Annotated in this window: 51 protein-coding genes (2 of these 51 cut by a window edge); 20 read left to right on the top strand and 31 right to left on the bottom strand. The window is 67.5% G+C overall.

Annotated elements, in window-relative coordinates:
- Positions 1–41: the end of an L-piperidine-6-carboxylate dehydrogenase gene (amaB, locus tag AC5592_RS08980; RefSeq protein WP_036498414.1), read on the top strand. It extends 1,489 nt beyond the left edge of the window; 41 of the gene's 1,530 nt are visible here — the last part of the coding sequence; its start codon lies beyond the left edge, outside the window; the stop codon is at positions 39–41.
- Positions 42–45: 4 nt separating this feature from the next.
- Here amaB and AC5592_RS08975 read toward each other — a convergent pair whose 3' ends face one another.
- The 3 genes from AC5592_RS08975 to AC5592_RS08965 all read right to left on the bottom strand — a co-directional run bounded on the left by AC5592_RS08975 (position 46) and on the right by AC5592_RS08965 (position 2,387).
- The gene (locus tag AC5592_RS08975) at positions 46–897 is read right to left on the bottom strand and encodes an SDR family NAD(P)-dependent oxidoreductase (protein WP_063063923.1); all 852 of its coding nucleotides are present in this window, start codon (positions 895–897) and stop codon (positions 46–48) included.
- A complete protein-coding gene (locus AC5592_RS08970) occupies positions 894–1,841 on the bottom strand; it encodes a patatin-like phospholipase family protein (RefSeq protein WP_063063922.1) in 948 nt (315 codons plus the stop codon). Before AC5592_RS08970 ends, AC5592_RS08975 begins: the two co-directional genes overlap by 4 nt.
- An 81-nt stretch (positions 1,842–1,922) precedes the next feature.
- Positions 1,923–2,387 (bottom strand): VOC family protein, encoded by a 465-nt coding sequence (locus tag AC5592_RS08965; RefSeq protein WP_084506489.1) that lies wholly within the window; start codon positions 2,385–2,387, stop codon positions 1,923–1,925.
- Positions 2,388–2,555: 168 nt separating this feature from the next.
- Here AC5592_RS08965 and AC5592_RS08960 point away from each other — a divergent pair, with 168 nt between their 5' ends.
- From AC5592_RS08960 to AC5592_RS08950, 3 genes are all read left to right on the top strand, one after another.
- Entirely contained in the window at positions 2,556–7,337 is a 4,782-nt protein-coding gene (locus AC5592_RS08960) for an ATP-dependent helicase (RefSeq protein WP_063063921.1), read from the top strand.
- A 41-nt stretch (positions 7,338–7,378) separates the two neighbouring features.
- The gene (locus AC5592_RS08955; protein ID WP_036498411.1) at positions 7,379–8,185 is read left to right on the top strand and encodes a DNA-formamidopyrimidine glycosylase family protein; all 807 of its coding nucleotides are present in this window, start codon (positions 7,379–7,381) and stop codon (positions 8,183–8,185) included.
- A 120-nt stretch (positions 8,186–8,305) separates the two neighbouring features.
- Positions 8,306–8,479, top strand: coding sequence for a hypothetical protein (locus AC5592_RS08950; RefSeq protein WP_157121695.1), 174 nt, complete (start codon positions 8,306–8,308; stop codon positions 8,477–8,479).
- A 17-nt stretch (positions 8,480–8,496) separates the two neighbouring features.
- On the opposite strand, the gene glpD is transcribed toward AC5592_RS08950, so the two are convergent.
- On the bottom strand, positions 8,497–10,245 hold the full coding sequence (gene glpD / locus AC5592_RS08945) for a glycerol-3-phosphate dehydrogenase (RefSeq protein WP_036498410.1): 1,749 nt from the start codon (positions 10,243–10,245) through the stop codon (positions 8,497–8,499).
- A gap of 132 nt (positions 10,246–10,377) precedes the next feature.
- Here glpD and glpK point away from each other — a divergent pair, with 132 nt between their 5' ends.
- Positions 10,378–11,877 (top strand): glycerol kinase GlpK, encoded by a 1,500-nt coding sequence (glpK, locus tag AC5592_RS08940; protein ID WP_036498409.1) that lies wholly within the window; start codon positions 10,378–10,380, stop codon positions 11,875–11,877.
- Between the two features lie 10 nt (positions 11,878–11,887).
- Here glpK and AC5592_RS08935 read toward each other — a convergent pair whose 3' ends face one another.
- The 4 genes from AC5592_RS08935 to AC5592_RS08920 all read right to left on the bottom strand — a co-directional run bounded on the left by AC5592_RS08935 (position 11,888) and on the right by AC5592_RS08920 (position 17,318).
- On the bottom strand, positions 11,888–13,072 hold the full coding sequence (locus AC5592_RS08935) for an aminotransferase-like domain-containing protein (RefSeq protein ID WP_063063920.1): 1,185 nt from the start codon (positions 13,070–13,072) through the stop codon (positions 11,888–11,890).
- A 110-nt stretch (positions 13,073–13,182) separates the two neighbouring features.
- Positions 13,183–14,328 carry a DUF8176 domain-containing protein gene (locus AC5592_RS08930; protein ID WP_051024344.1) on the bottom strand — a complete coding sequence of 382 codons (1,146 nt, stop codon included), beginning with the start codon at positions 14,326–14,328 and terminating at the stop codon, positions 13,183–13,185.
- Positions 14,329–14,401: 73 nt separating this feature from the next.
- On the bottom strand, positions 14,402–15,544 hold the full coding sequence (locus tag AC5592_RS08925; RefSeq protein WP_232329268.1) for a hypothetical protein: 1,143 nt from the start codon (positions 15,542–15,544) through the stop codon (positions 14,402–14,404).
- Between the two features lie 355 nt (positions 15,545–15,899).
- A complete protein-coding gene (locus AC5592_RS08920) occupies positions 15,900–17,318 on the bottom strand; it encodes an NAD(P)H-quinone dehydrogenase (protein WP_223273405.1) in 1,419 nt (472 codons plus the stop codon).
- A gap of 201 nt (positions 17,319–17,519) precedes the next feature.
- Here AC5592_RS08920 and AC5592_RS08915 point away from each other — a divergent pair, with 201 nt between their 5' ends.
- Entirely contained in the window at positions 17,520–18,002 is a 483-nt protein-coding gene (locus AC5592_RS08915) for a gamma-glutamylcyclotransferase family protein (RefSeq protein WP_036498406.1), read from the top strand.
- Positions 18,003–18,054: 52 nt separating this feature from the next.
- Here AC5592_RS08915 and AC5592_RS08910 read toward each other — a convergent pair whose 3' ends face one another.
- The 4 genes from AC5592_RS08910 to AC5592_RS08895 form a co-directional block, all read right to left on the bottom strand.
- Positions 18,055–19,218, bottom strand: coding sequence for a M20 family metallopeptidase (locus tag AC5592_RS08910; RefSeq protein WP_036498451.1), 1,164 nt, complete (start codon positions 19,216–19,218; stop codon positions 18,055–18,057).
- Between the two features lie 218 nt (positions 19,219–19,436).
- On the bottom strand, positions 19,437–20,612 hold the full coding sequence (locus tag AC5592_RS08905; RefSeq protein WP_036498450.1) for a M20 family metallopeptidase: 1,176 nt from the start codon (positions 20,610–20,612) through the stop codon (positions 19,437–19,439).
- A gap of 204 nt (positions 20,613–20,816) precedes the next feature.
- On the bottom strand, positions 20,817–21,518 hold the full coding sequence (locus AC5592_RS08900; protein ID WP_036498405.1) for an enoyl-CoA hydratase-related protein: 702 nt from the start codon (positions 21,516–21,518) through the stop codon (positions 20,817–20,819).
- An 88-nt stretch (positions 21,519–21,606) separates the two neighbouring features.
- Positions 21,607–22,515: a ribonuclease Z gene (locus AC5592_RS08895; RefSeq protein WP_036498404.1), complete on the bottom strand. Its 909-nt coding sequence runs from the start codon at positions 22,513–22,515 to the stop codon at positions 21,607–21,609.
- A gap of 101 nt (positions 22,516–22,616) precedes the next feature.
- Between AC5592_RS08895 and AC5592_RS08890 the strand changes: the two genes are divergently transcribed.
- Positions 22,617–23,396: a purine-nucleoside phosphorylase gene (locus AC5592_RS08890; protein ID WP_036498403.1), complete on the top strand. Its 780-nt coding sequence runs from the start codon at positions 22,617–22,619 to the stop codon at positions 23,394–23,396.
- 9 nt (positions 23,397–23,405) lie between these two features.
- Positions 23,406–25,022, top strand: a complete 1,617-nt coding sequence (locus AC5592_RS08885) for a phospho-sugar mutase (RefSeq protein WP_063063919.1) — start codon at positions 23,406–23,408, stop codon at positions 25,020–25,022.
- A gap of 150 nt (positions 25,023–25,172) precedes the next feature.
- Here the strand turns inward: AC5592_RS08885 and upp are convergent, their stop codons facing one another.
- On the bottom strand, positions 25,173–25,802 hold the full coding sequence (gene upp, locus AC5592_RS08880) for a uracil phosphoribosyltransferase (protein WP_036498402.1): 630 nt from the start codon (positions 25,800–25,802) through the stop codon (positions 25,173–25,175).
- A gap of 146 nt (positions 25,803–25,948) precedes the next feature.
- On the opposite strand from upp, the gene AC5592_RS08875 reads away from it, so the two are divergent.
- Genes AC5592_RS08875 through AC5592_RS08855 form a run of 5 tightly spaced genes read left to right on the top strand, consistent with a single transcriptional unit; the run spans position 25,949 to position 29,412 of the window.
- Positions 25,949–26,269 (top strand): type VII secretion target, encoded by a 321-nt coding sequence (locus AC5592_RS08875; RefSeq protein ID WP_036498448.1) that lies wholly within the window; start codon positions 25,949–25,951, stop codon positions 26,267–26,269.
- On the top strand, positions 26,266–27,408 hold the full coding sequence (locus tag AC5592_RS08870; protein ID WP_063063918.1) for an NlpC/P60 family protein: 1,143 nt from the start codon (positions 26,266–26,268) through the stop codon (positions 27,406–27,408). Before AC5592_RS08875 ends, AC5592_RS08870 begins: the two co-directional genes overlap by 4 nt.
- Positions 27,405–27,752, top strand: a complete 348-nt coding sequence (locus AC5592_RS08865) for a hypothetical protein (RefSeq protein ID WP_036498400.1) — start codon at positions 27,405–27,407, stop codon at positions 27,750–27,752. The genes AC5592_RS08870 and AC5592_RS08865 overlap by 4 nt, the downstream gene beginning before the upstream one ends.
- A gap of 31 nt (positions 27,753–27,783) precedes the next feature.
- Positions 27,784–28,116 (top strand): YbaB/EbfC family nucleoid-associated protein, encoded by a 333-nt coding sequence (locus AC5592_RS08860; protein ID WP_030513580.1) that lies wholly within the window; start codon positions 27,784–27,786, stop codon positions 28,114–28,116.
- 33 nt (positions 28,117–28,149) lie between these two features.
- Positions 28,150–29,412: a SatS C-terminal domain-containing protein gene (locus AC5592_RS08855; protein WP_036498399.1), complete on the top strand. Its 1,263-nt coding sequence runs from the start codon at positions 28,150–28,152 to the stop codon at positions 29,410–29,412.
- Positions 29,413–29,433: 21 nt separating this feature from the next.
- On the opposite strand, the gene AC5592_RS08850 is transcribed toward AC5592_RS08855, so the two are convergent.
- The 5 genes from AC5592_RS08850 to AC5592_RS08830 all read right to left on the bottom strand — a co-directional run bounded on the left by AC5592_RS08850 (position 29,434) and on the right by AC5592_RS08830 (position 33,543).
- Positions 29,434–30,528, bottom strand: coding sequence for an adenosine deaminase (locus AC5592_RS08850; RefSeq protein ID WP_036498398.1), 1,095 nt, complete (start codon positions 30,526–30,528; stop codon positions 29,434–29,436).
- Between the two features lie 110 nt (positions 30,529–30,638).
- Positions 30,639–31,142, bottom strand: coding sequence for a DMT family transporter (locus AC5592_RS08845; protein WP_051024342.1), 504 nt, complete (start codon positions 31,140–31,142; stop codon positions 30,639–30,641).
- Positions 31,139–31,663, bottom strand: coding sequence for a DMT family transporter (locus tag AC5592_RS08840; RefSeq protein ID WP_157163351.1), 525 nt, complete (start codon positions 31,661–31,663; stop codon positions 31,139–31,141). The genes AC5592_RS08845 and AC5592_RS08840 overlap by 4 nt, the downstream gene beginning before the upstream one ends.
- 147 nt (positions 31,664–31,810) lie before the next feature.
- The gene (locus AC5592_RS08835) at positions 31,811–33,097 is read right to left on the bottom strand and encodes a thymidine phosphorylase (protein WP_063063917.1); all 1,287 of its coding nucleotides are present in this window, start codon (positions 33,095–33,097) and stop codon (positions 31,811–31,813) included.
- A 44-nt stretch (positions 33,098–33,141) separates the two neighbouring features.
- Positions 33,142–33,543 carry a cytidine deaminase gene (locus AC5592_RS08830; protein ID WP_063063916.1) on the bottom strand — a complete coding sequence of 134 codons (402 nt, stop codon included), beginning with the start codon at positions 33,541–33,543 and terminating at the stop codon, positions 33,142–33,144.
- Positions 33,544–33,872: 329 nt separating this feature from the next.
- On the opposite strand from AC5592_RS08830, the gene sdhC reads away from it, so the two are divergent.
- The 5 genes from sdhC (at position 33,873) to AC5592_RS08805 (ending at position 38,319) form a co-directional block, all read left to right on the top strand.
- A complete protein-coding gene (gene sdhC, locus AC5592_RS08825; protein ID WP_051024341.1) occupies positions 33,873–34,274 on the top strand; it encodes a succinate dehydrogenase, cytochrome b556 subunit in 402 nt (133 codons plus the stop codon).
- A 1-nt stretch (position 34,275) separates the two neighbouring features.
- The gene (locus tag AC5592_RS08820; RefSeq protein ID WP_030513572.1) at positions 34,276–34,707 is read left to right on the top strand and encodes a succinate dehydrogenase hydrophobic membrane anchor subunit; all 432 of its coding nucleotides are present in this window, start codon (positions 34,276–34,278) and stop codon (positions 34,705–34,707) included.
- Positions 34,708–34,720: 13 nt separating this feature from the next.
- A complete protein-coding gene (gene sdhA / locus AC5592_RS08815) occupies positions 34,721–36,535 on the top strand; it encodes a succinate dehydrogenase flavoprotein subunit (RefSeq protein ID WP_051024340.1) in 1,815 nt (604 codons plus the stop codon).
- Positions 36,535–37,311 (top strand): succinate dehydrogenase iron-sulfur subunit, encoded by a 777-nt coding sequence (locus AC5592_RS08810; RefSeq protein ID WP_036498394.1) that lies wholly within the window; start codon positions 36,535–36,537, stop codon positions 37,309–37,311. Before sdhA ends, AC5592_RS08810 begins: the two co-directional genes overlap by 1 nt.
- A gap of 123 nt (positions 37,312–37,434) precedes the next feature.
- Entirely contained in the window at positions 37,435–38,319 is an 885-nt protein-coding gene (locus tag AC5592_RS08805) for a phenylalanine 4-monooxygenase (protein WP_063063915.1), read from the top strand.
- Between the two features lie 13 nt (positions 38,320–38,332).
- On the opposite strand, the gene AC5592_RS08800 is transcribed toward AC5592_RS08805, so the two are convergent.
- Together AC5592_RS08800 and AC5592_RS08795 are read right to left on the bottom strand one after the other, a co-directional pair.
- Positions 38,333–38,923 carry an acyl-CoA-like ligand-binding transcription factor gene (locus tag AC5592_RS08800; RefSeq protein WP_442789560.1) on the bottom strand — a complete coding sequence of 197 codons (591 nt, stop codon included), beginning with the start codon at positions 38,921–38,923 and terminating at the stop codon, positions 38,333–38,335.
- A gap of 49 nt (positions 38,924–38,972) precedes the next feature.
- On the bottom strand, positions 38,973–40,433 hold the full coding sequence (locus AC5592_RS08795; protein ID WP_063063969.1) for an MFS transporter: 1,461 nt from the start codon (positions 40,431–40,433) through the stop codon (positions 38,973–38,975).
- Between the two features lie 301 nt (positions 40,434–40,734).
- Between AC5592_RS08795 and AC5592_RS08790 the strand changes: the two genes are divergently transcribed.
- Positions 40,735–42,048, top strand: a complete 1,314-nt coding sequence (locus AC5592_RS08790) for a D-alanyl-D-alanine carboxypeptidase family protein (protein WP_063063913.1) — start codon at positions 40,735–40,737, stop codon at positions 42,046–42,048.
- A gap of 101 nt (positions 42,049–42,149) precedes the next feature.
- Here the strand turns inward: AC5592_RS08790 and AC5592_RS08785 are convergent, their stop codons facing one another.
- The 9 genes from AC5592_RS08785 to AC5592_RS08745 all read right to left on the bottom strand — a co-directional run bounded on the left by AC5592_RS08785 (position 42,150) and on the right by AC5592_RS08745 (position 55,502).
- On the bottom strand, positions 42,150–42,545 hold the full coding sequence (locus AC5592_RS08785) for a hypothetical protein (RefSeq protein ID WP_063063912.1): 396 nt from the start codon (positions 42,543–42,545) through the stop codon (positions 42,150–42,152).
- Positions 42,546–42,638: 93 nt separating this feature from the next.
- On the bottom strand, positions 42,639–43,031 hold the full coding sequence (locus tag AC5592_RS08780) for a hypothetical protein (RefSeq protein WP_157121693.1): 393 nt from the start codon (positions 43,029–43,031) through the stop codon (positions 42,639–42,641).
- A 2-nt stretch (positions 43,032–43,033) separates the two neighbouring features.
- Positions 43,034–51,070 (bottom strand): toxin glutamine deamidase domain-containing protein, encoded by an 8,037-nt coding sequence (locus AC5592_RS08775; RefSeq protein WP_157121691.1) that lies wholly within the window; start codon positions 51,068–51,070, stop codon positions 43,034–43,036.
- A gap of 11 nt (positions 51,071–51,081) precedes the next feature.
- Positions 51,082–51,408: a WXG100 family type VII secretion target gene (locus tag AC5592_RS08770; RefSeq protein WP_063063906.1), complete on the bottom strand. Its 327-nt coding sequence runs from the start codon at positions 51,406–51,408 to the stop codon at positions 51,082–51,084.
- A gap of 85 nt (positions 51,409–51,493) precedes the next feature.
- Positions 51,494–51,928 (bottom strand): YbaB/EbfC family nucleoid-associated protein, encoded by a 435-nt coding sequence (locus tag AC5592_RS08765; RefSeq protein WP_063063905.1) that lies wholly within the window; start codon positions 51,926–51,928, stop codon positions 51,494–51,496.
- Complete coding sequence (locus AC5592_RS08760; protein ID WP_157121689.1) at positions 51,921–52,571, bottom strand: hypothetical protein; 651 nt, start codon at positions 52,569–52,571, stop codon at positions 51,921–51,923. The genes AC5592_RS08765 and AC5592_RS08760 overlap by 8 nt, the downstream gene beginning before the upstream one ends.
- A 92-nt stretch (positions 52,572–52,663) precedes the next feature.
- Complete coding sequence (locus AC5592_RS08755; protein ID WP_036498378.1) at positions 52,664–53,038, bottom strand: hypothetical protein; 375 nt, start codon at positions 53,036–53,038, stop codon at positions 52,664–52,666.
- On the bottom strand, positions 53,035–55,194 hold the full coding sequence (locus tag AC5592_RS08750) for a hypothetical protein (protein ID WP_157121687.1): 2,160 nt from the start codon (positions 55,192–55,194) through the stop codon (positions 53,035–53,037). The genes AC5592_RS08755 and AC5592_RS08750 overlap by 4 nt, the downstream gene beginning before the upstream one ends.
- Positions 55,191–55,502: a hypothetical protein gene (locus AC5592_RS08745; protein WP_157121685.1), complete on the bottom strand. Its 312-nt coding sequence runs from the start codon at positions 55,500–55,502 to the stop codon at positions 55,191–55,193. Before AC5592_RS08745 ends, AC5592_RS08750 begins: the two co-directional genes overlap by 4 nt.
- A 310-nt stretch (positions 55,503–55,812) precedes the next feature.
- On the opposite strand from AC5592_RS08745, the gene AC5592_RS08740 reads away from it, so the two are divergent.
- Positions 55,813–56,745, top strand: coding sequence for a 2-hydroxyacid dehydrogenase (locus tag AC5592_RS08740; RefSeq protein ID WP_063063903.1), 933 nt, complete (start codon positions 55,813–55,815; stop codon positions 56,743–56,745).
- Positions 56,746–56,779: 34 nt separating this feature from the next.
- Here AC5592_RS08740 and AC5592_RS08735 read toward each other — a convergent pair whose 3' ends face one another.
- Both AC5592_RS08735 and AC5592_RS08730 read right to left on the bottom strand, forming a co-directional pair.
- Positions 56,780–56,983: a DUF397 domain-containing protein gene (locus AC5592_RS08735; protein ID WP_157121683.1), complete on the bottom strand. Its 204-nt coding sequence runs from the start codon at positions 56,981–56,983 to the stop codon at positions 56,780–56,782.
- Positions 56,980–57,332: the 3' portion of a helix-turn-helix domain-containing protein gene (locus AC5592_RS08730; protein ID WP_063063902.1), read on the bottom strand. It continues 529 nt past the right edge of the window; the window shows 353 of its 882 coding nt (coding positions 530–882); its start codon lies beyond the right edge, outside the window; it ends in the stop codon at positions 56,980–56,982. Before AC5592_RS08730 ends, AC5592_RS08735 begins: the two co-directional genes overlap by 4 nt.

Here is a 57,332-nt window from a genome sequence, read left to right as displayed (position 1 = left end):
CCACCGAATTACCACTGGCACAAGGCATTCGGTTCGGCTGAACGCCTAGCGCTCCGGTTCGCGGCCCATCTCGCGTACCTGCTCCTCGTAGACGGCCCGCACCGCCGCATCACCCGGATGCAGCGCCCGGTCGCCGTCGAAGAGGCCGCGCACCCTGCGCACGACCGATTCGGGCGCGGCCGCCAGCGCGATGTCGACGGGGTCGAGGTACTGCGGTACCGCCACCTCGGCTCGGCGGGTGCGGCAGGTCTTGACGATCGCGCCGGCGACGTCGACCGGGTCGACCGTCGGCAGCCCGCGGCCCAGGGTCAGCCCCGAGGACAGCCGGGTGCGCACCGCGGCGGGCAGCACACAACTCACGCTGACCCCGGATTCGGCGAATTCCAGCCGGGTCGCGGCCGACAGCCCGACGGCGGCGAATTTGCTCGCGTTGTACACCGCCAGACCGGGCAGCGGAATCTTGCCGGCCAGCGAGGCGACGTTGACGATATGACCGCGGCCGTGACCGATCATCGCCGGCGCGACGGCCCGCATGCCGTGGATGAGTCCCCAGACGTTCACATCGATCGTGGTGTGCCCCACCGCATCCGGTTCGCTGAGGAACGGGCCCGCGGGCATCACTCCGGCGTTGTTCACCAGGATGTCGATCCGGCCCAGATCGGCGACGACCTCGTCCCACCGCTCCCGGTCGCGCACGTCGAGTTCGACGGCGCGGGCACCGAGGCCGGCCGCCGCGTCGGCGGCGGCCGCGACGTCCACATCGGCGAGGACGACCTCGGATCCCTTGTGCGCGAACATTTCCGCGGTGGCCCGGCCGATACCGCGTCCGGCGCCGGTGACCAGGACGCGGGCCGCGGCGAGGTCGATCCGCGGATAGCCGTTACCGAACAGGTTCATGCGAATTCACTCCGTTCCATGGCGCGGCGGGTGCTGCGCAGACTGTGTTCGAAGGTCTCGCCGCGGCGGCGGCCGTCCATGAAGTTCGGGCCCATGACCGCGAGGTCGGCGGCGGTCACCGCCAGTCGCAGCACGCGGGTTCCGGTCGCGCGCACGGCGGCGATCTCGGAGTCCAGTTGCGCGCTCATCGGCCTGCGGAGTTGACGCTCGAGCCAGTGCCCGGGACCGCCCGCGGGCACCGACCGCGCCGAGGCCATCGGCGTCAGCACCACCAGTTCGTCCAGGTGCAGCGGCAGCAGCAGATCCACCGAAGCGGTGGAGGCGGCACCGCCGTCGACGAACCGCCGGCCCGCGATCGGCACCGGCGGGAACCAGCCCGGAACCGCCCACGAGGCTCGCAGCGCCTGGCCGACCGTGGCGGCCGGCGCCTGCGGTGCGCCGAAGGCGACCCGCTCGCCGGAGTCGTAGTCCATCGCGACCAGCCATGCGGCCGGATGGGCGAACCAGTCCCGATCGTGGTTCAGGTCGGTGGCCAGGCGCTGCAACCAGCTCGCATCGCCGCCGCCGACCGGCAGCAGCCGACTGCTCGCGCTCAGCAGCGCTTGCCGGGAACGATTGCCGTGCAACGCCATTCGCGGTGCACCGAGGCGGGGGCGGGGCAGCGGCGGGAAGCGGCCCGGTTCGTCGGCCATGTGCCGGGCCAGGATCGGATCCGCGACGGTGCCGCGCTGCATCGCCACCAGATCGTCGACGGAGATCCCCGAAGCCAGCATCGTCACCATCTCCGCACCGGCGGAGGTGCCGATCAGCGCGTCGGCCTCGCACGGATCCCACTGCAGCACGTCTCGCACCGCGGCCAGCGCCGCCACGATCCAGGCCGCCCCCACCGTGCCGCCGCATCCGATCGCCAGGCCACGCCGCTGTAACCCGTTACTGTTACGCATAGTCTCAAACACTAGCGGGCGCGCGGTGCGAGGTGCGGCCCGGTTCGGCGGATCGCAACCGTTCGGCAATGAACGCGCCCGCTACCGCCAGGGCATGTACTGCAAACTCCAGGTATTGCCGTCGGGATCCGCGAAATGCGCGTACAGCACACCCCCGCCGACGTCTTCGACCTCACCGACGGCGACGCCGCGCGCGACGAGGTCCGCGCGGGCGGCCTCGATATCGGCCACCACCAGATGCAGTCCACGCAGGGAACCGACCGCGCCGGCGGTGGTGGGGACGCCTTCGGAGAGCAGGATCGAACAGGCCGAACCGGGCGGTGTCAGCTGCGCGATGCGCACACCCGGTGCGGGAGCCACGTCGACATCGAGATGGAATCCGACCCGATCGCGATAGAACTCGATCCCCCGATCGATATCGCGCACCGGGACCGGCACCAATTCCAGCAGCAGCGTGCCGGGCGGGACCGGCGGATCGTCCGGGTCGTTCGTGACCTGCGCGGGGTCGGCCGGAATCTCGGTCACAGTGTCGGGGCGCTCGCTCATGGTCGGTCCCATCGTCGGTATCCACCGCGTTCGCGGCCAGCCTATCGGGACGAGCCGTGGACCGGCGCCGATCCGGCCACCTCGTCCGGCGGAGGCGCGGCCCGGGAAACACCCCCGCACACATCGCCGTCGGGACTCGATGTCGGTGCCCGGGTGCAGACTGAACCCATGCAGCAGTTCTCCCGGCCGACCCAGGAGTGGTTCGACGGTGCGTTCCCCGCGCCCACGACCGCCCAGCTGGGGGCCTGGGAGGCGATCTCCGCCGGAGAACACACCTTGGTGATCGCGCCGACCGGGTCGGGCAAGACGCTCTCGGCCTTCCTGTGGGCGATCGACCGGCTCGCCACCCGCGAACCCACGGACGGTCCGCAGCGCACCGCCGTGCTCTACATCTCCCCGCTCAAGGCACTGGCGGTCGATGTCGAGCGCAATCTGCGCGCACCCCTGGTAGGCATCACCCGCACGGCCGCCCGGCTCGGTATGCCCGCCCCGGAGATCAGCGTCGGCGTGCGTTCCGGCGACACCACCCCGGCCGACCGGCGGACCCTGCAGCGCCGGCCGCCCGACATCCTGATCACGACGCCGGAATCGCTGTACCTGATGCTCACCTCGGCGGCACGCGAGACGTTGTCGCAGGTCGGCACCGTGATCGTGGACGAGGTGCACGCGATCGCCGGTTCCAAGCGCGGGGCACATCTGGCCCTGTCGCTGGCCCGGCTCGACCAGCTCACCGAGCGGGCCGCCCAGCGCATCGGGTTGTCGGCCACCGTCCGGCCGCCGCAGGAGGTGGGGCGCTTCCTGGTCGGCCCGGCGCCGATCACGATCGTCTCGCCGCCGGCGCCGAAGACGTTCGACCTGTCGGTGCGGGTGCCGGTGGCGGATATGACCGAGCCGGGCGAATCCGATCAGCCGGGTTCGATCTGGCCGCATGTGGATGCCGCGATCGTGGATCTGGTGCTGGCGCATCGTTCGTCGATCGTGTTCGCGAATTCGCGGCGGCTGGCCGAACGCCTGACCGCGCGGCTGAACGAGGAATACGCCGAGCGCATCGCCGAACCGGACGAGGCGGAGGAGGTCGCGGGACGCCGCGAGCACGCGCCGCCCGCACAACTCGGGTCACCGACCGAGGTCAATCACGGGGCGGCGCCGTTGCTGGCGCGGGCCCATCACGGTTCGGTGAGCAAGGAACAGCGCGCCATCATCGAGGACGACCTCAAGAGCGGCCGGTTGCGCTGCGTGGTGGCGACCAGCAGCCTCGAACTCGGTATCGATATGGGCGCGGTGGATCTGGTGGTGCAGGTCGAGGCGCCGCCGTCGGTCGCCGGCGGGCTGCAGCGGGTCGGTCGCGCCGGACATCAGGTGGGTGAGATCTCACGCGGGGTGATCTTCCCCAAACACCGCACCGACGTGATCCACTGCGCGGTGGCGTCGATGCGGATGACGGCGGGACAGATCGAGGAGTTGAAGATCCCCGCCCATCCCCTCGACATCCTCGCCCAGCAGACCGTGGCCGCCTGCGCGCTGGAACCGATCGATGTCGACGAATGGTTCGAAACCGTCAGGGGCACAGGCAGTTTCGCCGCCCTGCCGCGCTCGGCGTACGAATCGGTGCTGGACCTGCTGTCGGGCCGCTACCCCTCCGACGAATTCGCCGAACTGCGTCCGCGCCTGGTGTGGGATCGCGATGCGGGCACGCTGACCGGACGTCCCGGCGCGCAGCGCCTCGCGGTCACCTCCGGCGGCGCGATTCCCGACCGCGGACTGTTCCCGGTGTTCATGGTCGGCGAAAAGGCCTCGCGGGTCGGTGAACTCGACGAGGAGATGGTCTACGAATCGCGAGTGGGCGATGTGTTCGCTCTCGGCGCGACCAGCTGGCGCATCGAGGACATCACCCACGACCGGGTTCTCGTCTCCCCCGCCTTCGGTCTGCCCGGCCGGCTGCCCTTCTGGCACGGTGACTCCCTCGGGCGGCCGGCCGAATTGGGAGCGGCCCTGGGTGAATTCGTCCGCACGGCCGGTCAGGCCGTCGAGCGCGCACCGGCCGGGCGGATCGAGGAACTCGTGCGGGATGCGGGCGGTTTCGATTCGGCGTTCGACGGTGCGGCCCCCGACCCCAGCGGAAATGGTGCCACCCGGCGCACGCCCTCCCGCGCCCGCGCGGCAGCCACGGACTCCACGGCCGGCAGGAAGGGCGGTGAACTGGTCGAACTCGAACAGCTCGTCCACGCCGCCGGCCTGGACGATTTCGCGACCGCGAATCTGGTCACGTTGTTGGCCGAACAGCGCCGAGCCACCGGCCATCTGCCGACCGACCGCACCCTGCTGGTCGAACGCTTTCGCGACGAGCTCGGCGATTGGCGGCTGATCCTGCACTCGCCCTTCGGATTACCGGTGCACGCGCCCTGGGCGCTCGCCGTGGGCGCGCGGTTGCGGGAGCGATTCGGGGTCGATGCCGCGCCGACCGCCTCCGACGACGGCATCGTGGTCCGGCTGCCCGATACCACCGACGATCCGCCGGGGGCGGAACTGTTCGTCTTCGAACCGGACGAGATCGACGACGTGGTGACCGAGCAGGTGGGCGGGTCGGCGCTGTTCGCCTCCCGCTTCCGCGAATGCGCGGCGCGGGCACTGCTGTTGCCGCGCCGGGATCCCGGCCGCCGCGCGCCGCTGTGGCAGCAGCGCCAGCGCGCGGCCCAATTGCTCGATGTGGCAAGGAAATTCCCGGATTTCCCGATCCTGCTGGAAACAGTCCGCGAATGTCTGCGCGACGTCTACGATCTGCCCGCCCTGCGCGATCTGCTGACGAATGTGGCGCGGCGCAAACTGCGACTGGTCGAGGTCGAGACGGCCTCCCCCTCGCCGTTCGCCAATGCGTTGCTGTTCGACTACATCGGCCAGTTCATGTACGAGGGCGACAGTCCGCTGGCCGAGCGCCGCGCGGCCGCGCTGTCGCTGGATTCGAGCCTGCTCGCCGAACTGCTGGGCCGGGTGGAACTGCGCGAACTCCTCGACGCCGCGGTCCTCGAACTGACCGAACGCGAACTGCAACGGCTCACTCCCGAACGCCATGCCCGCGACGCGGAAGGGCTCGCCGACCTGTTGCGACTACTCGGCCCACTCACCCCGGCCGAGGCGGCCGAGCGCTGCACCGCGGACCCGGGCCCGTGGTTCGCCGAATTGCTGCGGGCCAGGCGGGTTCTGGAGGTGTCGTTCGCGGGATCGCGGTGGTGGACGGCGATCGAAGACGCCGCCCGGTTGCGTGATGCCCTGGGCGTCCCGCTGCCGATCGGCACGCCGGCGGCCTTCATCGAACCGGTCGCCGATCCGCTGGGTGATCTGGTCGCCCGCTACGCCCGCACCCACGCCCCGTTCACGCTCGACGCCGTCGCCCGGCGCTTCGGGATCGGCCCGGCCGTCGCCGCCACCGCACTGCATCGGCTCGGCGCCGAGAAGCGAGTGGTGGAAGGCGAATTCACGCCAGGTTCGGCCGGTGCGGAATGGTGCGACGCGCAGGTGTTGCGCCGGCTGCGGCGCCGGTCGCTGGCCGCCGCGCGCAAGGAGGTCGAGCCGGTATCCACGGGCGCGTTCGGCCGGTTCCTGCCGGCGTGGCAGCATATCGGCACCTCGACACTGCGCGGCGTGGACGGGGTGGCCGCTGTGGTGGAACAGCTTGCGGGCGTGCCGATTCCGGCTTCGGCGTGGGAGTCGCTCATCCTGCCCTCGCGGGTGCGTGACTACACACCGGCGATGCTCGACGAACTCACCGCCTCCGGTGAGGTGCTGTGGTCCGGTCACGGCGCCATCACCGCCAAGGACGGCTGGATCGCCCTGCATCCGGCGGATCAGGCGCCGGTCACGCTGGGGCCGCCGCAGGAGATCGACTTCACCGACGTGCAGCTGCGGCTGCTGACGGCGTTGGGTGCGGAAATGACCGCGGCGGCCACCGACGCGATTGCGCTCGACGCCGACGGCACGGCCGCTTCCGAATCGGGCGCCTCCGCCGGCAATCAGCTCGTCGTGGTGGCGGGCGGCGCCTACTTCTTCCGGCAGTTGTCCGACGCGACCGGCGTGCTCGACGACGCGGCCGTGGCGGCGGCACTGTGGGAACTGGTATGGGCCGGATATCTGTCCGGCGACACCTTCGCTCCGGTCCGGGCGCGGATTTCCGGCACCACCCGCAGCACCACCGCCCATCGCACCCCGCGGCGCACTCCGCGCGGGCGCATGTACCTGCCGCGACCGGCGATGCCGACCCGGACCGGCCCTCCCGCCGTGGCCGGGCGATGGTCGCTGCTGCCACAGCGCCTGCCGGACAACACGATTCGCGCCCACGCCACCGCGGATCTGCTGCTGGAGCGCTACGGCGTGCTGACCCGCGGTTCGGTGCAGAACGAGGAGATTCCGGGCGGGTTCGCGCTGATATACCGGGTGCTCACCGAATTCGAGGATCGCGGACGGTGCCGGCGGGGCTATTTCGTCGACACCCTCGGCGGCGCGCAGTTCTCCACTACCGACGTGGTGGATCGGCTGCGCTCCTACGATTCCGACCGGGCGGGCGCCGGCACCGGCCGGGTCGGCACGGTCGCACTCGCCGCCTGCGATCCGGCCAATCCGTACGGCGCCGCCCTGCCGTGGCCGAAGAACGCGGGCGAGGGTGCCGGACATCGCCCGGGCCGCAAGGCGGGGGCTCTGGTCGTCCTGGCCGCGGGCGAACTGGCCCTGTACCTGGAACGCGGCGGTAAGACGCTGCTCACCTTCACCGAGGACCCCGAAATCCGGACCGAGGCCGCGGCGGCGCTCGCGGCCCTGGTCCACGACCGCCGGATCGACTCCCTGGTCGTCGAACGCGTCGACGGGGAATCGGTGCACGGCAACACCTTCGCCACCTTCCTCACCGACGCCGGTTTCCACACCACTCCCCGGGGCTTCCGGCTGCGGAGCACAGCATGAGACCGGCCCGCCTCGTCCGCCGGCACCGGTGGTGAACGCCGATGCCGGAAGGAGATACCGTCTATCTCGCGGCGGCGCGGCTGCGAACCGCGCTGGCGGGAAAGACGCTGACGCGCAGTGATTTCCGCGTCCCGCGCTATGCCACGCTCGATCTGCGCGGCAGCCGGGTCGACAGCGTCGGCAGTTACGGCAAACACCTGTTCGTGCGCACCGAGAAGCTCAGCATCCACACCCATCTGAAGATGGAGGGCACCTGGCGGGTCTACCGCCCGGGGCAGCGGTGGACCAAACCCGGATTCACCGCACGACTGATTCTCGCCACTGCCGACACCGAAGCCGTCGGGTTCTCCCTCGGCCTGGTCGAGGTGCTACGCCTCGCCGACGAGCACACCGCCGTCGACCATCTCGGCCCTGATCTGCTGGGCCCGAATTGGGATGCGGCCGAGGCGGTCCGGCGGCTGCGCGCGGATCCGGAGCGGCCGATCGGACTCGCGCTGCTCGATCAGACGACCATGGCGGGAGTCGGCAACATCTTCCGCAGCGAGATCTGTTTCGCCGAGCGGGTCCACCCGGCCATCCCGGTCGCCGCCGTACCCGATCTCCCCGGGCTCGTCGACGCCGCACACCGCATCCTCGGCCGCGCCGCACACCATCCACCCCGGCCCGCGGTGGTCTACGGCCGCCGCGGTCAACCGTGCCCTCGCTGCGGATCGATGATCCTCGTCCGCATGCTCGGCCCGGAAGCCGCTTCCGCCCCGGCCACCGAACGCGGGATCTACTTCTGTCCCCGCTGTCAGCCCGCGCCCGAGACGCCGGACCCGAGAGCCGCTGACCGGACTCGCCGCTGACCGGGCACGAGCCGTGATGTTTGCCGATCGATAGCTATATTTCTTTCGGCCGCTAACACTTCGGAGCGTGAATGCGACATAAGGGCGACACAGATCGTCACCGGTCGGGAAGCAGGGCAGATGACATATGCGAGCACCGCGATGCGGCGTAGCACACGGCTTGTCACCCAGCTGCTGATCACGGCCATCGCCATCGCGGCCACCGTCCTGTTCACCTATGCGCTGCAGCACTCGGTGAGTACGGGCCCCGTCCATTCCGGTCACACCTCGGCGCCCACGTCGACCGCCCCCTAGCCGCACCGCGCGCGGCGCTATGCCTGAGGCAGCGGCACCGGCTCCAGGATCTCCGGGCGAGGTTCCGGTGCGGCGGCGCGCAGAGCGTCGGCCGACACGTCGTCGGGTTGGGTCTGGGACCGGATCTCGGCATCGACCCGGGCGTTGTAGGTACTCACCTCGCGCCGGATCTGCTCCTCGTCCCAGCCCAGCACCGGCGCCACCAGCCGCGCCACCTCGTCGGCGCATTCGGTGCCCCGATGGGAGAACTCGATGGAGATCCGGGTCCGCCGGGCCAGGATGTCGTCCAGATGCAGCGCCCCCTCGGCGACCGCCGCGTAGACGGCCTCCACCCGCAGGTAACCGGGCGCGTCCGTAATCGGCTGCAGCAGTTCGGGTTTGCCCTCGGCCAGATCGAGGACATCGGTGATCAGGGAGCCGTACCGGTTGAGCAGATGTTCGATCCGGTAGGGATGCACACCGTAGGTCTGCGCCAGCTGCGGCGTCTGGTTGAGCAGGGCGAAGTAGCCGTCGGCGCCGAGCAGCGGCACCTTGTCGGTGATCGAGGACGACACCCGCTGCGGGATGTCGTGGACGGCCAGATCCACCGCGTCGTAGGCCATCACCCGGTAGGTGGTGTATTTACCACCCGCGATGGCGACCAGACCCGGAGCGATCTGCGCCACCGCGTGCTCGCGCGACAGCTTGGAGGTCTCGTCGCTCTCCCCGGCCAACAGCGGTCGCAGCCCGGCGTACACACCCTGGATGTCGTCGTGGGTGAGCGGGGTGACCAGTACCTCGTTGATCCGTTCGAGCAGATAGTCGATATCGGCCTTGGTGGCGGCCGGGTGGGCCAGATCCAGATTCCAATCGGTGTCGGTCGTACCGACGATCCAGTGATTGCTCCCCCACGGAATCACGAACAACACCGAGGTCTGGGTGCGCAGAATCAGCGCGGCGTCACTGGCGATCCGATCGCGCGGCACCACGATATGCACGCCTTTGGACGCGCGCACATGGAATCGGCCGCGAACATGCGACAGCGCCTGCAGTTCGTCGGTCCACACGCCCGTCGCGTTGATCACCACATGTCCCCGGACCTCGGTCGTGCGCCCGTCCTCGCTGTCGCGCACCTTCACTCCGACCACCCGGTCGGCCTCCCGAAGGAAATCCACGACCTGGGTCGACGTGCGGATCACCGCACCGTAGTGGGCGGCGGTGCGAGCCACCGTCATCGTGTGGCGGGCGTCGTCGACCACGGTGTCGTAGTAGGTGACACCGCCGATCAGCGCGTCCCGGCGTACACCCGGCGCCAGGCGCAGCGCTCCCGATCGGGTCACATGATGTTGGCCCGGAACCGATTTCGCTCCGCCCATGGTGTCGTAGAGCACCAGGCCCGAGGCGACGTAGGGCCGCTCCCAGCCGCGATGGGTCAGCGGGTAGAGGAACCGCAGCGGTTTCACCAGATGCGGAGCCAAGGTCTTCAGGCTCAGCTCACGCTCCCGCAGCGCCTCGCGGACCAGCCCGAATTCCAGCTGCTCGAGGTAGCGCAGACCGCCGTGGAACATCTTCGACGAACGGCTCGAGGTGCCCGATGCCAGATCGCGCGCCTCTACCAGGGCCACCTCCAGGCCCCGGGTGGCGGCATCGAGGGCGATGCCCGCGCCGACGACCCCGCCACCGATCACGATGACGTCGAAATGCTTGGCGCCCAAGCTTTCCCAGCTGGCCTCCCGCTGCTCGGGCCCCAGTTCGCCGGTGTGCTGACCGTGTGACTTCTCGTTCATCGCTCGACTTCCTCCGCACTGTTCGGTGGGATCGTCCTGCGTTACCCGTCGGTAATCGCTTTCACCCTAGTCCACCGCCGGGCGTGCGGCGATGTGATGCGCGGCGCGTGCGAGGTTTAGTAGCCTGCACGGATGCGACGCTTCGTGGCCGCCATCGACCAGGGGACAACCTCGAGCCGGTGCATCGTGTTCGACCGCTCCGGCCGCATCGCCGGCCTCGGGCAGCGCGAGCACGAACAGCTGTTCCCCCGGCCGGGCTGGGTCGAGCACGATGCCGAAACCATCTGGCGCAATACCGAATTCGTGATCGGTGCGGCGCTCGAGGATGCCGGGATCGGCGCCGATGACATCGCCGCGGTCGGGGTCACCAATCAGCGCGAAACCACCGTGGTCTGGGACCGTGCCACCGGCAGGCCGGTCGCCAACGCCATCGTCTGGCAGGACACCCGCACCGCGGCGCTGTGCGAGGAGCTGGCCGGCGACGTCGGCCCCGCGCGCTATGCCGACCGGACCGGGCTGCCGCTGAGCACGTATTTCGCGGGTCCCAAGCTGCGCTGGATCCTCGACAACGTCGACGGTGTGCGCGCCCGCGCGGAGGCCGGTGACCTGTGCTTCGGGACCATGGACAGCTGGATCCTGTGGAAGCTGACCGGCCGCCACCTCACCGACGTCACCAACGCCTCCCGCACCATGCTGATGAATCTCGAGACCTTGCAATGGGATTCGCAGATCTGCGCGGAATTCGGCGTTCCCGTCTCGATGCTGCCGCAGATCCACAGCTCCTCGGAGGTGTACGCCGAGATCTCCGACGGTCCGCTCGCGGGGGTTCCGGTGGCCGGCATCCTGGGCGATCAGCAGGCCGCGACGTTCGGGCAGGCCTGCCTCTCACCGGGCGAGGCGAAGAACACCTACGGAACCGGCAACTTCATGCTGCTCAATACCGGTACCACGCCGGTGTTCAGCAAGCACGGTCTGCTGACCACGGTGTGTTACCGGCTCGGCGACCAGCCCGCGGTGTACGCGCTGGAGGGTTCCATCGCGGTGACCGGATCCCTGGTGCAGTGGTTGCGTGACAATCTCGGCATCGTCGAATCCGCGGCGGAGATCGAACCGCTGGCCCGCAGCGTCGACGACAACGGCGGCACCTATATCGTCCCCGCCTTCTCCGGTCTGTTCGCACCGCGATGGCGGCCGGACGCGCGCGGCGTGATCACCGGACTCACCCGCTTCGTCACGAAGGCGCATCTGGCCCGAGCGGTGTTGGAGGCCACCGCATTTCAGACCCGCGAGGTGATCGACGCGATGCGCGCCGACGCCGAGGCGGAGAATCTGGGCGTCGAATTGACCACCCTCAAGGTCGACGGCGGCATGGTTGCCAACGAACTGCTCATGCAATTCCAGGCCGACATCCTGGATGTGCCGGTGGTGCGGCCGGTGATCACCGAAACGACCGCGCTCGGCGCCGCCTACGCGGCCGGACTGGCGGTCGGTTACTGGTCCGGCACCGACGACATCCGCGCCAACTGGTCCGAGGACAAGGTGTGGCAGCCGACGATGTCCGACGCCGACCGCGATCACCTCTACGGCGAATGGAACAAGGCCGTCGAACGCACCTACGGGTGGGCGCAGTAGATTCGCCGCGCTACCCCGCCGCGTCGACCGCGCGGCCCAGCCGATCGACCGCGTCGGTGAGCACGGCCGCATCCGACGTGGTGAAACACATGCGCATCGAGCCGCGGTAGGGCTGCGAGACCGCGAACGCGGAGCCCGGGACGTAGGCCACGCCGTGGTCGATCGCGCGCGGCAGCAGTTCGACGGTATCGGTGCCGTCGGTGAAATCGAGCCACACGAACATGCCGCCGGCGGCGTCGGTGCTCACCACCCGGTCGCCGAAGCGGGCGCGAACCGCGCTCACCAGGGCGGTGGCGCGCTCGCCGTAGATGCCACGCACCTTGTCCAGGTGGGCGCCCAGCCACGGCTCGTCGGCCAGCAGGTCCGCGGCGATCTGCTGGGTGAGCGCCGAACCGCACAGATCGGCGCCCTGCTTCAGCAGTTCCACGCCGCGGCACACCGCGTTCGGGGCGATCATCCAGCCCACCCGCAGCGTCGGCGCCAGGATCTTCGAGGCGCTCGACAGCCGAATCACGTTGGGCGAGTACGAGGCAACGGCCTGCGGCGCGGGGCGGTCGAACCACAGCTCGCCGTACGGGTCGTCCTCGACCACCCAGAAGCCGTACCGTTCGGCCAGCGCCGCCAGTTCCCGCCGGCGCTGCGGGCTCAGCGTCACACCGCGCGGATTGTGGAAATTACTCACCGTATGCACCAGCGCCGGGCGTTCGCCGCGCTCGAGCAGCTCGGCCAGCGCGTCGACAAGCATACCGTCGGAATCCAGCGGGATCGCCACGATTCGCGCCCCCGCCGCGCGGAAGACCTGCAACGCGCCGACGTAGGCCGGATCCTCGACCACCACGAGAGCGCCCGGATCGAGAAGCACCTCACCCAGCAGCGACAAGGCCTGCTGCGAGCCGTGGGTGACGAAGATCTCCTCCAGCGGGACGGGCCGGCCCAGCCGCACCGACTCCCGGGAGGCGAGCACCTCGCGCAGCGGCCCCCAGCCCGCGGACTCGGTGTACTGCAACCGGGACGGATCGGCCAGCGCCGACTCCGCGGCGCGAGCGATGGCATCGCGCGGCATCAGCTGTTCGTCGGGCAGACCCCCGGCCAGGCTGACGATATCCGGCCGGGCGGTCAGCTTGAGCAGATCCCGGATCGCCGAACTCTGCAGACCGTCCAGCCGGCGGGACAGGGGTGGAGTATGCGGCGACATGGAGACCTCCGATAGCTGCGGATCACGGCAACTATCGCATATCGGTACCCAGAATATGAAATTGTTTTCCCAGATATTGAGATCTGGGGACAGCGCGCGAGCCCGCGCGATCAGCGCTGATCGATCGAGAAGACGAGGTTCTTCCCCTCGCGATTCACGGTCTTGACCAGCTGTTTGTAGAGCGTGGTCGTACCGTCCGGCCGATGTTCGGTGAGGTCCACGTTGAACTGCTCCGGCGTGACCGTTTCCACACGCAAGCAATACGTGGTGCCCTGCGGGATCAGGCTGTCGATCGCCTGCTGCATGGTCGAGGCGGTCGACACGTTCGACGCGTCCGGCGCGACGAAGTCGTGCGCCTTGGCACCGCTACGGTCGGCATAGAACGCGTGCTGGAATCCCAGAATCGCCGCGGCTCCGCTGTTCGTGTCGCCGGGGCCGTTGCCGATCACGACATTGCCGTCGGTACGTGCCGGACAGCTCAGCGCGGCCACCGACGGCGGTGACGATTTGCCGCCGGCGACGGTTCCGTCGCCATCGCTGCTGCGCGTCGCGAACACGATGATCAGCACCAGCGCGATCACGATCACGACGGCACCCGCCGCACCGGCCAGGATCACCGGAATGTTGCGGTCGGGCCGGGCCTCCGGCTGGGGCTGCCCGAGGGGCCGCGACGGCACGAGCTTCTTCGCCAGCTCGTCGTCGTCCCACAGTGAACCCGATTTCTGCTCGCCGCCGCGCGGCACGGTGAGTTTCTTGGCGAGTTCGTCGTCATCCCACAGCGATCCCGTGGTTTCCCGCGGCGGAGTGGGTGGAAAGCCGGAATCGTCTGCGCGCCACCAGGTTCCACGATCGGCCTCGGCACCACCCGCGTCCGGGTATCGCACCGTCTCCGGGGCGCGCGGTGCATCCGGGGCGCGCGGCGGCTCGGGCATGCGGCGTGTCTCGGGCGCGGGCACGCGCGTGGTGTCGGCCGCGCGCGGCGCCTCCGGTGCCGGATGGCGGACGGTTTCCTGCGCCGCGGTCGAATCCGGCGCACGGTACTGCGGGGGCGGCGGCGGGACGGACGGCGTCGCGGGTGCGTCGGCGGGCTGCCAGCCCAATGTGGGGCGTTCCGGTTCCCCGACCGGCGCCCAGCCGATCGCACCCGTTTCACCCGTCGGCGGCCCGAAATCGTTCAGCGGTGGTCCGAATCCGGAAACCGGCGGGCCGAATCCCGACTCGCCTTCGTCCCGGTCCTGATCGTCGCCGGAGGCCATCACCCGTTCCTTCCCCGAGACACACGCGTGGGGCGGTCGCGAACGACCGCCCCACGCGTCGATTCAGTCTGTATCAGTACTGGACCGTGCCACCCCACTGTGTGGTCGCACCAGCGACATTCACCGTTTGCGGAGCGAAATCACCCTGCGGGAGTCTACCAATCTGAGCGGCCGCATCCAGTGCTGCGGCGCCGCCCGGCTGCTGCTTGATCCAGCCCTCGACGGCGGCCTTGGCCGCATTCGCCTCGGTGGTGTCGACGTAGTTCTCGGACTTCAGATCGTCGAAGCCGGTGGCGTGGGTGTACGAGGTGATCTTGACCTTGTTCGCCTCGACGAACTCCACCGACACACCCGCGTCGCCCACTCCGTTCGGAGTGCTGTAACCCACCGTGCCGACATATCCGTCGAGGTTGCTGAAGTGGTGGGTGTTGGCCACGTAGCCCGGCAGCAGTCCACCGCCGTCGACGTTGGCGCCGACCTCGGTGTGCGGGCCGTTCATCTGGACGACCGGAGCGGCCGGTGCGGCCTGCAGGCTCGGCGAGGTCCACTGCGCCTGCGGCGACGGGGTCGAGTTGCCCTGCTGGCTACGCAGCGTGTCCGCGTTGCCGCCGTTCTGCGACTGCGGCTTGTTCGGAGTGCCGACGGTCTGGTCCGGCGACTGCTGACCCGGCTTCAGCTGGTCGGCCTGACCGTTCGGGGTGGGCTGGTCCGGAACGACGGCCGGCTGCACCTGACCACCCTGACCCGGCACCGGCAGCGGCGCGACACGCGGGGTGGTCACACCCGGCTGCGTCGGCGAGGCCAGGTTCTGGTCCGGCTTCGGCGTGTTCTGGTTCGGGGTGGTGACACCCGGCTGCGGGGTGGTGACGCCCGGCTGGTTCGGAGTCGTGACACCCGGCTGATTGGGGGTGGTGACGCCCGGCTGCGGATTGCCGTTGCGCTGGGGACCGTTCTGCTGGGTCCCGTTCTGCTGGTTGTTGTTCTGCTGCGGCCCGTTCTGCGGAGTGCCGGTCTGCGGAGCGTTCTCCTGCGTGCCCGGCGCGTTCTGACCCTGGCCGTTGTTGTCGCCTTGCGCGGGTGCCTCGTTGGTGGCGCCCGGCTGCGCCGGAGTGGTCGGCACGCTCGGCTGATCGGCCGGCGCCGCACTCGCCGTACCCGACGCGAGGATGGTCGCCACGGCGGCTGCGGTGGCCAGTGGCAACGACGTCGTGGCCATCGCTCGCTGCGCCCGACTCGGCTTACGATGTTTCACTGTCTCGCAATCCCTTTCCCGAGCTCGGCCAGTGCCATCGACCGACGAACGCCGCTCGACGGGGCCGTCTCCATTGGTCCCTCATCGATGTCCGGCCCGCACCCTGCTGCGGTCCGCGAGCCGCTCGCGGATTCCCGGCCCGGGAAAGATTGCATTCCCCCCGCCACGTGAACCTGCCAGCCGACCACCACTGACATCTCTGCCGGAAGTGAACCACACGAACAAGTTTCAGGCAACCGGTGCTACCCGGCTGTGGGAAGCCGCACTCGGTCCGGCAAAAGATCAAGCGCGGCAGCGCATTTGAAACAGCCGCCGCCCACTAGTCCAGATCGTCGTGACGCATCAACTGGCGCGCCGCCTCGGTGACCGATCCCGACAGCGACGGGTACACCGAGAACGTCTGGGCCAGGTCGTTCACCGTCAGATTGTTCTGGACCGCGATCGCGATCGGCAGGATGAGTTCGGAGGCGATCGGCGCGACCACCACGCCGCCGATCACCACACCGGTGGCCGGCCGGCAGAAGATCTTCACGAAGCCGCGGCGCAGGCCCGACATCTTGGCGCGCGGATTGGTGTTGAGCGGCAGCATCACCGTGCGCGCGGGCACCTCACCGTTGTCGATCGCCGTCTGGCTGACACCGACCGTGGCGATCTCGGGCCGGGTGAAGACCGCGGAGGCCACCGTCTTCAACCGGATCGGCTGCACTCCCTCGCCGAGCGCGTGATACATCGCGATCCGGCCCTGCATCGCCGCGACCGAGGCCAGCGGCAGCAGCCCGGTGCAGTCACCGGCGGCATAGATCCCGGTCGCCGCCGTCCGCGAGACGCGGTCGACGCGCAGATAACCGCCGCGGTCGAGTTCGATGCCGATGCGCTCGAGGCCCAGATCCTGGGTGTTGGGCGTGGAACCGACCGTCATCAGCGCATGGGAGCCGGTGACCGTGCGGCCGTCGGACAGTTTGACCACGATCCCGTCCGCGGTCCGCTCGACAGCGTCGGCACGGGCCTGTTTGACGAGCTCCACCCCGCGTTCGGCCAGGGCGTCCTCCAGGACCAGCGCGGCGTCGGCGTCCTCCCCCGGCATCATCCGGTCGCGGCTGGAGACCAATTTCACCTGCACACCCATCTCGGTGTATGCCGAGACGAATTCCGCGCCGGTCACACCCGAGCCGACGACGACGAGCGTTTCCGGCAGCTCCTTCAGGTCGTAGAGCTGACGCCAGGTGAGGATGCGTTCCCCGTCGGGTTCGGCGCCGCGCAGCACCCGCGGGCTGGCGCCGGTGGCGATCAGGACGATCTCGGCCTCCATCACCCGTTCGGTGCCGTCGGCGAGCGTCGCGCGCACCAGATGTGTGGCCAGACCGGCGATCTGGTCGATCAGCTGACCGCGGCCGTTGAGGATGGTGACCCCGGCGGCCTGCAGTTTGGAGCGGATATCGGACGACTGCGCCTGCGCCAGCGCCTTCACCCGGGAGTTCACCTCCGACAGCCGCACCTGCGCCTGGGCCACATGCAGCGTGATACCCAGGTCACGCGCGCGGCGCAGGTCGGTGCGCACACCGGTCGAAGCGATGAAGGTCTTGGACGGGACGCAGTCCCACAGCACGCATGCGCCACCGATTCCGTCGGAGTCGATCACGGTGACCGTGGCTCCGTGCTGAGCTGCCACCAACGCCGCCTCGTAGCCGGCGGGGCCGCCCCCGATGATTGCAATGCGGGCCATGTGTACCTCCGCTATCGAGCCGTGCGGCCGGGATCTCCGGCACTGCCGTCAACGTTATCGGTCCTGCTCCTCATCGTTTTGACCGCGTCATGGGTGACGTTGCGCGTGTCACCTGCCGGTAATTCTCCGGACATCCGCCCGCCCCACCGGAGACAGGCACGGCCCGAACCGGGCCGGATCGAAACAAGCGGTCCCTACATTCGATACTCTTGCCAGGTGCCGATATACGCCGCCTACGGATCCAATATGGACCCGGAGCAGATGCTCAAGCGCTGTCCGCACTCCCCCGTCTACGGAACGGGCTGGCTGGAAGGGTGGCGCCTGACCTTCGCCGGCGACGACATCGGCTGGGAAGGCCCGCTCGCGACGGTGGTCGAGGATCCGGGCTCCCGGGTGTTCGTCGTGCTGTACGACGTCTCCGCCGAGGACGAGCAGAGCCTCGACCGGTGGGAGGGTTCGGATTTCGGTATCCACAAGAAGATCCGGCTCCGGGTATCGCCCAATACGGGGACGGGTACCCAGCCGGTGCTGGCGTGGCTGTACGTGCTGGACGCCTACGAGGGCGGGCTGCCCTCCGCCCGCTATATCGGCGTGATCGCCGACGCGGCCGAAAAGGCCGGGGCTCCGGCCGATTACGTCCACGCGCTGCGCACCCGCAACAGCCGCAACGTGGGCCCGGGGACCTTCGGCTCGATGTAGCCGGGACCGAGCCGGACAGCCCGCCGGGTTCGCCACCCGACGGGCCGTGCGATCAGCGTGCCTGCAGGACCAGATTGGTCATCACGCGCACGCCGGCCGCCAGCGCGCGCTCGTCGATGTCGAAGGTCGGCTGGTGGATGTCCAGTTGCGGGCCCTCGCCCGACCACACGCCCAGCCGCGCCATGGCACCGGGAACCTCCTCGAGGTACCAGGAGAAGTCCTCGCCACCGCCCGACTGCGGAGTATCCGACAGCGCGTCCGGACCCAGACCGAGAATCGCGTCCTCGAACATCCGGGTGGAGAATTCGTCGTTGACCACCGGCGGCACGCCACGCTTGTAGTTCAGCTGATACCGCACCCCCGTCGGGGCGAGCAGCCCGTCGACGATCTCGCGGACCATCGGCTCGAGCAGCGACCAGGTGGCGTGGTCACCGGTGCGCACGGTCCCGGTCAGCATGCCGGTCTGCGGAATCGCGTTGGGCGCCTTACCCGCCGATACCGCACCCCACACCATCACCGTGCTGGTCCGCGGATCGATGCGGCGGCTCAGCAGACCCGGCAGGCCGGTGATGACGGTGCCGATGGCGTAGACCAGATCGCTGGTCAGATGCGGCCGGGAGGTGTGCCCACCCGGCGAGTCCAGCACCAGTTCCACGGTGTCGGCGGCCGAGGTGATGGCGCCGACCCGCACTCCGATCCGCCCGACCTCGAGCCGGGGATCGCAGTGCAGCGCGAAGACCCGCGAGACGTCGTCCATCGCACCGGCGGCGACCATGTCGATGGCACCGCCGGGCATGACCTCCTCGGCGTGCTGGAAGACCAGCCGGACGCCGACCGGAAGGTCGCCGATCTCGGTGAGGGCCAGGGCGGTGCCGAGCAGGATCGAGGTGTGCGCGTCGTGACCACAGGCGTGGGAGACGCCGGGAACGGTCGAGGCGAACGGGCGGCCGGTGTATTCCTGCAGCGGCAGCGCATCCATATCGGCGCGCAGCGCCAGGCGCGGACCGGCCGGGCCGATATCGCAGATCAGGCCGGTGCCGGTAGGCAGTTTGCGCGGTTCCAGACCGGCCTTGACCAGCCAGGATTCGACGAATTCGGTGGTGCCGTGCTCGGCGCGGGACAGTTCCGGATTGGCGTGGATGTGGCGGCGCCAGCCGATCAGATCGTCACCGTGCTCGCTCAGCCACGCCTCGACCGCGGCCTGTCCGGCCGCGATCTCCGCCTGTCGACCGGTCGCGAGTCCGGTGTGCCGACAGGTTCCGGCCTCCGGGCCTACCGCCTTGCTCTGCAGGCCGGTACCGGCAGACTTGCGGCCCGCCGCCGCGGAAGGGCGCGAACCGGTCGCGGAGTCGTCCTCCGAACCGGTCGCGTCATCGTCGCGACCCGCCGCGGCGTCTCCCTCGCGGCCCGCCGGTGATGACCGGCCGATCGTGCTCACCGAATTTCCTCCTGTCGCTGAATACTGCGCTCCAACAACCTGTCCCTGTGTAGTTGATCGCCCGCAACCTGGATTGCGGTACGGGCGAGCGCCCGCGCCCCGTCGGTCACCGCGAGATCGGCCGACGGCGTCACACAGGCCGCGGCGAACTCCCGCTGGTGTGTCACCGCGCCGTTCGCCTCGATACCGATAACCGGGTGGATGCCGGGAATGACGTTGGTGACATTGCCCATATCGGTACTGCCCAGCGGCCGTGCTGCCTCGAGTTCCGGCGCGAGCGGCATGCGACCCATACCGATGATCTGCTCGCGGTAAGCACACAGTAGTGCGGAATCCGGCGTGAGCTCGGTATATGTGGGCGCCAGCGCCCGGATTTCATGAGTGCATCCGGTTGCCAGCGCTCCCGCCTCGAAGCAGGCCGAGGCGCGCTGCAGCAGATCGTCGAGGGATGCGGAATTGTCTGCCCGCAGGTAATACAACAGTTCCGCATGGCCGGGCACGATATTCGGGGCAACACCGCCCGTTTCGACTATACCGTGCAGTTGCTGGCCGGGGCGCAGATGCTGACGGAGCAGACCCAGCGCGACCTGCGCGACGGTGGCGGCGTCCCCGGCGTTGCGGCCGTACTCCGGCGCGGCGCTGGCATGTGCTTCGCGGCCGTGGAAGGACACCGACAGATCGGCCAGGGCCAGCGACCGCGCACCCACGATATCCAGCGGACCCGGATGCACCATCAGGGCCATCGCGACCCCGTCGAAGACGCCGCGCTCGAGCATCAGCACCTTGCCGCCGCCGCTCTCCTCGGCCGGCGTGCCGAACACCTTCACGGTGAGACCGCACCGATCGGCCACCTCGGCCAGCGCCAGCCCCGCACCCACCGCGGCCGCGGCGATGATGTTGTGGCCGCAGGCGTGACCGATCTCGGGCAGCGCGTCGTATTCGGCGCAGATGCCCACCACCAGCTCGCCGCTGCCGAAGGTGGCGACGAAGGCGGTCTCCAGGTCCGCGACCGGCATCTCGATCGCGAACCCGCGCTCGCGCAGCGGTGCCAGTGTCTTGGCCACACTGCGGTGCTCGGCGAATGCCAGCTCGGGTTCGGCGTGGATGGAATGCGAGAGGGCGATCAGTTCCGATTCGGCCGCCGTGACGGCGGCATCGGCGGCGGCGAGCAGGGCCGGATCCGCCGGGTCCACCGAGGCATCGGCCTCGTCGGCACGGAGATCATCGGCGTCGGCACGGGGGGCGTCGGCGGGGGCGCAGCCGGATGCCGCGGCCCGGTGCGCCGACCGGTCCGTGCGACTCCAGCTGCGTTCGTTCCCGCTGCGTGGCATGGCACACAGTCTCGCACTCTGCGCCACGCGATGATCATCGGGTGTTCAGGAGCCGAAGGCGAGATTTTCCGGTGTCGTCGGGGTATTCAGGCCCGCGAGCGCCCGTCCGTGCAGCGCACGCTTGATAACCGGCAGATTCGGCTTGCGGTTGCCGGTCAGTGCCGCGGCCCGCGCGACCGCCGCGGCCAGCACACCGTCGGCCTCGGCCGCCTCGTCGACGATGCCCGCGGCGATCGCGTCGGCGGCGCTGTAGCGGCGGCCGGTGGTCATCGCCTCGAGCGCCACCTGATTGGTCAGCCGCTCGGTGACGAGCGCGTTCATCGCCACTGTGAACGGCATTCCCAGATGGACCTCGGGCAGGCACCAGTACCCGCGATCCGAGCGCATCACCCGGAAGTCGTGCGAGGTGGCCAGCATGGCGCCGGCGCCGAAGGCGTGCCCGTTCAACGCGGCGACGGTCGGCATCTCGAAGGCCAGCAGCCGGCTGAAGACGGTGTGCACCCGGTCCAGGTACCAGTGCATCCTGTCCATGTTGCCGAACAGCCAGTCGGTGTCCAGGCCGTTGCTGAAAAATTTTCCGGTGGCCACCGTGACCAGCGCCGCCGGCCCCTCGGCAGCCTCGACCTCGTCCAGTTTCGCGTGGATGGCGTCGATCCAGTCGGGATGGAAGCGGTTCTCGCTGTCGGTCTGACCCTCGTTGCCGAGGTAGAGCACGAATACGTCCCCGTCACGGTCCAAGTACGGCATACGCAGAGAATATGCAGCTCCGAATGAACGCCCGCATCACACCCCCGGCCAAGTTACCGGCGGGTTGTGATCACCGCTGGTGCACAGGTCAGCGACGCGGCGGGAGCGGCACCCGCATCAGGTCCTCGGCGATCACCAGGTCCCCGTCGAAATACCGCTGCGCCTCCGCCCGGTGCCCGGCCAGATCGCCGTAGCGCTGCGAGAAATGGGTGAGCACGAGCGTTCGCACCCCTGCCTCCGCGGCCACGCGTGCCGCCTGCCCGGCGGTGAGGTGGCCGAAATCGTCGGCCAGTTGCGCCTCGGCCTCCAGGAAGGTCGCCTCGATGACGAGCATATCGGCGCCTTCGGCCAATTCCGCTACGCCCGAACACATTCGGGTGTCCATCACGAAGGCGAAGCGTTGCCCGGGCCGCGGCACCGACACCTCGTCCACGGTGACCCTGCGACCGTCGGGCAGCCGGACCGCGCCTTCGCGCTGCAGCGTCCCGACCAGCGGACCCGCCAGGCCGAATTCGGCGAGCCGCTCCGGCAGGATCCGATAGCTGTCGGGTTCGACGAGCCGATAGCCGAAGGTGTCGATGCGATGCGACAGCCGCACCGCCTCGAAGGTGAACGGCGCGTCCGGCAGCGGCACCGGGCCGTCCGCATCGATCGGATGCTCGCGCAGACCGGGAAAGTCGGGCACCACGCCGCGGAGATGTGTGAGCAGTTCCGCGCCCGATCCCGGGAAGCAGATGTCGACCGGATGGGTGACCTGGTCCAGATTGAGCCGCGCCAGCACCCCGGGCAGGCCGAGGCAGTGATCACCGTGGAAATGGGTCAGCCCGATCCGGGTGATGCCACTCGCCGAAACCCCCGCGAACAGCATCTGCCGCTGCGTCCCCTCGCCGGGGTCGAACAGCAGGCCGTCACCGTCCCAGCGCAACAGATATCCGTTGTGATTGCGCCGGCGGGTCGGCACCTGACTGGCCGTCCCGAGGACCACGAGTTCACGCACGGCACCATCCTGCCCTCGCCCCGCCGACCGCGCCCGGCGGCGGCACCCGTGTCCGGCCCGCGACGCGCACAACCGGCCCGTCGGCGCACTATCGTGGGCGCATGCTTGCCGAACAGGCCGCCGAGGCGATCGCCACACGTACGGGAGTCACGCGTCATCGGGTCGCGGTGGTACTCGGATCCGGCTGGCAGTCCGCCGCCACCGAGATCGGGGCGCCGCGGGCATCGATTCCGATGACCGAACTGCCCGGCTTCGAACCGCCGACGGCCCAGGGACATCAGGGCATCGTGCATTCGGTGCAGGTCGGCGAGGTGCCGGTGCTGCTGATGATGGGCCGCCAGCACCTCTACGAGGGTTACGAACCGCACCGGGTGGTGCACGCGGTCCACGCGGCGGCCGCGGCGGGTGCGGAAACGGTGATCCTCACCAACGCCGCGGGCGGGATCCGCCCGGGCCTGCGGGTCGGCGAGCCGGTACTGATCAACGATCACCTCAATCTCACCGGGCGCACCCCGCTCACCGGCGCCGCGTTCGTGAACATGGTCGATGCCTGGGATCCCGAATTGCGCACGCTGGCAAGGGAAATCGACCCCTCGCTGACCGAGGGCGTCTACGCGGGCCTCAACGGTCCGCAGTACGAGACACCCGCCGAGATCCGCATGCTGGGCGCCATGGGCGCCGATCTGGTCGGCATGTCGACCGTGTTGGAGGCGATCGCGGCCCGCTCGCTGGGCCTGCGGCTGCTGGGCATTTCGCTGGTGACCAATCTGGCCGCGGGCGTGACCGGCGCGCCGTTGTCGCATCAGGAGGTGCTCGCCGAAGGGCAGGCCGCCGCACCGAGATTGGGCAAACTGCTGCGCGGTGTGCTGGAACGGCTGTAGGCGGGCATCATGTTGCGATTCGGAACGGCAGGTCTGCGCGGCCCCCTGCAGGACGGGCCGGACGGGATGAATGTCGGCACGGTGGCGCGCGCGAGCGCCGGTGTGGCGGCCTGGCTTCGGGACCGCTGCCTGGGCGGCGGCCTGGTGATCGTCGGCCGCGACGCCCGCCACGGCTCCGCGGAGTTCGCCACCGTCACCGCGGAAGTGTTCGCGGCAGCGGGCTTTTCGGTACTGCTGCTGCCACGCCCGCTGCCGACGCCGATCGTGGCGTTCGCGGTACGGGAGCTGGGGGCGGTGGCCGGCGTGCAGATCACCGCGTCCCACAACCCCGCCACGGACAACGGTTACAAGCTCTACCTGGACGGCGGTTCGCAGCTGATCCCGCCCGCCGACGCCGAGATCGAACGCTGCATCGATGCGGTCACCGAACCGATCGCGCGCACCGATCCGGCGAACGACGCCCCCTCGCCGTCGATCCTGTCGCTGCCGGCCGATGCCACCCGCGCCGACCTCGGCGAGGAACTCGTTCGCCGCTATCTGGCGCGAGCCGCCGCCGTGCCCGAGACGATCGGCGGCGCGCGAACGGTTCCGGTCCATGCGGACCACGCGGCACGCCACGCCGGTGAACCCAACGGCGACCGAATGACGCTGCCGCGCCCTGATATTCGTATCGCGCTGACGCCCATGCACGGCGTGGGCGGCGAGACGGCGGTGGCCGCGCTCGCCGCCGCCGGATTCCCGGACGTCCACGTGGTCGACGAGCAATTCAACCCCGATCCCGACTTCCCGACCGTGGCATTTCCGAATCCCGAAGAACCGGGCGCCGCGGATCTGCTGCTGGCTCTGGCGGAGAAGATCGATGCGGACCTGGCCGTCGCCCTCGACCCCGATGCCGATCGCTGCGCGATCGCGGTGCCCGGACCGGACGGGTGGCGCATGCTGCGCGGCGACGAAACAGGCGTACTACTGGCCGATTACGTGCTGCGCAATGCGGCGCCGGACGCACTGGTGGCGACCACCGTCGTGTCGTCCCGGCTGCTCGGGAAGCTCGCGCCCGCACGCGGCGCCCGTTACGCCGAAACGCTCACGGGCTTCAAGTGGCTCGCCCGCGCCGGTGCGGGGCTCGTGTACGCCTACGAGGAGGCCATCGGCCACTGCGTCGACCCGGCCGCCGTGCGCGACAAGGACGGCATCACCGCCGCCGTGGCCGCCGCCGACCTCACCGCTCGGCTGCGGGAGCAGGGGCGTTCCCTGCTCGACGTCCTCGACGAATACGCCGTGGAGTTCGGCCTGCACGCCGGCGACCAGGTGTCGCTGCGACCGGCCGATCCGGCGGCCGCCGCGCACGCCGTTGCCCGCCTGCGCGATACGCCGCCCGACATCATCGCGGGCGTTCCCGTCACCTGCACCGATCTGTCGACGGTTCGCGGCCGGATGCGGACCGACGCCTTGGTCTTCGAGGGCGAGGGGCAGCGCATCGTCGTCCGTCCCTCGGGTACCGAGCCGAAACTCAAATGCTATCTGGAGGTCGTCGAACCGGTTCGCGACCGCGACGCACTGGCCCGATCGAAAGCGGTTGCAGCAGAGCGCCTCTCGGCGCTCCGTGACTTCTGCGAAAATTTGTGAGCCGCTGAGCCGCCCGACCCCATTCCGCGCCGGGATCCGCTCCGGCGCAAACCACCGCGCGATCGTCGGCGGTTCGGCCCGGCTTCGGGCTGTCACGCCGGATCGGTGACCCGCGCGCACCATCGTTGCGCTGCCCAGCGGCGGGCGACCTCAGTCGTGGCGCGGACCGAATTGCCGGTCCCCGGCGTCGCCGAGCCCCGGCACGATGAAGGCGTCGGCATTGAGTCCGGAGTCGACCGCGGCGGTCACCAATCGCACCGGCAGGCCCGATTTCTCCAGCGCGGCAATACCTTCCGGGGCGGCAACGACGCAGACTGCGGTGATGTCGGTGGCGTTGCGGGCGCACAGCAGTTCCAGGGTGTGGCGCATGGATCCGCCGGTGGCCAGCATCGGATCGAGAACGAAGACCGGTAGGCCCGACAGATCCGCGGGCAGCGACTCCATGTACGGCACCGGACGATGGGTCTGCTCGTCGCGCGCCACGCCGACGAAACCCACGCGGGATTCCGGAATCAACGCACTGGCGGCGTCGACCATGCCGAGGCCGGCGCGCAACACCGGAACGAGCAGTGGTGGTTTCGCGAGCCGGGTGCCCCGGGTCGGCGCGACCGGCGTGTCGATGTCGAAGGTGTGCGTCGGGGCTTCCCGCAGTGCTTCGTAGACGAGGAATCCGGTCAGATCGGCCAGTGCCGCCCGGAAACCCGCGTTGGAGGTGCGGGCATCGCGCATGGCCGTCAGGAGGGTGGCCGTCAGCGGGTGTTCCACGATATGCGTACGCATGAGGGAACGATAAGGTCTGTCGGGCTTCGAATTCGCCAACCGAGGGCGGATTTCCGCAACCGGAGTGGGAACCGTTGCGCAGGAGCATGCGTCGAACTACTCGGATGACGTAATCTGCCACCAGACCAGCACGATGGGGGATGTTGATGCACAAGATCTCGGTCGACACCGAGGGCGTCGCCGCCTACGGTGCCACAGCCGCGGGACTGGCCGGTGAAATGGGTGTTGCCGCGGCGGGCGCCGCCGGGGCCGACCCGCTCCTGCTCGGCCCGATCTTCGGACTGGTGGGGGGCGATTTCGTCGCTGCCTATGCCGCTGCCCATGCCGGGCATGTCGCCGGGATCGGCGAATTGTCCGCGGTGATGGGCAGTGTGGGGGCCGCCGCGACGGGCGCCGCCGCCACCTACTCCGAAACCGACGCCGCCCACGCCGCCGCACTGCGCGCCGCGGAAGGCCCGATCGGATGACGGGCGTCATCGATCTCGACGCACTCGCCCAACCACTCATCGATCTGCTCACCAGCTTCGGTTCCGGTGTGCTGCCGGCCGGCGGCCCGGCCGACGCGCTGCGCCAGGTGTCCACCCACCTCGACGGAATCCACCAGGCCGGCAGCGCGAGCATCAATCAGATGACCAACGCCTGGAACGGCGGTGGTGGCGACGCCGCGATGGACAAGGCGCTCAAGGTGCAGACCTCGGCAGCCACGATGTCGGATCGCGGCAACGATATGGCCGACGTGGTCAGCCAGGCCGCCGCCACGGTGCAGACGGGGCAGAAGGAACTCGACGGAATCGTCCAGTCGTTCGTGCAGTCGGTGACGGCGCTGGGGCCCGCGCTGACGACTCCTCCGGGATTGATCACCGTGGTCAACTCCGCGATCGACCATTTCGGCCAGGCCCTGAGTGTGGTCGGCCGGGTGCGGTCGGACCTCGACACGCACACCACCTCGATGACCGAACTGACTCCGCCCCCGCCGACGCCGTCCATGTCGGGTACTCCGGTGGCCGCGGCCTCGGTCGCCGCGCCCGCGCTGAGCACCGGCGCGCAGACGGCCAGTTCACTGCTCGGCGGGCTGGTGTCGAGCGGCGGTTCGATGATGAGCAGCATGACCAGCCCGGCCTCGGCGGCGACGCAGTCGCGATCGAGCTCGGGTGCGACGAAAACCCCCGGAGCTCAGCAGTCCGGTGCCGACAAGCCCGGCCGCCACGGCGGCGTCATGATCACCCTGCCCGACGGCAGCCAGGTCGAGGCGCCCAATCAGAAGGCCGCCACCGCGGTCAAGGCGGCGATCAGCGCCTGCGGCACGCCGTACGTCTGGGGCGGTAATACCCCCGGGGCCGGGCTCGACTGCAGCGGCCTGACCAAGTGGGCCTACGGCGAGGCCGGCGTCGACCTGCCCCGCCTCGCCTGCGATCAGAGCGCCGGCGCGACCCCGGTGAGCCCGGGCGATGTCATGCCGGGCGATCTGGCCATCTGGGACGGTCACGTCGCGATGGTCGTCGGTAACGGACAGATGGTCGAGGCCGGTGATCCGGTGCAGATCGACTCGATTCGAACGGAGAACATGGGAATGGCGTTCCACGGGTTCTACAGGCCGACGTCATGAGCCAGCCGCAGCAGCAGATCCCGAGCGTCACGGTCGCCGCCAGCACCAATCGCGCCGGCACCATCAGCGTGCGGGCCACCGATCAGGGCATTCCGGTGGAGATCAAATTCGAGCGCAGCGAATACCGTTACGGCGCACAGGCTTTGGCCGCAGAGATCCTGCGGCTGACCAAGCGGTCGGCGATCGTCGCCAAGGCCCGCCGGCGCGAACTGCTCGCCGAATCCGGCATGCCCACCGAGATCCTGGACAAACTGGGCCTGCCCACCCGCCAGGAAGCCGTCGACGAACTCGATCGCATGGACGACGAGGACACCGGACCCACCAGCTGGATGAGGCCCGTATGAGCGTCAGCGCGTATGCCGGAAAGGACGCATTGTGAGCGCGGAAATGGATGCCCTCGTCGCCGCGGCGACGAATAAACTCGAGGCCCTCGAGGCCGCGCTCTACAACCTCAAGAACGTGCGCGGTCGTTTCACCGCCGAGGACGGTTCGGTGAGCGTCGAGGTCGACAGCGACGGCGCCCTGGTGGGCCTGGATCTGTCCGAGGCCGTCACCTCGCATTCTCCGGCCGAGGTGGGCCAGTTGATCATCTGGGCGTGCCAGCAAGCTGCGCAGAATGCGGGAGAGCAGCGCTCCGAGGTGGTCGCCACCCTGAATTCCGCCTTCACCGCACCCGAATCGGGAAACGTTGGGGGGCGGGCCGAATAGTGCCGAAGGCAACGGCTCGATAGGCTTCCGTTCATGGCTTCTGGAGACATCGTCCCGATCGAGCTCGGTCTCACCGACGGCGATCTGGTCACCCTGTGGGCACCGCGCTGGCGAGACGGTGACGACGAGTGGGAGGCATTCCTCGGTCACGAGGACGAGCTCTACGGATTCGACTCCCCCGCGGAGCTCGCCGCGTTCATCCGGACCAACGACGACAACGATCTCGTGGACCATCCGTCCTGGAAGGTCGTCGTCGGTTTGTCCGCCGCCGAGCTGGAGCCCCAGGAGGAGCACGTCTTCGATCTGGTCGGCGTCCCGGAGCTCGCGGCCGGTGAACCCGACCCGGAGACCATCGCCGAACTGGAAGAGACCCTCGAGATGGTCCGCACCATCGGCGAGGTGTGCGAACTCGAGGTGGTCACCAAGTTCTTCGGCTCGCACCCCGTCCTCGGCGCACTGCCGGCGGGGGTGACCGCGTTCGTGGGCCGCGACGGCGAACAGCTGTGGGATCAGGTCGGCAACGCGATCGCCAAGGACTGGGACCAGGTCGTCGACGCCATCGATTCGGTGGTGGCCTCACCCGAGGTCGATGCCGAAGCGCTGGCCGTGGCCGAGGCGGAACTACTGGCCGCCGAGGAGAACGTCGTCGATGCCGAGGACGTCGCCGACACCGACGACGACGACATCGAACCGGTCGACCTCGACGAGGACGAGGACACCGACGAGGAAGACGACGAGGACGAAGAGGAGACCTTCTGGCACGAGGTCGGCATCGACCCGGTCAAGATCGTCACCTCCGAGGGCGAATTCTTCACCCTGCGTTGCTATCTGGACGACGAGCCGGTGTTCCTCGGCAGCAACGGCACCATCACCGTCTTCCCCTCCGAACGCGCACTGGCCCGCTACCTGGCCGACGATCACGACCACGATCTGGCGCGGGTCAGCACCTACGGTGAGGTCCGCACGGCGGCGGTCGACGGATCGCTCGAGGTCGAGGTCACCGAGGAGAACGTCTACGTGCTGCCGGGGCTGGCCGACGATCTGGGGCAGGGCCCCAAGTCGGTCGACATCGATCAGCTCGATCTGGCGGTCGAATTGTTCACCGACGCAGCCGATTACGTCGGCGACGACTCGGTCGAGCAGGCGCTGGCGAAGTCGACGCCGCTGGGCTGGTACGTCTCCTATCTGCTGGAGCCGGACCCGACCCGGCTGGCGCCGAGTCCGCCGTTCACCGCCGAGGCCGAGAGCTGGCGGGCCCTGGAACAGGCCTTCGAGAACCGGCTGGAGAAGGGCTAGCCGGCTCCCGAGGCGCGGTCGTCATCCGATCAGCACGGCGTAACCGGGCTTGATCACCTCGTCGATGATGCGCAGCCGGTCCGGGAACGGGATGAACGCCGACTTCATGGCGTTGATGGTGAACCGTTCCAGATCGCTCCAGCCGTAGCCGAAGGTTTCCACCAGCTTCAGCATCTCGCGGCTCATGTCGGTATCGCTCATGAGCCGGTTGTCGGTGTTGACCGTGACCCGGAACCGCAACCGGGCCAGCAGGTCGAACGGATGCTTGTCCAGTGCCGGCACCGCGCCGGTCTGCACATTCGACGAGGGGCACAGCTCGAGCGGAATCCGCTTGTCGCGCACGTAATTGGCCACCAGCCCGAGGGTGGGTTCGGCGCCGTCGCTGTCGAAGATGTCGTCGGTGATCCGCACCCCGTGCCCGAGCCGATCGCAGCCGCAGAACGCCAGCGCCTCGTGGATCGACGGCAGTCCGAACGCCTCCCCGGCGTGAATGGTGAACTGCGCGCAATTGGCCCGCATGTATTCGAAGGCGTCCAGATGCCGCGAGGGCGGATACCCCGCCTCGGCGCCGGCGATGTCGAATCCGCCGACGCCGCGGTCCCGGAAGCGCACCGTCAGTTCGGCGATCTCACGGGAGCGGGCGGCGTGCCGCATGGCGGTGAGCAGGCAGGTCACCCGGATCGGAGTGCCGGCTTCGGCGGCCAGCCGTTCCCCCTCGTGGAACCCGGCCAGCGTGTGCTCGACGACCTCGTCGAGGGTGAGGTCGCGTTCGAGATGCTGTTCGGGCGCGAAGCGGACCTCGGCGTACACCACGCCGTCGGCGGCCAGATCCAGCGCGCATTCGCGGGCCACTCGCCGCAGCCCCTCCGGCGTCTGCATCACCGCCACCGTGTGGGCGAAGGTCTCGAGGTAGCGCTCGAGCGATCCGCTGTCGGCCGCTTCGCGGAACCAGTGCGCCAGCGCCTCCGCATCGGTGGCGGGTAGCTGGTCGTATCCGCAATCCTCGGCCAGTTCGAGCACGGTCGCGGGACGCAGGCCACCGTCGAGATGGTCATGCAGCACGGCCTTGGGGGCCTGGCGGATCGAGGCGAGAGTCAAAGGCATCGGTCCAGTCATGTAACGACGCTATCCGCATTCGCGGGCCCGCGCAGGCAACTTGCCCCGGTGTGCATCTACCCGCCGGGCTGTCGTTGCCCGATGGTCGCCCGCGCGTAGCCGGACCCGGCTCAGTACTTCGCCATCAGATAGGCGCCCACGACGATCAGCGCACAGCCCGCCAGTCGTTGCGCGCTGACCGGCCGGCGCGGGAACCCCATGACGCCGAAGTGGTCCATGACCACGGCGAGCAGCATCTGACCGGCGATGATCAGGGCATTGAACGTGCTGACTCCGACGCTGGAGGCCACGGTGATCATCGCGAAGATGGCGGCGCCGCCGGTGAGCCCGCCGAAGGGAGCCCACCGTGGCATCGCCTTCAGATCCGCCCGGGACGGCCACGGCTGACGCGGTGAAATCGCCAGTGTCACAGCGAATATCGCGCCGACACCGGCGAGCGCCACCGCGTAGGAGATCACGCCGCACAGAAAGACGTTGTGCAGGGCGAGTTTCAGTGAGTTCTGGCATCCGGCCTCGACCGAGCGCAGGGCGCCGCCGACGAGCATCAGGACGAAGACGAGAATCATCGCCCCGCGGCCGAGGGTCGCAGGCCGGACTGCGGTGCGGGCGGTCATCGCACCGCCTCCCCCGCCGGCACGAATTCGGGTTGCCGGGGCTCGGCCTCACGGGAATCGCCGGCCATGAGATAGACGGCGACGGCGATCAGCGCGGCTGCCAGCAGGCGGGGCGGGGTCGCGTGCCGTTCGGCGAACCCCATCGCACCCACGTCGTCCATCACCAGCGCGACCAGCATTTCGGCCACGATGACGACGGCGTTGAAGGTGGCGACACCGACATATTTGGCCACGGTGATCATGCCGAGCACCGCGACACCGCCGATCAGCCCACCGAACGGCGCCCACCAGGGCATTCGTTCCACGTCGGCCCATGTCGGCCACGGCGAGTGCGAGACCACGGTCGAGATCACGAGGAAGACGGAAAATCCGGCCAGCGCGACGGCGTAGGACACCACCGCGCACAGCCACATGTTCTTCAGATGGAATTTCTGCGTGTTCTGGCAGCCGACCTCGACGGACCGTAATCCGCCGGCGGCCAGGATGAACACGAAGATGAGTCCGAGAGCGACAGCACCCACGAGCACACGTCCTTCGCTAGGCAATCGAATGCCGTCCGCACGCAGGCGGTGCTACCAGCCGGATTCTGCGGTCGTGCGAGCACAGAATAGCAACCCAGACGACGTGCCGTTAGTTATTGGCACAATAGACAGGTCATCGATACCGGCTCAGAGCCCGATCCGGCCGAGGATCAGCGGATGCGCGACCGGCGCGACCGGCCCGATGTCGAATCCCGCCCGCAGTGCCGCGATCGCCGCGGGAACGGCCGCTTCGGAATCGGTGTGCAGCGTGAACAGCGGCTTCCCGGCTGTCACCGAATCACCCGGCTTGCAATGCATTTCGATGCCCGCGCCGAACTGGACGGGATCGCCCTGACGCGCGCGTCCAGCGCCGAGCCGCCAGGCGGCGAGGCCGACCGCCATCGCATCCAGCCGGGTGAGGACGCCCGACTCCTGCGCCACCAGGGTTTCGGTGTGCAGCGCCCGCGGCAGTGGCGCATCGGGATCGCCGCCCTGGGCCCCGATCATCGCCCGCCAGCGATCCATCGCACGGCCGTCGGCCAGTGCGTCGGCGGGGTCGACATCGTGAATTCCTGCCTGCGCCACCATTTCTCGCGCCAGGGCGACCGTCAGTTCGACGACATCCGCCGGGCCGCCCCCGGCCAGCACCTCCACCGCTTCGGCGACCTCGAGCGCATTGCCCGCCGTATTCCCCAGCGGAGTGTCCATCGCCGTCAGCAATGCGACGGTCCGCACTCCGGCGTCGGTCCCCAATTCGACCATGGCCGTGGCCAATTCGGTGGCGTCGCGGAAGTTCTTCATGAACGCGCCGCTGCCGACCTTCACGTCCAGGACGAGCGCGCCGGTCCCCTCGGCGATCTTCTTGCTCATGATCGAACTGGCGATGAGCGGAACCGATTCCACCGTGCCGGTCACATCGCGCAGCGCGTACAAGCGCTTGTCGGCCGGCGCCAGATCGGCCCCGGCCGCGCAGATCACCGCGCCGATCTCCGGATCGGTGAGGATCGAGCGCATCCGCGCGGGGTCCAGATCTGCACGCCAGCCCGGAATCGACTCCAGTTTGTCCAGAGTTCCGCCGGTGTGGCCCAGGCCGCGGCCCGACAACTGCGGGACCGCCGCCCCGCAGGCGGCCACGAGCGGCGCCAGCGGCAGGGTGATCTTGTCGCCGACCCCGCCCGTGGAGTGTTTGTCGACGGTCGGCCGGGGCAGGTCCGTGAAATCCATCCGCCGGCCGGAGGCGATCATCGCGGCGGTCCACCGGTCGAGTTCGCGGCGGGTCATGCCGCGCAGCACGATCGCCATCGCCAGGGCCGACATCTGTTCGTCGGCGACCTCGCCACGGGTGAACGCGTCGACCACCCAGTCGATCTGCTCGTCATCGAGTTCCGCACCGTCGCGCTTGGCCGCGATCACCGACACCGCCGCATGGGTCATGGCGAAAAGCCTTCCAGATCCCGTTCGGGGTGCGGAAATTCACATCATGTCCGGCCGGCGGCCAGATCGTCCGGCCCGAAGGCGTCCGGCAGCAACCTCGCCAGCGGAACCGGGCCGTCGCGATGGTCGACCAGCAGTTCCGGCCCGCCGTGCTCGTAGAGCACCTGCCGGCACCGTCCGCAGGGCATCAGGATTTCCCCGTGCGAATCACAGACCGCGATCGCCAGCAAACGGCCGCCGCCGACAGAACAAAAGTTACCGATGAGTACAGTTTCGGCGCAGACGCCGAGCCCGTATGAGACATTTTCCACATTGCAACCGCTCACAATGGAACCGCCGGCCGTGAGAGCGGCGGCGCCGACCGGAAAGCCGGAGTACGGTGCATACGCATTACGCATTACTCGAAATGCGTTGTGACGCAGGGAATCCCAATCAATTTCCGGCATATCGGACCTCCGCTCGAATGGTAGATATGACAGCGTAGAAATGGCATCGTGACGCTGTCGAACATTCAGGCAAGGCAAACCTAACTCCCCGCTCGGAGGGTCAACGCACGGCACGCCGAATTAGTTCCGCGAATCGCCGGGGATTAGAGTTCTCCACAGATCGGTCCAGGTTTGGCAACGCACCGCCGGCCACCGCCTCCGGATGTCAGCGCCCGAGATGAGCTGGTGTTTCTCCAGATTCACATGCTCGGCGTATGCCGAAGCTGCGACCGGATCCGACTGCCGGCTCGCCGGCGTGTCCATCAACGACGTTGGAGGCACCGCACTCTATGACGACCACACTGGAAGCTCCGGCCCAGCCGAAGCGGAAGACCCTGTACCGCGGCGACCCGGGTATGTGGTCCTGGGCGATGCACCGGATCACCGGTGTCACGATCTTCTTCTTCCTGTTCGTCCACGTACTCGACACCGCTCTGGTGCGGGTCAGCCCGGACACCTACGACCGGGCCATCGAGACCTACAAGAACCCGGTCGTGGCCCTCATGGAGATGGGCCTGGTCGTCTGCGTGCTGTTCCACGCGCTCAACGGCGTCCGCGTCATCCTGGTGGACTTCTGGTCCAAGGGCCCCAAGTACCAGCGCCTGATGCTGTGGATCGTGCTCACCATCTGGGTTCTGGTCTCCGCCGCCGGCGTCGGCCGCCAGTTCTTCTACCTGCTGACGGAGCACTGATATGACCGCACCTGTTCTCGGCAAGTCCTACGACCGGCCCGCCAGCCTCGACTCGCCGCGCACCCCGCGCCGTTCCTCCGGCAACAACTTCGAGAAGTACGCGTGGCTGTTCATGCGCTTCTCCGGCCTGCTGCTGATCGTGCTGGTGCTGGGCCACATGACGATCATGCTGATGCTCGACGGCGGCGTGAAGCGGCTGAACTTCGGCTTCGTGGCCGGCCGCTGGGCCAGCCCGTTCTGGCAGTGCTGGGATCTGGCCATGCTGTGGCTGGCGCAGCTGCACGGTGGCAACGGCCTGCGCACGGTCATCGACGACTACTCCCGCAAGGACTCCACCCGCTTCTGGCTGAAGACCCTGCTGGCCGTCGCCATGATCCTGATCATGGGCGTGGGCACCTACGTCATCTTCACCTTCGACCCCAACATCAGTTAGGAACGCCTCCGCGATGAGTGAGCGCAGCGAACGAATTCCAGTCGTCGGTGAATCTCGTTCTGTCCAGGAACACCGCTACGACGTGGTCATCGTCGGTGCCGGTGGCGCGGGGATGCGCGCGGCGATCGAGGCCGGCCCCCGGGCCCGCACCGCCGTGCTGACCAAGCTGTACCCGACCCGCAGCCACACCGGCGCGGCTCAGGGCGGTATGTGCGCCGCGCTGGCCAACGTCGAAGAAGACAACTGGGAATGGCACACCTTCGACACCGTCAAGGGTGGTGACTACCTGGTCGACCAGGACGCCGCGGAGATCATGGCCAAGGAGGCCATCGACGCGGTGCTGGACCTGGAGAAGATGGGCCTGCCGTTCAACCGGACGCCCGAGGGCAAGATCGACCAGCGTCGCTTCGGCGGTCACACCCGCGACCACGGCAAGGCGCCCGTGCGCCGCGCCTGCTATGCCGCCGACCGCACCGGCCACATGATCCTGCAGACGCTCTACCAGAACTGCGTCAAGCACGACGTGGAGTTCTACAACGAGTTCTACGTGCTCGACCTGGTGATGACCGAGACCGACCGCGGTTCGGTCGCCACCGGCGTGGTCGCCTACGAGCTGGCCACCGGTGAGATCCACGTCTTCCACGCCAAGGCGATCATCTTCGCCACCGGCGGTTCCGGCCGGATGTACAAGACCACCTCCAACGCGCACACGCTGACCGGCGACGGTATGGCGATCGTGTTCCGCAAGGGACTGCCGCTGGAGGACATGGAGTTCCACCAGTTCCATCCGACGGGCCTGGCCGGCCTGGGCATCCTGATCTCCGAGGCCGTCCGCGGTGAGGGCGGCATCCTGCGCAACGCCTCCGGTGAGCGCTTCATGGAGCGCTACGCCCCCACCATCAAGGACCTCGCGCCCCGCGACATCGTGGCCCGGTCGATGGTCAAGGAGGTCCTCGAGGGACGCGGTGGCGGCCCGAACAAGGACTACGTCTTCATCGACGTGACCCACCTCGGTGAGGACGTGCTCGAGGAGAAGCTGCCCGACATCACCGAGTTCTCCCGCACCTACCTGGGTGTGGACCCGGTGAAGGAGCCGGTGCCGGTCATGCCGACCTGTCACTACGTGATGGGCGGTATCCCGACTCGCATCCGCGGTGAGGTGCTGCGCAACAACACCGACGTGGTCCCCGGCCTGTACGCCGCCGGCGAGTGCGCCTGCGTGTCGGTGCACGGCTCGAACCGCCTGGGCACCAACTCGCTGCTGGACATCAACGTGTTCGGCCGCCGCTCGGGTATCGCCGCCGCCGAGTACGCCGCCCGCACCGAATTCGTCGAGCTGCCGGAGAACCCGGCGCAGATGGTGCAGGACTGGCTGGCGCTGCTGCTGAGCGACCACGGCAACGAGCGGGTCGCCGACATCCGGACCGACCTGCAGGTCACCATGGACGCCAACGCCGCGGTGTTCCGCACCGAGGAGACCCTCAAGACGGCGCTGACCGACATCCACGCGCTCAAGGAGCGCTACCAGCACATCACCGTGCAGGACAAGGGCAAGCGCTACAACAGCGACCTGCTCGAGGCCGTCGAACTCGGCTTCCTGCTGGAGCTGGCCGAGGTCACCGTCGTGGGCGCGCTCAACCGCAAGGAATCGCGCGGCGGCCACGCCCGCGAGGACTACCCCGACCGCGACGACGTCAACTTCATGCGCCACACCATGGCGTACAAGCAGGTCGAGCCCGGTAAGCCGGCGGAGCTGATCGCCGACATCCAGCTCGACTTCAAGCCGGTCGTGCAGACCCGTTACGAGCCGATGGAGCGTAAGTACTGATGACTGCTGTAGCCGAAGCCCCGGCCGGGCAGAAGCCGGCCCCCGTGCCCGACGGGTCGACCATGGTGACGGTCAAGGTCGCCCGGTTCAACCCGGAGGACGACAAGGGCGCGCACTGGGATTCGTTCCAGGTGCCGGTCCTGCCGACCGACCGCTTCCTGAACGTGCTCATCTACATCAAGTCCTACCTGGACGGCACGCTCACCTTCCGGCGCTCCTGCGCGCACGGTGTGTGCGGTTCGGACGCCATGCGCATCAACGGTGTGAACCGGCTGGCGTGCAAGGTGCTGATGCGCGACATGCTGCCCAAGAACGGCAAGGAGCTCACCGTCACCGTCGAGCCGATCCGCGGCCTGCCCGTGGAGAAGGACCTCGTGGTGAACATGGAGCCGTTCTTCGACGCGTTCCGCGCGGTGAAGCCGTACCTGATCACCTCGGGTAACGCGCCGACCCGCGAGCGCATCCAGTCCCAGACCGACCGGCACCGCTTCGATGACACCACCAAGTGCATCCTGTGTGCCTGCTGCACCACCTCCTGCCCCGTGTACTGGAGCGACGGCAGCTACTTCGGTCCGGCCGCGATCGTGAACGCCCACCGCTTCATCTTCGACAGCCGCGACGAGGGCGCCCGCGAGCGTCTCGACATCCTCAACGACGTCGAAGGCGTCTGGCGCTGCCGCACCACCTTCAACTGCACCGACGCCTGCCCCCGCGGCATCGAGGTCACCAAGGCCATCCAGGAGGTCAAGCGCGCCCTCCTGTTCGCCCGGCCGTGAGGTAGCAGCCGAACCGAAGCCGCCCGCATCACCCGATGCGGGCGGCTTTTCGTTTCCTAGGCAATTTGCTCAGTTTGCTGGGGGTTTGTTGTCGGATCGGGGTCGGGGTGCTTGCCTGGAGGCATGTTCACCGAAGCTCAGTTGTATTCGCCGGTTACCACGGGTAGCGACGGCGATGTCACGGTGCATTTGAGTGCCGAGCATCCGGGTGTGCACGATCCGGAGTATCGGGCGCGGCGCAACGCTATCGCCGCGCTGGCCTTGGCGCATCGGGCGGGCGAGGCGCTGCCGCGCATCGACTACACCGAGGAGGAGCAGCGGGTGTGGCGCATCGTGTCGGCGGAGTTGACGCGCAAACATCGGACCTACGCGTCGGCAGAGGTGCTCGACGGCGCGCGGCGGCTGGCCCTGCCCACCGATCACATTCCGCAGTTGGACGAGGTGACCGCGAAATTGGTGCCGCTCACCGGTTTTCGGTATGTACCGGCGGCAGGACTGGTGCCGTTGCGGGAATTCTTCGGCTCGTTCGCCGATCGAGTTTTCCACTCCACCCAGTACATTCGCCATCATTCCGCACCGCTGTACACGCCGGAGCCCGATTCGATTCACGAAATCATCGGGCACGCAAATCAATTGGCGTCGCCGCGGTTCGCCGCCATCTATGCCGAAGTGGGCGCCGCGGTGGCCCGGCTGGAGACCGAGGCGGCGCTGAAATTCCTGGCCGACGTGTTCTGGTTCTCCATGGAATTCGGCGTGGTGCGCGAGAAGGGTGAAGTGCGTTGCTACGGTGCGGGTCTGCTGTCCTCGTTCGGTGAGATCGAAGAGTTCCGGCACGCCCGGCTGCGTCCGCTGAACATTCACGACATGGGCACCGCCACCTACGACATCACGCACTATCAGCCGATTCTGTATTGCGCGGAGTCGATTTCCGAGATCGAGGACGTGATCGGCGGATTCTTCGCCACCATGACCGACGACAGCGCGGCCGCCGAACTGGCCACGTCCTGAGCACGGGCTGCCGTCAGTCGCCGGATTCCGCGGGGGGCGCCGGTGCCAGCGGCATGCCCGCCTCCATGAATTCCACGATCCGGTCGATCTTGTCCAGATCGAGCCCCTCCCGGCCGAACGCGGTCATCATCGCCCCGATCATCGCCCCGGAGAAGGCGCGGACCTCGAAGTCGCCCGGTTCGCGGCCGACTCGGCGGGCGAGCAGCGCGGAGACCAGATCCACGTTGCGCTCGGTCTCCTGCATGATCACGCTGCGCAGCTCGGGCTCGTTGTAGATCAGCCTCATCCGGTCCTGTTCGAACTGCCAGTCCTGCGGGTCCAGATTGTCGAAGGTGTCGCGCATCGCCTGGCGGAAGGCGGCCAGCGGCGACAGCTCCGGCGGCTGGGATTCGAGCGCGTCGATCATGATCGGATCGACGTCGTCGGCCAGCACCACCTGTTCCTTGGACGGGAAATAGCGGAAGAACGTGCTCGGAGAGATATCGGCGGCCTCGGCGATCTGCTCGATCGTGGTCGCCGAATACCCCTGTCGCTGAAACAGTTTCATCGCTTCGGCGCGGATGGTGCGGCGGGTGCGCTGCTTCTTGCGTTCGCGCAGACCCATCCGGGGCGATGCGGTCGCCCCGGAATGGGCCCGCGCGGGTGCCTTCGACTCAGCCGACATGCACCGATTCTCCCGCATCGGCGCGCGTGTGCGGGTCCGGCTCCCCGCTTCGGGTCCGGATCGCGGCGAGCAGCGCCGCCACCGAGCACACCCCCGCACACAGCCACAGCATCGCGCCCATCCCGGAGACGAAGGCCGACTGCACGTGGGCGAGCATGTCACCGTTGCCGGTGGCCCGGGCCACCGCGACGCCCGCGTTCACGCCGTCCGATATCGGCTCGTGGTTGTAGGACCCCAGGTCGGAGCGGTACTGCGTGGCGAGGACGGTGCCCAGCACCGCGACGCCGATGGTGCCGCCGGCCTGGCGCAGCGCCTGCAACAGCGCCGATCCCGAGCCGGCGCGCTCGGCGCCGAGCTGCCCCATCGCCATGCCCATCGCGGCCGGCATGACCAGGCCCATCGCGAAGCCCAGGATCGTGGTCCATGCGGCGGTATAGCCGTAGCCGCTGCTCACCTGGGTCATGGCGCCCATGGCGAGACCGGCGCCGAGGATCAGGAAGCCGCCGCTGAGCACGATGCGCGCGCCGAGTTTCGGCAGCAGTTTGTCGACCGCGCGCGTGCCGACCACCAGCCCGCCGATCAGCGGCAGCAACCGCAGCCCGCTGCCGAGCGAATCGACGCCGAGCACCGCCTGGAAGTACTGCGGCACCGTGAAGAACATGCCGAACATCGCGAAGTTCACGAAGACGGAATACGCGGTGCCCCAACGGAAGCCACGGTTGGTGAACAGTACGATATCGACCAGCGGATGCGCGATCCGCCGTTGCCACCACACGAAGCCGGCCAGCAGTGCCGCACCGGCGGCCACCGCCGCCCAGGCCGCGCCGTCGCCCCACCCCTGTTCGCCGAAGCGGATGAATCCGTAGGTGAATCCCAGCATGCCGGCGGCCGAGAGCAGCACACCCGGTAGATCGATGCGGAAGGCCGAATCGCTGCGGGTCTCCGGGACCAGGAGCGCCACCGCGATCAGCCCGACCACGACCAAGGGAACGTTGATCAAGAAGACCGATCCCCACCAGAAATGGTTCAGCAGCCAGCCGCCCACGATCGGGCCGAGCGGCAGACCCAGGGCCGTGGAGCTGACCCAGATCGTCAGCGCGCGTTGGCGTTCGGCCTGCGCCGGGAACAGGCTGGGCAGCACCGACATCGACAGCGGCATCATCGCGGCCGCCGCGATGCCCAATACCGCGCGGGCGGCGATCAACATCCCCGCCGAGGTCGCCAGCGCACACCACAGCGACGCCCCGCCGAAGACGACCAGCGCCGCCAGCAGGAACTTCTTGCGGCCGTAGCGGTCGCCGAGCGCACCCGCCGGCAGCATCACGGCGGCCAGCGCGAGCGTGTAGGCGGTGGTGAACCATTGCAGCGCAGCGGTATTCGCGTGCAGGTCGATGGCCATGGTGGGCAGCGCGACGACCAGCACGGTGGTGTCGAGCCCGATGGTGAGCATCGCGAGCGCGAGCGCACCGAGGGCGAGCCAGCGCGCCCGCCCGGCGCCCGGCGCATCGGCAGTGTGCGCTTCGCGGTTCGTGGCCGACGGCCTGCCGGGTTCCGGGCTGCCGGTCGCGTTCTCTCGCGCCGCGGTCTCGGCGAGTGCGGGCGATTCCGATGATCTCCGCAAGTTCATGACATTTCCATTCAGTTGGGTGTGTCTATATTTTGATAGTAACTCTCATTTCATAGTCTCTGTCAATACTCTGGCCGCGGGTGTTCGCGGCACCATCGCGCCACGCCGCATAAGCTGCATATCGATGAACACCCGCATGTCCCGCACCGCCCGCTTCCGCCGATCCCGCGCGCTGGCGGGCGCCGTACTGACTGCCGGGCTGCTGGGCGCCACCACGGTCACCGGGCTCGGTGTGGCAGCCGCGGCCCCCGCGCCGCCCCCTACGCCGTTCACCACGCCGAATACGGATTCGTGCCCGAACAAGACGGCTCCGCCGCCGCCGATCGACACCTCGGAGGTGCCGGCGCCCGGCAGTACGACGCCGTCGCCGCTACCGGTGCCATCGGATCCGATCGGCGGCGACAAACTCGGGCGCTGCGGAGTGGTGGTTCCGGCGGGAGCACCACCGCTGCCCGCCGACATCTCGGCGACCGCGTGGCTGGTGGCCGACCTCGACACCGGCAAGGTGCTGGGCGCCAAGGATCCGCACGGCCGCTACCGGCCCGCGTCGACGATCAAGACGCTGCTGGCCGCCGTCGCACTCCCCGCACTGGACCCGAACCAGGTCGTGATCGGCACGCAGGACGACGCGAATGCCGACGGCACCCGCGTCGGCATCGGTCCCGGTGGCCGCTACACCAACGACCAGCTGTTCCACGCGCTGCTGATGTGTTCCGGCAACGACGCCGCCCACGCCATCGCCACCCAGCTGGGCGGCGACGAGGCCACCGTCGCGAAGATGAACGCGATGGCGAAACAGTTGCGGGCCATGGACACTCGGGCCGCCACCCCCTCCGGCCTGGACGGCCCCGGGATGAGCACCTCGGCCTACGATCTGGCGACGATCTTCCGCCACGACATGCAGAACCCCACCTTCGCCTCGATCATCCACACCGAGCAGTACGACTTCCCGGGCTATCCCGCGAACCCCGCGATCCCCGACGACAAGGACCACCCCGGCTTCCCGATCGCCAACGACAACCACCTGCTCTACGACTACGACGGTGACCTGGGCGGCAAAACCGGCTACACCGACGACGCGCGACAAACCTTCGTGACCGCCGCCGAACGGGGCGGCCACCGCTTGGTCGTCACCCTGCTCAAGGCCGACGTCCTGCCCATCCGCCCACCGGAGCAGGCCGCCCGCCTCCTGGACTACGCCTTCGCCCTCCCCGCCGGCGCGACCATCGGCTCCCTCCCCGACCGCAACACCGGCGAGGACTCGAACACCAACGTCGCCCTGGCCTCCCCACCCGCCCACGACACCCCGACCGCCGCCGCGCCGACAACAACCCACGGCAACTCGAACCTGCGGACGATCGGCATCATCGGCGCGTTGGGCTTGGCGATCGCGCTGGGTTTGTTCGGGTGGTCACGGATGGGACGGTCGCGGCGGTAGGTCGCCCGGGAAATTGCGGCCGCCGCCGGGCTCGCGTTCTTCCGACGGTCAGATGAGCAAACGAACCCCGTTGAACCTTGTGGGTTCGAACTTCGCCGCGGTCACGCGCCTACCGGTTCGTATTCGAAAGAAGGCGGATAACCGGCGGCCCGGCGTGCCGCGTCGACTTCCCACATGTCGAAAGCTCGCCGACACAGAGACAGAACGCGATCCCTCGCTACCGAATCAAGTTTCCGGCCAGACTGTTTCGCCTCATCGTAAACAGCGTCGATTTCGCGATAGATATCGAAAATCGGGCCATATCCTCGCAGATAGCAACTACGCGCATCCTCGGTCTCGCGTATGAACTCCTCTTCTGAAAGCTCCACGAAACCCATACCCGAGCCGGCCTTCAGCACCTTGTCGATATCCTCCGGCGTAGCCGGCCCGAACAAGCCCGTACGCAAACATAGCTTCTGCCCCGATACAACCCCGCCGGGCGATTCGATAAGGCGCATCGTCCGGTTGCAGAAGCGAAAGTGGACCCACCGAGGTTCATCATCGCTCCCATCCCGGCTTGATCGACACCTCTCGTCCATATGCTGCCCAGTTCAGTCGGATTCGCTGGACCGGCGCTGTTGTGCCTCTTTCGCCTCTTTTACATATAGATCGTCATTCCAGGAGACGTCTTCGCGCTCGGGCGGATCACCCTTCCACGAAAAGAACCACTCGATCCAGTCTTCACTGGGCAACTCACTGGCCGCAGAGCCGTCTACCGCAAGACGGCGCGAAAAGTCCTCTGCCGTGGACCGGTCAACCGGTTCGTACCGATCCCAATTTCGGTGATCGGAGGTGAATTCGCGAACGCGTGCCGGATCGTATTGCCATGATTGGATAGCTTGATTCCACACAAGCGCGTCGTTCGATCTGTCAGTAGTAACGAACATCGTGAAGGGACGCGTCGTGCCGTAATCCCCCTCGCATACAGCTTTGTAATAAAGCATGCCTATTCCTTCCCGGGATAGAACGCATCCCCCGTCAGAGCTCGCACATCGAGGCCGAATTGGTCGACCACCCAGGTTAATGAGCGCCCGTTCTCGTTAAGCCATATCAAGTAGGTTTGCCATTCATCTGGGTTCTTCCTAAGCCACTTGGCGAACCCGGTGTCAACAGGAGAAGGTGTGCCATCCTGGCGGGCTGGTAGATTCTGACCTAGACCGAGATTGCTGTTGATTTGAAGCGTATTCAAAAATGCGTGTACGCGACGCTCGATCGGCTCGTCCAAACGCCGAAACACCTCGTAGTATTCGTGGGTCAGTTTATTCGCCCGCCAACTGGCATCGGTCGGAAACTGCAACTCGAACAGCCGCCCCTCAGGGGTCCTGACTGTCGTATTCATCCCGTAGTAGCGATTTCCCTCGCGCCAGAAATTCTTTATGTCGACCATCTCGTAACCATGCTCCTTCAATCGTTCGATTGTAGCCTCGAACGACTCGAGGTAGCGCTCCTCCGGCAACCGAACGGAGAAACGGACAACATCGTTGACCCGGTCGAGAAAGCCCGTGACACTCTCCTCGGGCATTCGCTCGGTAAAGTACTTCCGCCCAAGCGATTCCGGCGATTTGACTCGGTGGTCTTCGCCACGCATCTCCGGTGGATCCGACCGCAGACCGAGGCTATCGGTCACTTCGGTGAGGATGCCTTGCAAATCATCCAGCACTCGGTCGGCAGTAGGTTGTGCATCGCGAACCGCCGTTGCGATCTCATTCACTTCGTCCGCGGACAGCTCCACGTCGACTGCCCTGGCGGGTTTCGCCGCGTAGACCGGTGCCTCATCCGAGCCGCCGAGCTCGCCGGGCAATAGACTGCGCTGCTCCGCTGCCCTGAAGAGGGCAATTTCGCCCCACGTCTCGGCTACCTGGCCGCGGCGGTATCGAACGACTCCTTCGTCGCCACCGACTCGCAGTCGGCCATCCGGCAGTTCGCGAATATCGACACCGAGCGCATTACGCGCACGACGATCGGAGTCCCACTCGTGCGGCCAGTCAGCCAATCGGTCAGTGGGAGCGTGCAACGCCGTCGGTACGTGGTCGAGCCCTGCCATGCGCGCGGCGGTTACGCGGCGATTATCGAGGCTGGCGATACGTCCGTCGGCCCACGTCACTGCATGCACGGGGCCACCGCGCCACCCACCTGCGGCCATCGCATCCGCCAAATCGGGAATCGACAATCCATCCGAGGTCGCACGGCTGACACTGCGTTGGGTGAATCGCACCTGTTCGGGTGGCACCATCGCCGTTACCTGCAGTGCCTGTTGGATGCGGGTTCGCTCCTCGATCGGCAGATCCGCGAGGTCACCCATTCCAAGATCTTCAACTGTGGCAGCACGGAATTCGTCTGCACGCGGGGTGTAGTCGCCGTCGGCGCCGAACAGTTCCTCCAGGCGGGGTCCTTCGGGCAGCCTCGGAGCCTGCTCGGTCATTCCGTCGCCCGCGTGTGGTGTTTCGTGGTCGCCCGCACGCGGATCGGCCGATGGCGCCTGCCCGTCGTTCTCTCCTAGATCTCCCAGGTCCCCTCGCTCGGCCAGATCCCGTCCTGACTGCTCCGCATCTCCGCCCACGCTATGACGTTGCCCGCCATCGGCGCCGGCGGCTGGTACCGGAAGGTGGTCTTGTCGATCGTCAGTTGGTACTCGGCGTTCTCCTGCGGGGGATCGGTCAGGGACTGGATCTGGACGTCGTACTGGATCGTGTTCGGATCCTCCTGGATGCGCCTGATGCTCAGCCGCCATTGGCGTGGGTAGATCTGATACGCCGTCGGCGGGCGGCCGGTCTGCTTCGCCTCCCGGAAGTCGTCCGCGATCATCATGCCGCTCCAACTCGGGTACTCGAATACCGTCCCGTTGTCCGCGTCGATCACCAGATTGGTCATGCCCACGTTCTGGCCCGTATCGATCTCCTGTTGGGTTGGGATCGACTGAACCAGCCAACCGATCTCGAACGGGTACAGGCGAAATCTGCGCTCGGGGTTGAAGATGCGGGCCAGGTACTCCTCCACCTGTTCCTGGGTGCGGTACTCCGCCATGTGTTCCTCCTCGCGGATCCGGGATGGGCGTAAACCACAAACGCAGCGAACCGCCCACCATATGTTCCGGCGGGTGTGCCGACATCGTCCCGGCCTGCGGATCCCACCACACTGGTCCAGTCGCGTCGCGCGGGTAGACGATGACGGTGGCGTGGGTGCCACCCCGGGTAGGCGATCCGTCGCGCTCGTAAAGAAGCTCGCCGGTCATCAGGTCCCGAGCGTGCCATTCGTTGACTACCAGCGCCGAGGACCCGGGCCCCATCTGTCGGATCATGTCGTGCAGAGCCACGAACTGTTCAGGCAGCGGGCGACCGTCTTGGAACTGATGCAGGCTGTCACCGATCCAGTTCGCCGCTCGCTCCACGCCGTGGATCTCACCACTGCTTCTGTCGATCGTGTTGTCGGGCAGCACATCCGGCCACCTTGGCGCTGACACCTCCGGCCGTCCGTGGAATGAAGCCAACGCCGACAAGGAACAGTCCAGACAGTTGTTGCCACGCCCTTGAACCCGAGGACCCCCGTCGTTGATCAGACGGCCGTAAGCGTTGGTACGCGGATCTGCACCTACCTGGAACCGATCACCGTCGCGGAGAGCATCCTCCACCATGGCCTGATACTCGGCGCGCTCCACCGACCGTAGGTTTCCGGTTCCGTAGTTGCGGTGTTGCGCCGGGCTTTCCACTGCCGAATCGGTATTCGCATGAGCGATCGCGTTGCTCAACTCGCGCACACTGCCCGTCCCGAGGCCGAGATGTGATTCCGGTGAAAGCCCGAGTTGCTGGTGCAGCTGCCGCGCGATCGCCTCGGGCGGGGTTCCCGGATGCCAGCTGCCAGGCGAATCACTCACGTGCATATGGATGTTCGCCGCGTTGGGGTCGGCTGTATGAACAAGATCCACAAGCACGCGATCACCGGAGAGCAACCTCCAGCCAGTATTGAAAGCGCGGTCGGTCGCGAATTGGGCGTTCTCCCACAGGCGTTGAACGTCGTGAGGCGAGATGTGACCGTCGTGCGTGACGTTGACCCCAAGTCTCACGACAGCTACCGGGCCACCCGGGGCATTCGGATAGCGCCGGACGTCGAAGGCAGGCCGTGGACTGTCGCGGTCGGTACGGACCGGGATGACCCGATCGCCCTCCGGACGTTGGTTCCGATAGAACTCACGCTCGCGACGCGCGTGCTGGGCACGCTGCACCTCCGGGGACAGCGGCCGCGGCTGCGGGTGCCCCCCTTCACTTCGCGGGCCGTGCGGACTACTGGAATTGTCTCGCGGCGCCGGCACTGGGCGTTGCCGCGGATCGTGCGGCGGCGCGTGATTCGGCGCGGCCTCGCCCGACCGAGGAGCAGATCGTGGAGGCTCATGATTCGGAACCGAGCGAGTCGGAGGCCGATCCATCGGGTGATGCGGCGGCGTCGGATTCGTATTCCCATGGTCGGTGGCCCCGCGCATATCCGGCCTGCGCTGCACGGGCGACGGAGCTTCCGGGTGGGGATGCACAGGTCCTGGTGCCGGCCGAGGATGTTCCACAGGACGAGGTGGCGTGCTGTTGACCCATGGTGGGGTCGGACTCGATCCACGACCGTAGTCGTGGTCGGGCGGGTTCGACTCCGGTGCCCGATTATCCGGTAGCGGAGCGGGAGTGCGCGGGTCGGGCTGCCTCGGCGCATGCACGGGTTGGTGCGGTCCCGGCCCCTCGTGCAGCGGTGCGCGCGTTGCCGATTCGCCGGTGTGTGGCGCGCGGAAGTGCTCCGGCGGACGGTTGGACAAGGGAGCTCGGTCAGGATTCGGGCCGACGGAATGTGGCTCCTGTCGAGGTGTCGGCGCGTCGCGACGAGGCTCGTGTGGCGGTATCGGCGAATCGGATTCGGGTGCACGCGACGACAACCACGGCTCGGACGGCCGGTCGCGTGCGCGCACTGGTTCGGTCGGATTGTGTTGCGATGCAAGGCGTTCGCGACCAGAAAGTTCATGGCTCGCCGCGAAGCGCGGATTCTCGAGGTGCGCAAACCGCGGGTTGTAGATGGGTTCGCCAACCTTGACCGATACCGGATCGCCGCTCGCATCAACGATGATCTCGCGCGGCCACACACGGAAGATGGCATCACCGGAGATACCCCCGGGCGCGAGGATTTCCGCTTCCGTGTGCCCGCCGGCATGCAGGGGGCTGACCGCCGTGGCGTCATGGAATGTGGCATCCACATCGATGCCGCCCGGGTGGTACAGCTCGTGCATGTAGCGCATCTGCCGGAAGGTGCCGTCCGGCAGCCGCTCCAGTTGTCCCAGATCTGCGAGCCGGTCCAGGTCGTCAGCTGCAATGTGCCGTTCCCGCGCGACAGTTCGCTCAGGACTTTCGGACAGTGATACGAACCCGTCGGCCTGCCCGCCACCGGTGTGTCCGACGTGAGAGCCGATGTTGAGGTTGCTCGGGTCGCGAGACGAAAAGCCGGGTCCGAATATCTCAGGCCCTCGCGAGTCCATTCGAAACAGCGCGTTTTTCGCGTCGAGGTACTCATCCCCTGCAGCCAGGTCACGCCACATCGGGCGCAATCCGTCATCCCGAGTGCTTACGAACATGCGACTGACATCGACCCGATCTACGGCGCTGTCGAGTGCTCCATCAGGCATCGACCTGGTCAGGTGCTTCGGCAGCTCGTCGTCGGGGCAGCCCGGGCGGAAAACGTCAGGTTCGAGATTCGCGTATCTGCGCAGTGCAAGAGGGTTCTGCAGTTTGTGGACGATCGCCTCGGTCAGATACTCGGCGGTGAGTTCATCTGGTGTCTGCAGTACCGGCCGTTCGGCCTGACGTTTATAGACTTCGTATTGACCAATTTTCAGGCTGCCGTCGTGGATACCACGGACGACCTCCTCGAAGGTCATACCTTTCTTTTCGGCGTATCTCGCGACGAGTTGTTCTTCTCCGGCCGTCAAATCGAGCGGACCACGACCGGGCTCCCATGGGTTGTGTGCGCCGCCACGTCCACGCGCATCTTCCGCGCTCGGAGGATGCCTCTGCCGCTCACCCTCCGGATGTCCTGCAACCGATGGTGAATCACTGACTCGACCAGGCGGCGCAGGCTCCGTCGACCGGTCGCTCAGGCCTGAATCCCGCCCCCGCCCGGCCAGTTCGGGTCGCTGCCCTTCCGCGCCAGAATGCGTCCGGCTACTTTCATCACCAGCGGGTCGTTCGTTCCGTCCGCCGCTTTGACGGCCGGGCCGGTCTTCTCGATCACCAGCTCGCGGTTCAGCTCCGTCTCGCTGCTCCCGAACCGGTAGGTCACTTCGGTCTCGGTTTCCGCCGTCTTCCGGTAGATCACGTACAGGGCCATCTTTTTCTCCCCAGTTCTGGTAGTTCTCGCCGGTGCGCTCGGGGATGTCGCTTTCCCAGTCGGCTTTGGTGTTGGCGTGAGCGTGCGCCTCGCGGTAGCTGGCATCCGGGTGTTCACGGAGGTAATTCGATTCCGCCAGTTCGTGTTCCAGCAGCTTGATGTCGGCGGGTAGCGGCTCGCCGCGAGACAGACGCATCCATGCCTCGGCGATATCAGGGTCGGCATCGAAGCGACGGTTCTCGTGGCCGACGACGTTACCGTTGTCGTCGAACACACTCAGCTTGTGTTCCTCTTCGAACAGGTGCTGCTTCACCTGGCCGATTTCGTGTTCGGTGAAGCCAACCGAACCATCCTCGCGCGGCACCTGTGCAAGATTCTCGACCATGTCGTGCACGTCGCTGCGCGAAGAGCGGATGGTGTCGTAGGCCTCGCCGGCCCACTTGTCCTGTGCCGCGACATCGAGGGGGTTGCGCGGGCGGATAGCGCCGCCGCTCTGCGACTGCTCCAGACCGGCGTTGTCACCATCGGAACTGTGTCGATGATCCGTCGGGCGACCGGGTTCCTCGTGCGCGGCGGTGTGGTGATCCGACCCGCGGTCGCGAGCGGGAGTCGGTACACCGACCGGCACCGCTTGTGCTTGCTGCGCACCATCGGCGCGGGCGCCCGTCGGGGTATCGACGCCCTCCGGTCGCCCGGCCGGCTGATCGAGCCGACGGTTTCCGTTCGAGACATCCTGTCGCGGAGCATCTCCGGGCACACGATCGCCGCGCGGAGAATCCGGATGTGCACTGCCCGGCTCCGGAAAACGAGAATCGGCGGGCCTGCCTGGCTCGTGCGGCGCCGACGCGTCGTTTCGATGAGCGGGATCCCCAGTGTGCTGTAGGTCTTTTGGATTCCGCGCGCCCGACGGGTGAGCTGAGCGAGGCGGTGTGTGGGGATTGTCCGGACGCCCTGGCGTGCCCGACGGCCGCTCGGTGCCAACCGGCGGACGATGCGACGAGTCGGGAACCGGTCGGACGGCGGCATCCGGCCGAGGCGGCGCATCGGAATGGCCTGGTCGAGTGGGCGTGGCCTCTGGGCGCGGTGTGGCGCCGGCGGTCGGGGGTTCGGTTGTCCGGTGCACCGGCGCATCGGTGATCGGGGGGCGCGAAGATTCCGGAACCCGCTGCGGTGCATTGCGATCCGGAGCAGGAGTTTGTGCATCCGGTCGCGCTGCGACGTCCGGCGCCGGGCGCGCTGCGGGCATCTGCCGATCCCCCAGCGCGGCGTTCGGAGCCTGCGGTTGCGATGGTGGGGCGGAACGATCGGGCGACGGCGTCGCCGCCTGTGCGGGTGCCGGCTGATTCGTCGATCCAGGCTCGGGAGTCTGCGGCCCGGCGTTCGACCGCGCTTCGGTCGGAGGCTTGGCATCACCGGCCTGGCTCGCGCCGTTCGAGTCGGGTTGAGCCGCAACGGATGTCTCGTGCCCGGCCGCGACAGTGGCCGCATGATCGGTACCGTTTCCCTGGTGCGCGGAGGGAGGGGCATCTGCCTGCATGGCCCCCGGATCCGGATGGGTGCCGGATGGATGCGTGCCGTCGGCCGCGGACGGAGTCCCCACCTCCGAGGGTGAAGGCCGCGGAGGCGGATCGGCGCTCGCCGAATGCTCCGAACCGCCCGCGGCAGGCTTCTCGGGCGGCGAATCGGCATGGGGACCGGTCGTAGCATCACCGTGCGGCGTGTTGTGTGGCCCCGGCTTACTGGCCAGGCCGCCCCCGGCGCCCTCCAGCAAAGTGCTGGAGTCGATCGAATGATCGGGGTTGGTCGCGAGCTGAGCCGCTGCGTTGCCGACGACGTTGGCCGGCACCTCCGCCACATTCTTGCCGACCAATCCGGCGACCAGCCCGGGTTCGGCCCCGCCGGCGAGCCGCCCGGCGAGATTGCCGCCGATGCCTTCGCTCATCGGCCCGGCCACACCTCCGGCGACGGCCCCGGCTCCCGTTGCCCGGAAGAAGCCGGCCAGATCGAACCCGTCCTGGCGGTGGCCCGCCGCCAGCTGAATGCCTTGTGCCGCAGCATCGGTGCCCGCACCTATACCGGCGCCGATCACCGCCTGCGTAGCTACCTTGGCGCCCACGCGCATTGCGAGCCGCCGGGCGACGAAGGCCGCGCCCTTGGTGGTGATCTCGGTCAGCAGCTTCTCCACCGCCGCACGAATCGTCACCTTGACGGCAGCGGCGGCCGCCACCTCGCCTACCTGCCCGGCGCCGGGAACCCACGACCACGCGGTCATCGCGACCATGACCATCGCCGAGATATAGATGGTCAGCTTGGTGTGTTCGATGTCGGTGGCACCGTGCTCGAGCTGCTCGGCGAAGGACTCACACGTATTGATGAGGCGTTGCAGGTCGCTGCCGTCACCACCGGAGATATCCGCCCAGTAGCTCGCCATCGCCTGGTGGGCTTTACCGTCGATCGCATCGAGAGCGTCGACCATCGACTGATCGGCCGGCTTCTGCAGCTCCTTCAGCGCATTCGCCATATCCGACCAGTGCGTTGCCGCTCGTCGCATGGCGTCTTCGTCACCATCGGGCCAGTGACCGAAGAGGAAATCCGACAGGTACGGAATTTGCGGCGGCCGCCACAATGTCACGACAACCCCCGTTATGCCTTCCCGATCCCGTCCGCATTGGCGCGATCCTGGTCTTGGACGATGCCGGCCGTACCGGTGATCTTGTCGCCGGTCGACTTCAGTTTGGCTGCGAGCGCGCTCAGTTCGTCGAGCGTCTGCTTGACACTGCCATCGCCTTCCTGCGGATAGTTCTTTTCGAACTCCGTGCCCGGGCGGTCCCCGCCCCAGCAGCGCCCCTCGGCATCGAGACCTTGTCGCAGCTTCTCCAAGGCGGTTTCGACCTCCTCCCCCAACTGTTCGAACTGGGGCGAGATCGCGCGCAACCGCTCGGGGTCGGCAAAGAAGTCAACCACGCCCACGCTCCCTCATCAGCTGCTCCGTCCTCGACTTGGACGCAGCGGTGCCGCGTCGGGTTCCACGAAACTTGTAGCGGCGCAACAGGCTCTACTGCTCCGGCTGCGGAAACTCCGAGAACTGTCGCCGAAGTTCTCGCATACTGGGCATGCCGGGCATGACCTCGTCGAGATCCGCCATACCGTCGATCACCGATCGAACCGGCTCGAGGAGCTTTGCCCGAGCCTGTGTCACAGCATCGACGCCGGCACGGATCGCCGCGTTCAACTCCTCTGTCAACTGCCGGGGAGTGCTACGCCGATACGCATCATCGACGATATCTATCTCCGTGACCATCCCCGAACCGTTGATCGTCACCCGGGCAAGATCGCTCGGCGTAGTCGCACGTACCTTCAGCGCCGCGAGCTTGTGCTGGAGCTCCGCCAATTCGCCTATCTCACGGTCGAAATCGCTTTGAATGGAGTCCAAGGTCGATCGCAGACCATCATTGGCGGCCCGGATCTGTTCCCGCTCCCACTTATCCATCCGAGTTCGGTCCTTCGGCGCGGCGAGCCCGCTCAGCGTCCTGCCATTCCCGCCACCAGCGCGTCAGCCACGACCCCTGTAACTCGAGGCCCGGAGCGCTGCCACCGTTCATCACCACGACGGTGCGCTCGCGCGGACATACCTCTTCGAGGATCGCGCGGCCGGAAACGGTCCGCCGAAGCCATGGATTGGTCGTCGGTGGCAGGTGCCCGGCGGAGGTATAGATGCGCAGTATCTCCTCACCGGTGTAGAACGGCTCGAGCGGCCAACCTCGCTGCCCTTCGGGATCGTCGTCGGGCAGCTCCATGATCACATCGCTGCGGCTGAAAACGTCGATGAAGTGGCCCAGCTCGCAGAATCCGTAATCGACTCGCCAAATCGCCAGCTCCAAGTGGCTTGCGATGCCGTATGAGTCATATCCTGGGGAGGGCGTGAACGCTGGATTCAACCAAGGTTCGATTGCGCCCTTCTCGTCCGCATACCAACCGCCGATGACATTGACCTCGGTGGCCGATGCCTTGTCGACCCTCGGATCCACGAAGTACCGCCACTCGCCCGGATGCGCACGCGCCCAGGCGAGATCGGCCTCCTTGGGTTCGGGCAGGATCGGTGAGCGAGGCCCCGGAAAATCGGAGATGCTCATCGAACCATCGACATCCGCCGGGACACTCAAACCACGCATCGAAGCCCCCTCCTATACATCCCCGACCGGTCCGTCGTCTGCACTCTAGCGGCCTACGTCAGCCACGACTTCGGCGGACCGTAGCCCTCAGCCCGGGCTTCGTCCTCGTCGGTCCAGTCCGAAGGTAGGACAACTGCATCCCGTCCGCTGGTCTTGGGGCGTCGGCGGTCGGCCGCCATATTCGCGCGTTCGGCAGCCTCGCGCTGCCACTGTTCACGTTCGGCCGATTCTTCGCGGCCCGTCGCGTCTCGGGAAGCCTCCGGATGCTGGGACTCGTTCTCTCGCAACTGTTCCCGCAACTCAGCGAACAGGTCCGCACCTCCCCTCGTGGTCCGCGCGTCCGCCTCCAGGAACTGCTCTCGGATACCGTGTGATCCGGCCCTGTAGTCGGCGAGAATTCGATCCATTTCTGCCGCGTAGTCAGTCATTTCGCATCACCGGTGTCGATTTCGATCTTCACCCCGGTAGGGGAGGGTCGCGGCGGCGAATCGGCGGGGCCTGAGATTCGACTCGGGCCGTCCGACACCGGGGAAGTGCTGTCCAGCGGACCTGCGGTCGCCAACTCGGGACCAGGCTGCCCGGGTGCCTGCAGCGGACCGCCGTCCAAGGGGCCGACAGTCGCCAATTCAGGGCCCGGCACGTCCGACCCCGTGGGCCCGTCGGGAATGTGGCCGTCCCCACCGGGCACTGTGGTCCACAACGGCTTTGGGGGGATGATCCCACTCGGCGGTCGTTCGGACTCGGGCGTGGACTTCCCTCCGCCACCCGGTGCGTGGGGCATCCCGCTCATCGGCATACCGGGCGCGGACGGGCTGTTCGTCCCGGCGTCCACGCCTGTGCTGGGGTTGTCCGCGCGAGGCTCGACGCCATGGCTCGGTAGCGACCCCGGCTTATCGGCCCCCGCAGGCGCCGGCGTCAACGACTGGGCCGAGGATCCAGCGGCGGACGCACCACTCGGGCCCGGACCCGCCGACTGTCCGCCACCAGGTGTGGAGCCATTTCCCTCGGACGGTCCCCTGCCTGACGGATCTGTCGACTCGGCCGGTCCAGGTTTCAAGAACGGCACACCGTCTTTGAGCCCCATCGAGTACTCCTGTGGTTTCCCGTCGGGCCCAGTGACTTTCGCGGTGATTGCGCCGTTCGGCGCCTGAGTGACCGTGAGGTTTCCACCGAACGCACTCAGATTGGCCAGCTCTTTGCCGCCGGTAAGACTCTTGACATCTGTCAGCTGAGCAGCTGCGCCCGGCTGCTGCGAACCGAGGCCGGCAAGGTTGCCCCCGAGCGCGCCGAGGCCCTGCTGCGCGACGTTCTGAATCTGGGACAGGCCCTGCTGCAGGGTTTGCGTAATACCTTGCTGAACCGTTTGGCCCACCTGACTCGTCAAGCTCGATAAGATTTGGGCCGGATTGAACTGAGTGGCAGCAGGATTGGTCGAGACGGGGGTCGCCGGGTTGAAGGAGGACGGTGTCGTGGGCGTGGTCGGAGCCGCGGACGTCGGTGTGGTTGGGGCTGCCGGCCCGGTAGCAGTCGGGCCTGGGCCGGTATTCGATGGCTGATTCGGATCCTGCTGGCCGGGGGGTTTCGGGAACGGAGTCGTGTCTTGACTGTCCAGTAGGTCCATCACCGGCTTGTAGGCTTGGCGAATGTAGTGGTCAGCGAGCGCACATTGGTGTACGAAAGCTATGAATGCCTCGCGGACTGCCGGACCGAAATGATTGATCAGCCAGTCCTTGCACGCCTGCTTGGCTTGGTCGTCTCGCTCCAGATGTAGCTGTTTCTTCGCTTCTCTCTTATCGGAATCGCCAAAAAGAGGCGTACTGGCCTTACCTGCGGCAACAGTGATCATTACGCTGACGAGATCCTCGGCTCCGCCGAGACGCATCGCGTGCCCGGCTACAGGGCACTGCGGCGAGTCGAACCCTGCAACAAAATTTGCCTTGTCCGCGACGATTTGCCGGAGCACTTCCGGAAGGCCATTCAGCGCCGAAGCGACAGCCTGAAGGTACTGAGCCTGTTGGTCAGCGTGGGCGTGCAGTCCGGCGAGATGATCTGTCGCCGCGGCCCCTCCTCGCCCCTGCCATGCCTCCGGGACGGCCTGCGCCACGCCATAAAGGTCAGAGGCCAGGTCTCCACCGCCCAGATGGCTGTCGTTTCCGAGTGCAGCGCCTGTTATCGCCGTCGACAGGTCTCTGAGACTATTCAGGTTCATGCTGCGCTGCTGGTCGTAGTACTTGCCCTCCAAACGCTTCATCTCAGCATCCGGATCCCCTGCGGCATCGATCTTCTCCGCGCCTAGTCCAGGCTCGAGCGCAAGAGCAGGAACATCAATCCGATCGAAGCCGTCGAGCTTCATGATGTCCCAGACACGGTGATATCGGACCAGCGCTAGTCGAAACCATTCGAGACCGAATGCGCCGTTGTCGAGCAGAGCGTTGATGTCACCGTTGATGATCGGCGGTTTATCGGTCCAGATTGGCTGATCGAAGACGTTCCGCCCATCCTCTTTAAGGAAGCGCTCGAGGTCCAACCTCGCTTTGTCGTTGTCACGTCGGTATTGTTTCTCGTATTCCTGCGCGGAGGTCATGCCGAAGTTGCTCCGTCAGCAGAACCGTCGATACGAGTGCGATTCTCCTGATCCGTGCCCACTGTGATATCGACCGCTCGGCGCAGCACGCCCGTGGTTGCCTCGGATGCCTCCGACCACGATTGCAACATCGTGACGATGCCATTGACCCCTGCCGCGATCTTCTTCCCTTGGGCCCCATAGTCCTGCCCCGCGTGAGACGGATCGAACCCCACATTCTCGATGTTCGTCGCATGCGCCTTCGTCGCTTCGACTGCCGGCTCTATCGTCTGCGCCATACCCAGCACAGATTCGGGAACGAAACGCATGACCCCCTCCTGGTCTTCGAACTGAAGCATCGAAGCGGCCCGCATCAGTCGAGCAGCCGCCGCTCGATCATCGCAGACGGAGTGGTGTCGTCGCCAGGTAGCCGTTGGGGCAATCGCGACAACCAGCCCAACGCGCGCAAATACCCCTCCGATCCGGTCGCCGGCCTGGCATGGTGGCCTCGTGAACTGTCCGGCGCCTACTCACCCCCGCATCCTCGTCATCGACCCCGCGCCGAGCGAGTTGGCAATGGACGAGCTGGAAGACTTGACTCGGCTCGGTCTCGTACCGACGGTCAACCTACGTCGAGTTGTGAATCGAACTGTCCGTTCAGAGATCGAATGTCGCTGGGGCTCTGACGATTTCGAAGGGTCCAGTTCAGAGGAGATTCTGGCCGCCTTCGATCGTGGCGGCGGATACGACGCGCTGAAATGTCGCGCGGGCATTCCTCTGAGCCGCAACGTCTTCGAGCAGATGGCGACCGAGCGGCACGAACAACCACTGCGACTGGTCGCCAAGGCCGCTTCTGGTCTGGACAGTTTCGATCTCGACGCTGCCCACGACTTGGGAGTCACGGTCCTGTCCACCCCGGGCGCGAATGCCGACGCCGTTGCCGAGTTGACGATCGGGCTCATGCTCGACGCTCTCCGCGGAATCAGCAAGCGGGACAGAGCTCTTCGTGCCGGCGACTGGGGCGCAGCGGTCGACGGTATGCCCGTTCGGAGTCTGTCGGATTCGCGGGTGGGACTCGTCGGCAGTGGAGCGATCGCACGGGCGGTGGCGGAACGTCTCGTGCCGTTCGGGGCGGAGGTGTGGGTCCACGGGTCGCCGCGCTTCACTGCCGAAGAGGCGGCACAATGGCCTGCATACCGGGCCGAGAACCTGCGCGCCCTGCTGACCGGCTGCGACATCATCTCGGTTCACGTCCCGGCCACCCCCGCGACCATCGGGCTCATCGGCGCGCGGGAGCTGCGGTGGATGAAGCCGGGGTCGGTACTGGTCAACACATCGCGGGAACAGGTGGTGCCCGAGGACGCCCTGGACGCGGCATTGCGCGACCCCAGCTGCGGTCTCGGCCACGCTGCCGTCGACGTATTCGCCGCGGAGGGAATGTCTTTCAGTTCTCGGTTGGCTTCCAACCCACACGCCACACTCAGCCCCCACGTGGGCGGTATGACGTTGAGCGCGATGAAGGCCAGTTCGGAGCGGTTACTGGACGAGATTGCGCGCTTCTACAGCACCTGAAGGATGCCGTACGGTCTGGCAACCACACGAGCTATCAAAGATCGAGTTCCCCCCGAACTGCAGCCGCGACGAAGGGAATCCATTCGGCTGAATCGAACACCAAGGCTGGGCCGGCGGGCTCCTTCGAATCACGCACTGCCACAGCGCTGCTCGGGAGGAAGGCCACCTCAACGCAGTTCTCGGAGCCGCCGCTCCAACTGCTTTTGAACCACTTGGCGAGCGATAAATCTGCAGTCACGACATATACTCCTTCGCCATCTGCCGGAGCCGGTCCCGGCTGGCAGTCGCATCCAACGCGCTCCGCCTCAAATCCTGGTACGCCTGATGGTACCGGTGTACGGCGCTGGATTTCGTCAGATACAAACCGCCCGTGAAGCATTCGGTGTAGACCACCGGCGGCTCAGCAGCTTCGCCCTTCCGGATGGCGTCGAATTCCAGTATCACGAATGGACCCACTGCCTCTCCCAACGGGAACCCGCAGCTGAACGGCAAGACGTGTACTTCGACGTTGTCGCGGGTGCTCATGTCGGCCAGGTAACGCAACTGCACTGCCATCACCTTCGGACCGCCCACGACACCGTGGAGTG

This window comes from Nocardia violaceofusca NBRC 14427, from assembly GCF_963869435.1.
Taxonomy (GTDB): Bacteria; Actinomycetota; Actinomycetes; order Mycobacteriales; family Mycobacteriaceae; genus Nocardia; species Nocardia aobensis.
Note: the sequence above shows the minus strand (reverse complement) of the source record. Positions and strands in the feature narration are given on the sequence as shown.

Bases quoted from the DNA above. Each gene is read 5' to 3' on its own strand.
- AC5592_RS08750 (WP_157121687.1), bottom strand. From the start codon at position 55,194: ATGACCTCCGCGCAGGAATACGAGAAACAATACCGACGTGACAACGAC.
- AC5592_RS08790 (WP_063063913.1), top strand. From the start codon at position 40,735: ATGAACACCCGCATGTCCCGCACCGCCCGCTTCCGCCGATCCCGCGCG.
- glpD (WP_036498410.1), bottom strand. From the start codon at position 10,245: ATGAACGAGAAGTCACACGGTCAGCACACCGGCGAACTGGGGCCCGAG.
- AC5592_RS08965 (WP_084506489.1), bottom strand. From the start codon at position 2,387: ATGAGCGAGCGCCCCGACACTGTGACCGAGATTCCGGCCGACCCCGCG.
- AC5592_RS08970 (WP_063063922.1), bottom strand. From the start codon at position 1,841: ATGCGTAACAGTAACGGGTTACAGCGGCGTGGCCTGGCGATCGGATGC.
- AC5592_RS08760 (WP_157121689.1), bottom strand. From the start codon at position 52,571: ATGAGCATCTCCGATTTTCCGGGGCCTCGCTCACCGATCCTGCCCGAA.
- AC5592_RS08765 (WP_063063905.1), bottom strand. From the start codon at position 51,928: ATGGATAAGTGGGAGCGGGAACAGATCCGGGCCGCCAATGATGGTCTG.
- AC5592_RS08755 (WP_036498378.1), bottom strand. From the start codon at position 53,038: ATGACTGACTACGCGGCAGAAATGGATCGAATTCTCGCCGACTACAGG.
- AC5592_RS08885 (WP_063063919.1), top strand. From the start codon at position 23,406: ATGTTGCGATTCGGAACGGCAGGTCTGCGCGGCCCCCTGCAGGACGGG.
- glpK (WP_036498409.1), top strand. From the start codon at position 10,378: ATGCGACGCTTCGTGGCCGCCATCGACCAGGGGACAACCTCGAGCCGG.
- AC5592_RS08950 (WP_157121695.1), top strand. From the start codon at position 8,306: ATGACATATGCGAGCACCGCGATGCGGCGTAGCACACGGCTTGTCACC.
- AC5592_RS08900 (WP_036498405.1), bottom strand. From the start codon at position 21,518: ATGCCGTACTTGGACCGTGACGGGGACGTATTCGTGCTCTACCTCGGC.
- AC5592_RS08865 (WP_036498400.1), top strand. From the start codon at position 27,405: ATGAGCCAGCCGCAGCAGCAGATCCCGAGCGTCACGGTCGCCGCCAGC.
- AC5592_RS08830 (WP_063063916.1), bottom strand. From the start codon at position 33,543: ATGCCGGAAATTGATTGGGATTCCCTGCGTCACAACGCATTTCGAGTA.
- sdhA (WP_051024340.1), top strand. From the start codon at position 34,721: ATGAGTGAGCGCAGCGAACGAATTCCAGTCGTCGGTGAATCTCGTTCT.
- AC5592_RS08930 (WP_051024344.1), bottom strand. From the start codon at position 14,328: ATGGCCTCCGGCGACGATCAGGACCGGGACGAAGGCGAGTCGGGATTC.
- upp (WP_036498402.1), bottom strand. From the start codon at position 25,802: ATGCGTACGCATATCGTGGAACACCCGCTGACGGCCACCCTCCTGACG.
- AC5592_RS08870 (WP_063063918.1), top strand. From the start codon at position 26,266: ATGACGGGCGTCATCGATCTCGACGCACTCGCCCAACCACTCATCGAT.
- AC5592_RS08820 (WP_030513572.1), top strand. From the start codon at position 34,276: ATGACCGCACCTGTTCTCGGCAAGTCCTACGACCGGCCCGCCAGCCTC.
- AC5592_RS08955 (WP_036498411.1), top strand. From the start codon at position 7,379: ATGCCGGAAGGAGATACCGTCTATCTCGCGGCGGCGCGGCTGCGAACC.
- AC5592_RS08810 (WP_036498394.1), top strand. From the start codon at position 36,535: ATGACTGCTGTAGCCGAAGCCCCGGCCGGGCAGAAGCCGGCCCCCGTG.
- AC5592_RS08890 (WP_036498403.1), top strand. From the start codon at position 22,617: ATGCTTGCCGAACAGGCCGCCGAGGCGATCGCCACACGTACGGGAGTC.
- AC5592_RS08835 (WP_063063917.1), bottom strand. From the start codon at position 33,097: ATGACCCATGCGGCGGTGTCGGTGATCGCGGCCAAGCGCGACGGTGCG.
- AC5592_RS08935 (WP_063063920.1), bottom strand. From the start codon at position 13,072: ATGTCGCCGCATACTCCACCCCTGTCCCGCCGGCTGGACGGTCTGCAG.
- AC5592_RS08975 (WP_063063923.1), bottom strand. From the start codon at position 897: ATGAACCTGTTCGGTAACGGCTATCCGCGGATCGACCTCGCCGCGGCC.
- AC5592_RS08795 (WP_063063969.1), bottom strand. From the start codon at position 40,433: ATGCTCACCATCGGGCTCGACACCACCGTGCTGGTCGTCGCGCTGCCC.
- AC5592_RS08925 (WP_232329268.1), bottom strand. From the start codon at position 15,544: ATGGCCACGACGTCGTTGCCACTGGCCACCGCAGCCGCCGTGGCGACC.
- AC5592_RS08800 (WP_442789560.1), bottom strand. From the start codon at position 38,923: ATGGGTCTGCGCGAACGCAAGAAGCAGCGCACCCGCCGCACCATCCGC.
- AC5592_RS08845 (WP_051024342.1), bottom strand. From the start codon at position 31,142: ATGACCGCCCGCACCGCAGTCCGGCCTGCGACCCTCGGCCGCGGGGCG.
- AC5592_RS08875 (WP_036498448.1), top strand. From the start codon at position 25,949: ATGCACAAGATCTCGGTCGACACCGAGGGCGTCGCCGCCTACGGTGCC.
- AC5592_RS08805 (WP_063063915.1), top strand. From the start codon at position 37,435: ATGTTCACCGAAGCTCAGTTGTATTCGCCGGTTACCACGGGTAGCGAC.
- AC5592_RS08745 (WP_157121685.1), bottom strand. From the start codon at position 55,502: ATGCGTTTCGTTCCCGAATCTGTGCTGGGTATGGCGCAGACGATAGAG.
- AC5592_RS08850 (WP_036498398.1), bottom strand. From the start codon at position 30,528: ATGACTGGACCGATGCCTTTGACTCTCGCCTCGATCCGCCAGGCCCCC.
- AC5592_RS08780 (WP_157121693.1), bottom strand. From the start codon at position 43,031: ATGCTTTATTACAAAGCTGTATGCGAGGGGGATTACGGCACGACGCGT.
- AC5592_RS08960 (WP_063063921.1), top strand. From the start codon at position 2,556: ATGCAGCAGTTCTCCCGGCCGACCCAGGAGTGGTTCGACGGTGCGTTC.
- AC5592_RS08855 (WP_036498399.1), top strand. From the start codon at position 28,150: ATGGCTTCTGGAGACATCGTCCCGATCGAGCTCGGTCTCACCGACGGC.
- AC5592_RS08785 (WP_063063912.1), bottom strand. From the start codon at position 42,545: ATGCGCCTTATCGAATCGCCCGGCGGGGTTGTATCGGGGCAGAAGCTA.
- sdhC (WP_051024341.1), top strand. From the start codon at position 33,873: ATGACGACCACACTGGAAGCTCCGGCCCAGCCGAAGCGGAAGACCCTG.